The sequence below is a fragment of the Lysinibacillus sp. GW823-FHT06C08 genome, from assembly GCF_058795135.1.
Map to the genome: position 1 here is coordinate 173,015 of NZ_JBXAHN010000003.1, position 57,671 is coordinate 230,685.

Below are 57,671 nucleotides of genomic sequence, written 5' to 3' on the forward strand. Positions count from 1 at the left end.
TCAATCCAAATTTGCGGTATCGGACCGAAGGGTGGATAAGGAGCAAATTTGAATTCGACAACCTTCGACAAACCCGAACCCTCTTGGCTAAATTATTTCAGTTATTATAACAAAGCCAAGAAAGCATAATTGCAGTCTTGGTTTTTTTATTTCCACAAATTAATGCTTGTCAAAATACAAACGTTTGTTCTAAAATAATACAAACAAACGTTCTTATTGAAGGGAAGAAGTTGTATGCTGAAACCTGAACAAAGAAGACTATTTCATAAATTTTTAATTTCTAGAAATGGCAGTTCAATCATTGCAACGTGACTTCCCTGTAATTGAAAATTTGAAAATGAGTAAAGTTTATTTACCAATCCTTGATAAGTTACTAAAAGACATTTCCCATGATTATTACGATTCAAAAAGATTATTGGCGAAAGAAAAAATAAGGTTATTTAAAGTAGAAAAGATTGACGAGTATTTTAGTGACGTTCATATAGCTACGGCTGGTAATGATGTGGTACTCAGATATGCTAATATGGCTCTTAAAACTCAGGTAGAAAAATTATTATTAAGTCACCAAAATAAATAACCAGGCGCTCATAAAATGTGAGTACCTGGTCTTTTTGTGTTTAGTATTCTCTTACTTCAAAGGATGCAATTTTATCATGTACAATATATTCTGTTACTTTTTTATAAGGTGAAATTGTTTTTGAAAATTTGAATGTTGAAGTACCTTGTGCACTTTCAAACCAATTTAAGTAATTGTTTAAAACTGTATTTGTAATATCATATTCTTTTGTTATGCCGTTCACCAATGTGATACTTAGAATAGCACTTGAAAATGCATTATCTGGTTTCTTAACAATTACTGTGCTAGTGGCTGTAATATCAGTGCCTTCAATTTTTGCAGTAATAATTGCTTCACCTTCTTTAATAGCTGTTACATTTCCATCCTGATCTACAGTAGCAACGGATTCATCACTAGATGACCAGATTACTTTTGCTGTATCTGGAGTAACAGTAGCTGTTAATTTATCTTGGTTACCCTCTAGTAGTTCTAATGCATTTTTGTCTAATGTAATTGATTCATTATTTGTTACTTCATCCGGAGCCACTAATTTACCGTCAACGTCAATTGCATCAATTCTAAGATTGAAAGTATCTACATTAGGTGAGGTACTTGCTACCATAACCTCAACTTTATGAAAGCCAAAGTCTAAGCCATCTTTTTTAAATGCTAACGTTTGAGATTGATCAGAACCAACAATTTGAAGATTACCCTGATCAATTCCATCTATTTTAACTAAAGCGTCTTTTGAATATGATGGATGCCTATATGTAATAATGTTTATTTTACTACCTAGAAACCAAAATTCCATTTTAGCAATTACATTTTTCTTTGCGCCAGTGCTTCCTTTTTTATAATCATAAGCAGCAGAAGCTACTGTGTGTCTTGACCACTTATCTTTTTCGTAAAAGATTTTGTTATGAGTATCATCATACCTTTTCCAACCAATTTCAGGTTGTGTGAGTCTATCACCTACTATTGCACTATTTTCAGGAGTATTATTTAAATTAGTTACCCCTTCTTCATAATCTACTTCTTCTGCTGCCGATGCACTTTCAACACTAATACTAACTAGTACAAATAACGTTAATGCTAGATAAATAAAACCATTTTTCAATAACTTACTCACTTATGTATCCTCCTTTAAGATTATTTAAGGCAATTACTTAAAAAAACCTATAAAAACAACTTTAAACAATGAAGGACTTATTTACCATAATAAAAATTTGTTATTTTTGATAATAAAAAAAGCCCCTCATTTGAATGGCTAATTAATGCTTCGTCCATTGAATTTTTAAACTTCTCAAATTCAGCATCTTTCATATCACCATTCATTTGTATAAAAAACAGCCCATTTGCATGTGTGTGGTGAGTAAAGTAAAGGAGACTCTTTACCTAATTCATCATAATATGATTTTGCTTTTTCTAATCCTTTTTTATCTTTGAAGGAATAAAGATTATTATTTCACAGGGCAAATAATATAAAGACCAAAACAGCTTAAACGTGCTATTTTGGTCTCATTGATTTATCTTTATATTGTAATAGTTAATAATAGCTATTAACTTATTTCATTAATAATGTTTTTTATCCAATTAGAAATTAACATATCACTCTCTTCAAAAGTCAAATCACTCTTTATTTTTAAATAATGTAAATCTTTTCTTAACATCGGTAACTTTTCTCTTAACGGATAATTGTTTTCAGATTCTTCATCGATAAAAACTAATTTTTGACCGCCATCTAAAGTTTTATATACTCTACCTGTATACTCAAGGTCATCAATATAGACATAAGCATGCCCTCTAGCTCGGGGATTTAAGTAAATATGATTCCCTTTTAGTTTAGAGAGTGAATACATAAAAGCTTCTAATCTTGTTTTATTAATATAAAATTTATGTCCATAGTAGAGTTGTTTGTGTTTCTTTGGATTGATATCAAATGTCTCGTATCGAACACAAATATCAGTTTCTTTAGGTTGTTTCTTATAGGTCCAATGAGAAAATGGTAACAACCGTTCTTTTACTAAATAATCAATATTACTATGGTCTAAATCACAACCATAACTTAAAATAAAAACTTCATTTAATTCATTCAATTTGGAGTTCCCCAATTTGGTAAACTTCTATGTCTCAAGAGTATTTGTTCATGATGGTCTACAAAATTGTCATATTTAAGATGGTAATGCCAATTAGTAACTGCCTTATTTTGTTCAAGGCCTACATGTCCTCTCATGATAGAATTACCATTTTTTCCGTAAATTTCAAAAACATGTTCCCCTTGTCTGATTCCATTTGCCCCAGAACCTTCTGGTCCTACAAATTTAGAATAGCCATGTTTATCAATTTCTTTTTCAGCTGCTGCTATCCATTTATCCTGTACTTTATCTTTTACTTCATCACCAATCTCTTTTTTTATTTTATCACCCATTTTCTTTTTAAGTGCATCTTTAATTAATACTCTGATTAATACATTTGCTACACGTGGTTGAATGTTATCATTGTTAGTTACATTCTGTGAAACAGCAAAAGCATGTAAAGTTATTGATGGATAATTAATATCATAAAAATATTTTAGTAATGCAATATTTTGATCTTCAAGACCATATGAATTAAGAACATTAACATCAGCATTTTCAAGAAATAAACTGCTATGTTCAGAAATAATATCTAAACTTAGTTGTATATCATCTTCTGTTAAATTTGTTTCTTGTCTAATTAAATCTAACTCATTTTGAGTGTTAGCGGAACTAGTTAAAGGTAAAGTTAACTGAAGCATTAATGTAAATATTATTAAGATTGATAATTTGTTAAGTATTTTTTTCATTTTCGACTCCTTATTTTTTAATTATTTAGTATTCCGGAATATCAACTTGATTTTACCATATATTACAACATCATCAAATAAAAACCTTAAAATGAGATAATTCCTAATATTAAAACTATTTAATAAAGATGACTTGATCTAACCGGGACACCTGCAAGCATGGTAACAACTTTATCTGTTAATGAAATGGGACTACTCGATACTATTAAGTATTTGTTTTTAGGTGATGTGGACAGAAATAATAGCGATTTAAAAATGATTTCTACAATTCGTATCACAATGGGATATTATGTTTTCGAGTACTGTTATGATAATGTCTTTAAAATAACTCCAACAAAGTGCAGGCTCGCTTCAATTAGTAATTATTCTTAAGTTAATGTGTTGCTTTAATTGAATAATTTATAAAAGACCACTTCGCTAGGGTGCAGTTCATGATGGGTGGTCTTAAATTTTCCCCATCATATCTCCACCAATTGTAGAAAATAAAGCTCGATAAATGAAAATATCCATAAAAAAACAACCGACAAATTCTGTTATATCATAGGATTATCGGTTATATAGAAGTATAAAAAGATACGCCTGAATACAGCATTTCTATAGGAAGCATTCATGGCTGTACTGAAGATGGATGACACGAATTAATATTGATATAGCAGCGTTGGATAAAACAAGTGCTTTTATATCAGTAAGGTGGGTTTACCACTATAAAATATTTAAGCAATTCTTATAGAGCTTGAGTGAATGAGTCAGAGATGTATGTAAAATCTTTGTCCACTTTCTTACTGAGGTGGACAGCAATCTGTTATGGTAGCTTGCTATGTCAATGTCTGTTGCTATTAGTAGGTTCCTTTGACTGATTAATAAAAATTAATTACTAATGTAAAAAAAGACCACTTCAAATGAGCGGTCTAAATAGATAAACGTTAAATAGTCTTAGATTATAATGAAGTGGACTTACCTTTTTTCTCATTCATAATAAGGTCTTCTTTATCTGGGTGAGGGAGTTCATTACCCTTACCCCTATTAGGTTCTTTAATTTTTCCTAGGTCTGCTCCACTAGAAAATGATTGTTTTGTTGGCTCATCTGTTGCAAATTCTGTATTTTTTTTATCTCTTTTCATTTTTGACACCTCCTACAGATATTATTTAACTGATCCGATTAAATATCCCTCGTTTATTTCAATTTAATCGATAAATATTTAAAATGACCTCCCTTTGGTGGTCATTTGATTACTTTTTTCTGAAAATACTTTCATTATGTGCTATAAAACAAATTACGAAAAAAAACGCACATAGCCAATAATTTTCTTGAAAATCCATATCAAACTTTTAATAACAAAATAGAAAAAAATAATGTTAACTATAAAACCCATACCTAAAAAACTGAAACCCTTATTAGCATATATATGTAACCAATCAAATGGAAATCCGTAGATACCTATTAAATTTTCCAAATTATCATTATAATTTTCCCTTTTTCCAATAATAAAAGGCAAACAAATAACTAAAATAATACTTAAAAATATGATCCATAAATTCGGCTTTTTGTCATTATCCACTTTCATTCTCCTCATGATGTTATATCTGTATTTAAAAAAACTAAAAAACTGACTTTATTCGCAAATATGTTGTTGGTAATACTGCATTGGCATTAACAAAAGCTAGGGAACTCATTTTTAAGAATTTAACATAAATTGGAAATGTGAATTATTCTGTTTCCCGTTGGAACGCTACTATTTATTTTAAAATAGAAAATTTTGTAAAAAAACTAAGGCTATAAAGTATTTATTAACTCAGTTTATTATTCCAATGGGTAAATTTAGTTCATAGTTGATTTGTTGACAGCCTTGTTAAGCCGTCAGTAAATCCTATAAAGTGCTACTCAATCTGTACTTTCTATTGATGTTTAACTTACAAAATTTGTAATTCGCTTTATTACAAACATAATTTCATGCGTCGAAGTAATTTTGCAAATGTATTATCGAATGAGTTTTGGAGGTTTAGATTTCTAAAATTTAATGAAACACCATTTATGAAAATTATCAGCTATTTGTAAAGGATGCTTCGAATATGAAAAGGCGGTTAGTATGGTCTAAATGGTTAAAGAATATACTAGATGTAATGTAAAGGGTAGAAAAGGGGATGGGGATTATTGGATTATTAAATATTATTATGAGCGCTTTTGGGATTACTATGATAACTTTATTTCTTTTTCTTTGGTCACTTGATGAAGACAAATGGAGTTTAATGGGTATTTCCTCTTACATAATTCCTGCCATATTAATTTATTTTGTTGTTTTTGTGTATGTGTAGAAATTAGATAATTCTAGCAGTGAACTTCATGTATAGTAAATGAATATGAATACTTTTTATCAGGAGGTCACAGAAGGTCGAAAAATCTATGGACAAGTATACTTATACAAAGATAAAATATTCATTTTCTTTATGTAGAAAATTCAAAAGTAGTAATCCTAGCGCTAGAGTGATTGCTTCAAAATTTATTACTAGTATGGAAGTGAAGATGAATGGCATTCATAAAAGATAGATCATTTAGTGCCTCGAAAACAAGTATGGAGTTTAAGATAGTGGAAACGGGTTCTGTTTCTAGTACAATTAATATTAGTTTTAATTGTGGTAATAATCATTTGGGTTATACATTTTTCGTTTTACGAAGTGACCTGATGATGTTACATACGTTAATTCTAAGAAATTGGGATGAATTTTTAGAAGCAGGAGTATGGGATTCAACGGATCCTTCCTTTTCGTTGTCTATCTCGGCAAACAAAAGTGAGTTGATTGAAGAACAAATTTACCAATTCCAATGTTGGATAGATGCTGGTGAATATATGTCAAGTCGATCTACTCGTTCTGGGATTGGAATTACCATTTATCAAGATCGAAAAACGATTGAAGATTTTGCATTACAGATAAAGCATGAACTAAATTAGGTTATTATATGTGATTGATTTAACGCATGTGCCTGCAGATGGGCAGATCATGGAATTTCCTAGATATGCAGAAGATTTACTTAAAAATTCGCTGGAACAGTTCCAGCATACGCAAAACCTGAATACAACCCCTAAGCTCCATTTGCTTCTGCGTGAATTACTCGATACCATTTTTGAAAGAAAGAGTATTGATAACAGTTTTGTGACGAACGATCAAGCAATTCAACAGGCTGTTCCATATATCAAACAACATTTTGCAGCACCGCTAACGCGTTCTTTTATGGCTGATATGACTGGTTTTAACGAAAGCTATTTCTCATCGCTGTTTAAGAAGGAAACAGGGTGGAGCTTTGCTGAGTATGTGAATCAAATTCGGGTAGACCAAGCAAAGCTTCTACTACTAGGAGCAAATGACAAATTGCAGGATATTGCGTTGAAAACAGGATTCGCTGACGGTTCATATTTGGGGAAAACCTTTACTAAATATGTTCATCTTTCACCTAGTAGTTTTCGTAAGAGGAGGCATTCTCATCGTATAGTTAGTATACAATTTCATGGGGCATTGGTAGCATTGGGCATTCAACCCCTTGCTACTACACGGAAGTTGCTTCAATCTTCTAAGCTATTGCATAAACGATTACCGACCATTGTGGAAATAGAGTCCTTTGATCTACTCGAAGAGATACGCCAGCTCGAACCAGAGTTAATTGTGGCACCAACTTATTTTTATAACTATCCTGATATAATGAAAACACTCGAACAAATTGCCCCTGTTTTAACAATTCCTTGGGGGCAGTTGGACAAGCTGGAAGAGGTAAGACTGCTTGGAACACTACAAGGGCGTACACAACAGGCTGAAGAGTGGATTAATAATATATTCTTTTTATTCCAACATGCCGAGGAAACTGGTGATGGTGCTGTAGAATGTGCCGTCTTAATAGAAGAAAAGAAAATTGATGAGATTTTTGGCTGGCATAATATGAGTGGCATTAAGGAAAATACGGTTTATGTTATCAATGGAACAGCTCAGTATGCATCAAAAGGAATGTCTATCTATATGGAGGGGGTACCTTCTCATGCAAATGAACCCGAGAATGGCATAAACCCTGCTTTTGCCATAGCAAAAATTATTGATAGCATTCCAAGCTTTATTGATTCAACAGCGAATAAAGGTAATGTATTATGTACCGTCGTTCAAGTTGATATCGGAGAGAAAGCATTTGGTGTCAACGCAAGTAAGGGTACATTACGATTGACTATCCGAGCTCTATATGAGGAAGAAATGGGTAAACTTCAGCATAAATTGGAAAATGTAGCACAAGCAGAAGCAGAAAAATATGGGCTGAAAATTCGTTTTGAATATCAGGATGAATTCCCTGAAACGGCTAACCACGAAGAGAGCTCCGATAAAATACGTCAGGTTTGTGCAGATAAAAATATACCAATGCTCGAGTTAAAGGAGGCTTTCCGTGCTTCAGAGGATTTTGGTCATTATACAAAACTGACAAAAGGCTCTTACTGCTATATAGGGAATGGAGAGGATTATCCAAACATCCATACCTTTGAATATGATTTTAAAGATGACCTGATCGTAACAGGAGTTGAATTGTTTAAAGGGCTTGCTGAGCTATAGACATAGATGAATAAGAAAACAAAAAGGAATCACCGTAAAGCGGGTGATTCCTTTTGGTGTCGCCTGCAATTTATTGAAACAATAAAAAGAATTTAGCCAATAAAAAGATAGGGACCCCTACAATTATTACGCCTGCCAAGAAATAACAAAATAGCATAAATACATCGAAAATCGCACCGGCTAAATCATCAATGAATTTTAACATTTCATTTCCCTCCAAACATAATAAGTATAGGCACTTACAAATTGCGAAAAGAGAAAAGCCTCAACGTCACTGTTGAAGCTATTAAATCTTACATATTTTTTACTATTTCACTATTAAAAACTAAATCTGTATAAACAATACTAACATTCATCGGAAAGTATAACAAATATTTAGGACTGCTCACATAGATGGATCACTCAACATCAAAGATTTAATCTCGGCTTGCCTCATCAAAATCATATTGTAAAGTCTTTTTTAAATAGTAATGTTTAAAATCTCTCCCTACTTGATCGAGGGTCCCATAAATTTCATAATCATGATTTTCATAAAAAGTTAACGCTTGAAAGCTTAAGGTGTCAACCTTAATAAAATCGCACTTATTCTCTAAAGCAATTTCCTCAATAGCTGCTAACAATTTTGAACCATATCCTTGACCACGAAATTTTTCATCGACCATTAATGTGTGTATTTCTAACCAGTTCCAGCAAACCTCCCCTAATATGCCACCGAAAATTTGACTGTCTTGATCCGTTAGAAATAAATTAATTTCCTTATAGCGCCCTTGTAGGTCTTTTGGAAAGTGTTCTACATTATATTCATAAAGCATGTGATTAACATAAGATTTATTTTTTGCATCTAATTGTTGTGTGATTTGTAAGGACATCTTTTACTCCTTTAGTTGAAATGGAAAATCGCGTTTCCAAATCATATGATGATTATTTGTTCCCCAAAAATGTTCAAGAACATAGTTTGGCTGTCCGAATTTTCTCTGCCAAACTAGTTGTGCTTGTTTATAGCCACTGTCTAAACAAAAGCTAGGGATGTTTTTCATTTCTAACGTTGTTAGCATTTTCTTCACAAGTCTCGTTCCAATCCCACAACCTTGGTAGTTTGGATGAACATAAACGGTCCCGATTTCTGGACAATTTGACAGGTCTTCCATAATCGTTTTTTGAATGAATTCATTTGACTCACCATACTCGATGGTGCCTATGATTTCTTCTGTTTCGCCATCCTCAGCCAGCCAGAAAAATCTTTTTTGGCCCTGACTTTCAAAGTCAGCAGCTAAGTATTGTTTTTTCGTTGTCCATTCATGTTGTTGATCGTCCACCAGTTCGGCAAGACCTTCTTTAGCGAAAGTATCCTGAATGACATGTAAAAAGAATTGATGTAGTACAGGAGTATCTGCTGGCTCAGGGCGTCTGATGATTATATTTCTCAAAAGAGATTTCTCCTTTTACTGTTTTTAATAGATCTGATGTATGTTTTTAGTATGGTGACGGCTTGGATAAAAGTCATAAGATTACAGACGGATATACGAAATAATTATGGCTGTGCACTTTAAAATTATAACATGTTCTCCTTCATTGGGTAATGATGGGGTATGATAAAATGCAAAGCAGTAAGGAGGGAACTACCTATGAATGAAGTATTTAAGGACATAGATGAAGTAATAGAGAACATGCGTAGTTTTATTTCAGAGATTCAACAACAAGATCCTTCATTTTATGCCATATACCCAATGATTTTTCACCAGCCACTAGAAGAAGATGGTAGTCAATTAATGGATAGCCATTGGCAATTACCGGATGAATATATCTACTTTTTGAAACATTATGTCGTGGAAGGAATTACATGGAATACAGGTGACTATATAAACCTACAAATATACGGGGCTACGGATTTAGTGCGAGGACAGGATGGTTACAATTATAATCCAGTCACAGAAGAAATCATTTCTGATTGGCCACAACATTATGTAGTCATCGCTACGGATGAGGGAGATCCATATTGTATAGATGTATCGAGAGGGGATACGGCCATTTTCACTGCCTATCATGGCACAGGTAGTTGGGATTTTGAAATGGCTTATGATCATCTCGTAGCGTTTCTTCAGAGTGTTCTTGTACCACCTAATTTAGAGGAGGAGCAGTTGGAAGATCATTCTTACAATTACTATGAGATGTATATTACCGGCAATGGAAAGGATAAGCTTAAAACTTTATTACTGCTTAAAAAGAGACTGTCCTGTGATTATTCAACAGCTAAAAAATCTTTAGAGCAGTTGCCGTTATTAATTTATAGAGGTATCGAAGCGGGTGCAGTTCAATTAGAAAAAGAACTACAACAGATTGGCGCAGATTATCAAAAAAAGAAAATAAGCTTATCAGAATTTTTAACATGAGAGATTTGGCAAATTTCATTACATGAAATAAAAACACGACGGTTTGATTTAATGAAACATGAAAATACCATCAAATCAGCCAACAGATGAGAAATGATTCGCAAAGGGATGTAGAATTTTTGATTAGTTCTCAGACAACTAGCAAAGGAAATCGAGAGCATCTGTAAGTTATCTAAATAAACTTCATTCTTTTGCACGAAGTAAAATGCCCTGTATGACCAGTATAGTAGAGTTAACTACAAGCAAGGGGTGGATTTGAATGAAAATTACGAGGGTTAAACTAGTTGTTCATGATGTACAAAAAATGCAGCAATTTTATTGTGAGCAAATGGGATTTGCATTGGTCAAAGGTACAGAGGATTATTTTACAATAGCTGTTGGGGATAGTGAGATGACTTTTGAGAAGATCTCTTCTCAAATCCAAAAACAGTATCATTTTGCTTTAAACATTCCAAGTAATTTATTTCAACAAGCAAAGGATTGGGCGAATTTACGAGTCGGCCTACTTTTTTCGGAAGGTCAGGATGAAGTTTATTTTCAATTTTTAAAGGCCTATTCATGTTATTTTTATGATCCAGAGGGCAATATAGTGGAGTTTATTTCTAGACAGGAAGTGAATCCAAAGCTCAATACAACGACTTTTTCAATCGATCAAGTGTTACATATTGGTGAAATTAATTTAACAACAGATGATATTTTAGCAGTAGCAGGAGAGTTAAATGAATATGGTATAAAGCCTCTTAATAACAAAAATATTCAACAAGATTCCCTGAATTTTCTAGGCAACTATGAAGATGGAGCCAATATTTTAGTAGGACCTAGTGCTCGTCTGTGGTATTTTTCAGATAAGATTGCGCAGGTCAGTCCAATATGTATAGAAATAAATGGCACTCTCCAATTAATAATGAACGAAAAGGGGCATCTAACTGTCGTACAATGACAGTACCTTAAAATGTAATAGGTGAGTCTCTTATCCAACGAAAAAAGCGTATCAAGCATGACACCAAACAATTGGCTGGAATGCAAAGGGGCTTTATTTGTATGAACGACTAAACAAGGCAATAGTAATAGTTGACTTAGTATAGGCATCTATCGAACCTTTATCTGTGATGTGATGGTGCACACAGATTTTCAGCGAAAAGGAATTGGTACAATAGGGATGGAGACCTTGTTAAAGCATTGTCAGCAGGAAAATATAAAGTGGGTTCAATTATTTTGTGCTAAAGGGAAGCAATCATTTTATCAGAAGCTTTGGTTTAAGAAACGTGACGCAAAAATGCCCCTGGAATGATGCTGTTCAATCGTTAATCCATAAAGGAGCTAGAAAGAATAGTGAAAGTAAAATCTCTTAAAATATATGAATATGGAAATCCAAAAGAGGTAATAAGGGTTGAAAATAAAACCATTACACCTCCTACTCCACAGGCAATTCTTGTGCGTATGCTAGCAATGCCGATCAATCCATCTGATCTTATACCAATATGGGGGAAATATGCTCATCGAATCACTTTACCAACAGTACCTGGCTATGAGGGCGTTGGAATTGTTGAAGCTGTCGGATCGCTTGTTTCGCCCAAGCTTCTTGGTCAGCGAGTGCTACCTCTACGGGGAGAGGGGACTTGGCAGGAAATGGTGAAAACCCAAGCTGAATTTGCTGTAGCTATCCCTACTGACATGGATAATTTTACTGCAGCACAAATGTATATTAATCCTCTTACAGCTTTAGTAACTTGTACAGAGGTTCTAAAATTACGATCGAGTGATGTTTTATTAGTGAACGCTTGTGGCTCAGCTATCGGACATATTTATGCGCAATTTGCGAAATTATTAGGTTTCCAGCTAATTGCGGTTACAAGAAATGGTCGGCATACGGAGGCCTTACAGCAACTTGGTGCCAACTATGTCATTGATACATCCTACATGCCCCTGAATGAGACGGTGATGGCATTAACAAATGGGCGAGGTGCAGATGCTGCCATTGATTCCATAGGAGGAGATGCTGGCAATCAACTTGCATTTTGTGTGAAACCTGGTGGGGAATTTTTAGCTATTGGCCTTTTATCAGGAGTACAGGTGGATTGGGCAAACATTGTGAAGGAAGCAAATGTCCAGGCAAGGATGTTTCATTTACGACACTGGCAACTTCAGTCGACAACAGAAAAATGGCAACAATTTATGCAACATCTAATCAACCTCGTACATAATGGGTCATTAACAATGATGAACGTAAATGCGTACTTTCCTTTATTAGACATTCACAAGGCAATAGACGCCGTTGAATTTAGCCATACTAATAAAGGGAAGGTTTTTTTAACAACCTAATAAAAGGAGAACACATGAACAACACTAGGCGAACTGCTGAATTTTAAGCTAGTTTTGTTAGTGTGTTTTTTATTGGAGAGAATTTATTGCGCGAGGAAATGGCTTAACAGGAGCTCATTTCTTATCAGGGGGAACTAAAAGGAATGCTCCATTATCAAGTGAAGTTCTGATTAAAAGTGTTCAGGCTAGTTTTGTGGTATAATTTTTTGGAATATAAAGGCTTGAAGGAGTGAGGTCAATGTTAAAAACAGAGGTATTTGAACAATTAAAAACAGCAATGAAAGAAAAAGATATTTTGGCAAAGGGTGTATTATCTCTTTTAAAATCGGCTTTAGATTTGGCTGAAAAAGAAAAGGGAGAGGCTTTAACAGCTGAAGAAGAAATGGCCATTGTAAATCGAGAGGTCAAACAAACAAATCAGGCTTTAGAGGGTGCTCAAAAGGCTGAACGAGCAGATTTAATTGAGAAAGAAGAAGCTAAATTAGTACTCTTGAAATCATTCTTACCAAAGCAATTATCGGAAGAAGAGATTGCTAAAAAATTAGTAGCCGCTGGTGTTGAAAAAGGAATGAATATGGGAGAGGCTATGAAAATTGCTAAACCATTACTTTCTGGTCAAGCTGAAGGTGCAGTGATTTCAAAAGTTGTGAAAAGTATTATTGCTTAATCTTCTACCTTCTTGGTAGAAGATTTTTTTGTTCTACTAAAAAACCGCTACACCTTCTTCAGGCATAGCGGTTATGTTTATTTATAATTTAAATTTCTGGATGATATGGCGAAGTTCTTGTGCCATCTCAGCTAAGTTATTTGAGGATGCAGTAATTTCTTCAATACTTGCAGATTGCTCCTCGGAGGCAGCTGCTACGTTTTGAATATTGCCTGATGATTGTACAGCTACGACTCCCACTTGCTCAACAGAAACAGCAATACTGCTAACTCCTTCGTTGATATTGGCCATAATGTTATTCACATGATCCATTTCCTTCGTCAGGTCTGTGATATGGGCATAAATATCAGCAAATGCTTCACCTGAGGCATTGAAGGTTGTAGAGCTTTCAGCAAGATTGCTACTGCTAATCGCCATTGATTTTACGGCTTGTGCAGATTCCTCTTTAATCGTTTCAATACGTGTACGAATACTATTTGTTGCATCTAATGATTGGTCTGCTAGTTTACGTACTTCCTCTGCAACGACCGCAAAGCCCTTCCCATGTTCACCTGCACGAGCTGCCTCAATCGAAGCATTTAATGCAAGTAAATTGGTTTGATCAGTAATCTGTGTAATTAATGTTACAATATCTCCAATTTCATTCGTGTACGTACTTAAGCGTTCCACAACAGTTGCAGATTCTTGAATAGCTTGAGATGTAACAGCCATTTTTTCAGTGGCATCTTTAATCGTAGTATTGCCTTTTTCTGAAATAGCTGACGCATCGAATGCCTTTTCAGTCACATCCGTAACGCTTGTAACAACCTCAGACATTTTGCCTGAGATGGATGTAATATGACTTTCGACTTCTTCAATCGAATAGGTTTGTTTTTCTGAACCGGCCGCAACTTCTTGCATAGAAGAAGTAATTTGCTGTATGGATGCACTTGTTTGCTCAGAGCTTGCCGTTAATTCCTCAGACATGGCAGCCACTTGCTCAGCATTTTGAGCAATTTGCTTAATCAATATACGTAGATCCTCTGTCATATTCTCAATGCCAGATGAAAGTTGAGCGATCTCATTGGAGCCCTTTATTTGAAGCGGTTCAACTGCTAATTCTCCCTGTGCAACTTGTCCTACATACTGAGTCATTTTTTTGATTGGTCTCGTAATGCCTACGCTAATGAAGTAAGCAACGATAATGCCTAAAATCACAAAAATAACCGTCATAATAATACAAATCCAAAGTGTTTCTATTTGAAGTTTAGAGATAAAGGAAGCGTCCATATCTAAACCAAAAATAATATCTGTATCTTTGAATGGGATGAATATAGATTTATGGATACCATACTCATCTTTATAAATATCACTTGTTTGAATCGTTCCAGTGTTTATAGCTTCACGCATTTCTACACTAAATTCATAATCTTGTTGATGATTGTCCGTATCACTTAAAGCAACGATATGCTCTTTCCCATTTGCATTAGAAAGCACATAGGCATTTTCAATATCGTATTTTTTAACTGTTGCATTCAATTGATCTAATAATTTTTTATATTTATCAGGACTACCATTATCCGCAGCCTTGACATCATTTTTATCGATATTTTCAAATATAGTGCTCGATGTTATTTCTAATGTTGATTCAAATTGTTTAATAACAAAATTGTCGATAATGCGGTATGAAACAGCAAACATGACAATGCTAAATATCAACGAAATAATGGCTATCGGAATAGTAAAGCTAGCAATATATTTATAGAGTAAGGAACTCTTAAATTTATTGACGATACGCAATTTGAGACGCCTCCAATACTTGAAGCTTTTTCTGTAAGAATTGAATCATATTAGGGATATGCTCAGTCTCCGTATAAGGTGAAATGGAGAAGAACTTTGCCGCAGCCACTGGTACAAGTTGTGTTGTATCATTTGTAACAACTGTGCAAACTCGAGTTGTATCACCAAAGAATACTTCGTCTCGACCTTCTCCGATAATCTCAAATAAAGAAGCATTGATGGCATTAATACGTTCAATTTGATCTTGTGAATAGTGACCAGCCTGTTCTGCTTGCCAGTTCAAGCCATCTGGGTATAAACGGAAGGCAGTGACTGGACCAATATTCATTTCATTGACGACCTGTAGGCTTGGTATTTTAGCAGCTAATTGTGCACGGAATGCTAAATTCACGCGTACATAATTGGCTAGTATTTGTTGATAGCCTTCCTTACCGAATGCTTGTAAAGCAGCCAAAATGGCAATAGAGCTACCCATGCGAGAGCATTCTAACGTATAACCTGTATGATAGGAGCCGTAGCCACGATTACCAACATAAGGTGTGTCAAAGTCCTCAATATCTAATAGCTGTAAGCTTTTTCCGTCTTTAATTAAGAATAAGCTAGTTAAATAAGGGGTTTGTCCAAGCTTTTGGAAATCAAAGCAAAGGCTATCTGCAATTGCTAGATGCTGCATACGTTCATGGATTTGTGACAGACCTTGTAATACATCCTCTTCGAATTGAAGAGGGTTTTTTTTGAAATCATAATCATTGAAAAATGCATAAAAACCACCTAAAGCTGAGTCAGCGTGAATATGTACTGGTTGTAGGTTGTACTTTTGCTCAAGGCTAGTTGTAACTTCTTTTACAGCCTTTACATCATCAATGCCAAATTGATCTGTTGCCCCTGTAGTTGCTACGACATAGACAGGAATACCGCCTTTTTCAATGACCTCAGTCATGCGTGCACGTAAGTCTTCTACATCCATGGAGTGATCTTTGCCTGCTTTTACGCGTACTAGATGTTTACTGCCAATTCCTACTGCTTCAATAGATTTTAAAAGACTATAATGCGCGTTTTCTGAAGCAAAACAATATAAATTATTAGGAATACCATCTTCTTTAGCGTGTGGGAATTGCTTTGCAATAGCTAGACGTAATCCACTGAAAACAGCCCCTTGTCCACCCCATGTAGTATAGCCGAAGCTTTTTGTGTAATCATAGCCTACTAATTTAGACATCATAGCTACTACCTTTACCTCACACTCAGCAGCAGCAGGTCCATAAACATCCCATAAGTTATTGCCATTCAGAAGGGCATTTGTAAACTGACCTAATACGCCAGGAATGCTGGCCATTGGCAAAACATTTGTGACAAAGTTACGTGTATGGTAGGGATGCCCTTGCATTAATTCTGTTAATTCTTCTACCACTTGATCGAGGCCAACGCCAGTTGTCGGTACTTGATGGTCCTGCATAAGCTCTTGATAAAAATTAGCAGAGCGGTCTTTCATTGGACCTAGTGTCGTCTTATTTGGATCCTTTAACTTATCTAATGAAGAAACAATTTTCTCTAATAAGGATAAAAAATTCTCTCTTTGTTGAATATTTCCATCTTCGCTCTGGAATAATTGTTGGATTTTTTGCATCATCATCATCCTTCGTAGTTCATATTTCCTCTATTTTCAATTAAATAAAAATAGGTCCTTATACTAAAAGTATAATAGCATATTTTAGCAGAGATGGTGATTATATTTTACTGAAAAAATATATATTAACATTTCCGAAAAATCTAACATTTAGGAATTTCGTTGTTTAACTTTGTAATAAGGGAATATAGGATGTGTAAAATTTGTAAAAGTGGAATGGTAGGAGAGTAAATAATATAAAATACTATAATGTTAATATTATAGTGAATGAACATGATATTGCTGCTTCATGACTATTGTTGACTAAGGAATCTGTCCTATAGTAGGCGCAGACTCCTAAGTATTTTTTTATTAATCGTTTTTGATGGTTAAAAGTTCATTAATCGTTACAAATGTGAAACCTTCGTCCATTAATGTCTGTAAAATCTCCTCTATGGCCATTAATTCATTACCCGTAGAATCATACATAGGATGCATTAAAATAATGGAACCTGGTCGAATGTTTTCTTTTACATACCTCACTTTTTCATCAGCCTGTGTGAAAAACGTATCAGGTTCTAAGTTCCATGTAATCGTCTCTCGCTTATGTTTATTTAAATAATAGGGGAATCCAATTAGTTTTTTGCCGTATGGTGGTCTTACTACGATTGATTCCGTATAGCCAATATCGGCTATTAAGTCATCGGTTTTTTCGATTTCATGTTTAATAAAGGCAGGACTTTTTAATACCATACGCTTGTGTGAATACGTATGATTTCCAATTTGATGACCAGCCTCAGCAATTTTTCTCGCCTCCTCAGGCTGTCCTTCGAGATCCTTTCCGATTAGAAAAAACGTTGCTTTCACTTGATAATCGTCTAGTAACGATAAGATAGCATCGGTATTTTTAGTTGGTCCATCATCAAATGTCAACGCAACAACTTTGTCATTTGTCTCAACATGAGAGGTTATGTTTCCAAACAATTGATAATTGCGGGCATTCATTAGTTTATAGGCTGAAAATGCTAAAGCGAGTATTATTACGATGACAATTCCACTATAGGCAAGCTTACGTTTCATTGATATCTCTCCTTCTGATATGAATTTGCGTAGCTGAATTAATTGTTTTAAATGTATGTGATCACGTATTCTTTTTCAACGACATTTTTTGTTTGAATAACAAAAAAGTAACCATACTATATCGGAGGTGAAGACATGTATAAATTACTATCACATAACGATTTAGATGGCGTAGGCTGTGGGATTCTAGCCAAGCTAGCGTTTAACGATCAGGTGAAAATACGATATAACTCTGTTACAGCACTTGACCGCGAAATCGAGTTCTTTTTGGAAAATGAACAGTCCAAATCTTTTTTATTTATTACAGATCTTTCTCCGAATGAGGGGAACGAAAAAAGAATTGATGATTACTTTCAGGCTACTGGGAATGTGCAGCTTTTAGACCATCACCAAACAGCCCTCCACCTCAATCAGTACGAGTGGGGTAAGGTTGTACTGGAAGATGAACAAGGCCTTTTAACGTCTGCCACATCTTTATTTTATCAATATCTTGTCATGCATGGACTATTAGAAAAAACAGATGTTCTTACAGAGTTTGTGGAGTTAGTGCGACAGTATGATACATGGGAATGGGAAAGGAACGGAAATTATCAGGCGCAACGATTGAATGCACTCTTTTTTTTAGTGTCTATAGAAGAATTCGAAGAGAAAATGCTGGATCGTTTAAAAGGTCAGTCTCATTTCCACTTTGATGAATTCGAAAAGAAAATTTTAAGCATGGAAGAGGAGAAAATAGAACGTTATATTCGCCGAAAAAAACGTGAGCTAATTCAAACAAATTTAGGTGACTTCTATGGTGGGGTTGTTTATGCGGAATCTTATCATTCTGAACTTGGCAATGAATTAGGAAAAGAAAACGTGCATCTTGATTATATTGCCATGATTAACATGGGGAGTAAAAGGGTTTCTTTCCGTACGATACATGATCATATTAATGTGGCGGCCATCGCAGCCTTGTTTGGTGGAGGAGGGCATCAAAAAGCAGCTGGGTGCTCATTAACAGTGGAGGCATACAAGCAATTTGTGCTAGAAACTTTCCACTTAGAGCCCATTCCTGAGGACGCAAAAAGAAATCGCTATAACCTTAAGGGCACCACCTTTGGAACCTTCTATAAAAATCACCACGATGAATTATTTCTTCTCTATTCAAATAATGAAATGGATTGGATTATTGAAATAAATAAAATTCCGCTTGAGCAAACCTTTATGAGCTTTAAAGATGCCGAATGGTATGTAAAGCGATATTACCAGGCTTGGCTAGTAAGGGATGATCTATTCGTGGACTATTTAATGCAAGAAGTAAATAAGGCTCGTCATCTAAAATAAAGGGATTGAATAATTCCTTTAAATACATATTGATTTTGTCCAACCTTCTTTCTATTCAGGTTATATAATGCTTCTTTCCTAACTACAATAAATCATAACTATTTATAAAAAAGAGGTGTACTTGTTGTCCGATGATATCTTTCGAGTTGTAGATTTAAATAAGGAAAATCGAGGACGCAAAAAATGGGGAATTGTTGTTGTATTCTTATTAGTCTTAGTAGTTAGTAGTTCTTCTTTGCTGTACTGGCTATGGGATAGGGAAGTGGATTTTGAAGCTTATAAAACAGAGGTAGGGGAAACAGCTAACAATAGTCTTGGGCGTTTAACGTTAAATGAAGTGATCATGGATGACAATCAAATTTTATTGAATGCGACCTTCGAGCCTGTTAAAGAGTTTAAGCCAGATCATCAGGTGTTTTTCTTTCCTCAAATACTTGTTAATGGTAAAGATTATATGGTTCGTAATGGAGGTCAGTCTATTGCAAAATCTGCAAATGTTTATACCATTTATAATAGCATCAAAATGGATGATTTCCCGACAGATGAAATTTTAGAATTGGACATTCGTTATAAAGATTGGAATGTAGAAACACGCATTGAAAAGCCGTGGGAATTTCAAGTAGAGGCATCACAAGAGCAATTACAAGAAGATCGACATGTTTTTTCAATCGATAAAAAAGTCAAACATATTGATCAGCAAGAGTTAATGATTGATCGTGTAGTTTCCACTCCTATCTCAACTACCATTTATTTTCATTCGGAGAAAAGTATCGTCAATGAGGCTCTGCTCTTTAAAATTCAGTCTAAAGGTGGGCAGTCATGGACTTTTGAAACACCCTATCCTTTAAATAAAGAAGGGACAAAGTGGGGAAGCCGTGTGGATGGACTATACTTATCTGAGAAAAATTATACGTTAGTTCCTGTCGATAAGGATGGGAGTAGACTTGATTCCACCATTAAAATAAAAAAAGATTAACGATGCATGAAAATTTACAAACTCTTAATTTGAAAGAATCACCTTTCCATGTATGATGAAAAAAAGATATGGAAAGTAGGTGAGAGTTTGCGAACGCTATGGGAGATTTTTTATGTTTCATTAAAGTTAGGTTGTACGTCGTTTGGGGGACCAACAGCTCATTTAGGTTATTTTCAACAAGAATACGTGCAAAAACGTAAATGGCTATCTGCCCAAGATTATAGTCAGCTTGTTATATTGAGTCAATTTTTACCAGGACCTGCATCTAGTCAGGTGGGTATGGGAATTGGTTTATTAAGGGGTGGTTTATTAGGGAGTGTACTTTCATTCCTGGGCTTTACACTACCCTCTGTGTTGTTATTGATGGTATTTGCCTATTTTTCCATGTATACAGAGTTAAAAATGGATTGGATACATGGTTTGAAGTTAGTAGCTGTGGCAATTGTGGCACAAGCAATATTTGATATGAGTAAAAAATTACTATCGACAAAATTACATGGGTTGATCGCTATAATGGCGCTTATCATCGTGCTATTATGGGTCCATCCGCTGGCACAAATAACAGCCATTTTACTAGCTGCTTGTATCGGCTTTCAACGAATAAAAAAAAGTAACGAGAGCAATGCACCTTTAGCGATTCATATGCCTATTTCTAAATCCACTGGTATTGCTTTATTAAGCCTTTTCTTAATATTGCTCTTTGGGTTACCGATAATGAGTACTTTGTGGAATCATGAATGGGTAACGATGCTTGAGAAGTTTTATCTAGCAGGGGCACTGGTATTTGGTGGAGGTCATGTAGTCTTACCCTTATTAGAGGCACAGTTTGTTCAAAGTGGACAAATGAGTACAGCGGACTTTTTAGCAGGCTATGGTATGACACAGGCAGTTCCAGGGCCATTATTTACATTTGCAGCTTATATTGGGATGGCTATTGCTGGTGTGCCAGGAGCGATTATAGCCATTTTGGCAATTTTCCTACCAGCATTTTTATTAGTAATAGGGGCCCTCCCTTTTTGGTTCAGCTTGAGCCGTAATATCCGACTAAAGGGAGCTATGTCAGGAGCCAATGCAGCAGTCGTCGGAATTTTGGTCGCTGCCTTTATCCATCCAATTGTGACACAAACTATTCAAAACGGATTAGATATTGTCTTTGTCGCTGTATTCTTATGGTGTTTGATGCGCTGGAAGATGCCACCATACTTATTGGTGCTTTTAGGTATAGTAGTCGGTATTGTTTGTTATACATGAATTGAACTAGTAGGCTAGAGGAATTTCTTTGGCATACTAGTTTTTAGTTTGTAGAAAAAATAATGGAGAAAAAATATGTGTAAACCCACTAGATGGTTTCATAGCGTTCCTTCTATTGATTCGTTATAATGTAGAAATGGAAAAGACTTAACGAGAAAGAAGGGAAAGCTATGGCACGAGGTGTTTACATTCATATTCCTTTCTGTCATCAAATCTGTAATTATTGTGATTTCAATAAATTTTACTTTAAAAATCAACCAGTGGATGAATATATAGAAGCACTTGGGAAAGAAATGGAGCTTGCAACAAAAAAAAATCCCGAAAGCTTTCGTCATATCGAAACCATTTTCTTGGGTGGAGGTACACCAACAGCATTATCGCCACAGCAATTGGACAAACTTCTAACATTAATTCGTACGTATATTCCAATGAATAGTGTGACAGAATTTACATCAGAGGCGAATCCAGATGAATTGTCTGTGGAGAAATTGCAAGTTTTGTTTGAGGGCGGTGTCAATCGACTAAGTATGGGCGTGCAATCCTTCGATCAGGAACTGTTACAAAAAATCGGACGGACACATAGTAACGAGCATGTGTATGAAACAATTGCAATGGCTAAAGAAATCGGCTTCCAACATATTAGTATTGATTTAATGTATGGATTGCCAGGCCAAACAATGGTCCAATGGAAGGACTCTTTAGAAAAAGCATTAGCCCTTGATTTACCTCATTTCTCTGCTTATTCCCTTATTGTGGAGCCAAAAACGATTTTTTATAATCAGTATGCAAAAGGAAAGCTCCTTTTACCAACAGAGGATTTGGAAGCGGATATGTACGATGTTTTAATGCAGCAAATGGAATTGCATGGTCTTCAACAATACGAAATTAGTAATTTTGCAAAGCCTGGTTATCACTCGGAGCATAATAAAATCTACTGGGATAACGATGAATATGCTGGCTTTGGTGCTGGTGCCCATGGATATCTAGCAGGTGTACGTTATTCCAATCACGGACCATTAAAAAAATATATGGAAACTGTCTTTGCAGGGGAACTTCCAATTGTCCATGAGCATGAAGTATCACAGGCTGAAAAAAGAGAAGAGCAAATGTTTTTAGGACTGCGTAAAACTGAGGGAGTTAAGCACAAAATATATGTAGAGAAGTTGAAGGTACCGATCGTAGCTCATTATGATTCTGTCCTGAAAGAGCTAGTATCAAAAGGACTTTTAGAACATGATGATGTGGGTGTTCGCCTCACAAGAAAAGGGCGTTTTGTGGGTAACGAGGTGTTTCAACAATTTTTGCTAGAAGAATGAGCGATATCGTTGACATAAATTGTGGGATTTGATAATTTAATAATAGTATTAGCACTCCTCTTAGTTGAGTGCTAACAGAGGTGATAATCATGCTAACAAATCGGCAGTTACAGATTTTGCAAGTAATTATAGATGACTTTATTTTATCTGCACAGCCGGTAGGTTCTCGCCAAATCTCCAAAAAACAAGGGATTACATTTAGTCCAGCCACAATTCGAAATGAAATGGCGGATTTAGAGGAATTAGGCTATTTAGAAAAAACGCATACTTCCTCTGGTCGAGTGCCTTCGGAAAAGGGTTACAGATTTTATGTAGATCATTTGTTGAGTCCTCAAGGTATTAACTCGAGAGACATACAACAGATCCAATCGATTTTCAATGATCGACTTGTAGAAGTAGAGCATATTATCCGAAAGTCAGCCAATATTCTATCAGAGCTGACATCTTACACTTCCATACTATTAGGACCTGATGTTCAAAGACATCGTGTCAAAAGATTTTCGATTGTACCACTGTCTAGTGATACAGCAGTAGCAATTATCGTGACGAATAATGGACATGTTGAAAATCGCTTATTTAATTTACCACCTGATTTTACCGCTTCTGATTTAGAAAAAATGGTCAATATCTTGAATGATCGCCTAATAGGTGTGTCATTAGAAGAGCTCCATAAAAGCCTTGAAGCTGAAGTGTTGGCAGTTTTACAGCAACATGTTCGATCAGCGGATGATTTTATTCATGCACTCGTAACAGCGACCATGCAAAATCCAGAAAGTAAGATTTTCTATGGTGGTAAAACGAATATGTTTAATCAGCCTGAGTTTCATGATTTAAATAAAGTCCGCATGATATTGGACTTAATGGAAACGACCAGCCAAGTGCAGTCATTATTCCATCCAAATGAATCAGGCATTCATATTCGAATAGGCTCTGAAAATAAACAGCTAGAAATGGAAAATTGCAGTGTCATTACCACTACTTATTCTATTGGTGATGATCAACAGGGAGCCATTGCTATTATTGGCCCAACACGCATGGATTATAAGCGTGTGGTGGCATTATTAGACGTAATACGCTTGGACTTAACACAAGCATTTTTGAAGAATCGTAGTGAGTGATTATGAGGAGGATTCAAGTGACGGAAACAACTGAAAACAAAGAATTAGTACAAGATGATGTACAAGCTGAAACGACAGCAGAGGAAGTAGAACGCACAGAGGTTCAAGAAGAAGTTGAATTATCAGTGGAAGAACAATATGAGGCGAAACTTGCTGCATTACAAGCAAAGCTAGATGACGAGGAAAACCGACACCTACGTTTACGTGCAGATTTCGATAATATGCGTCGTCGTCAACAACTAGATCGTGAGGCTGCTGAAAAGTACCGAGCGCAAAGCTTATTATCGGATTTACTGCCAGTCCTTGATAATTTTGAGCGTGCATTACAGGTGGAGACAACTTCTGAAGAGACTGCATCTATTATTAAAGGAATTGAAATGGTGTATCGCTCGTTGCTAGACGCAACAGAAAAAGAAGGTCTGCAAGTGATTAAAGCAGAAGGTGAGCAATTTGATCCAAATATTCACCAAGCTGTTATGCAGGAACAGGATAGTGAAAAAGAGACGGGTGTAGTCTTACGCGAGCTACAAAAAGGATATATCTTAAAAGATCGTGTTTTACGCCCAACAATGGTATCTGTGAACGAATAGTCTTAGCACTATTTAGTCAATTAAAATTAGTGAAAAAACGCATCCCTTGCGTCGAAATAATAGGAGGAAATTTTAATGAGCAAAATTATTGGTATTGACTTAGGAACAACAAACTCTTGCGTTTCTGTACTTGAAGGTGGCGAACCAAAAGTAATTCCAAATCCAGAAGGTAATCGTACAACACCATCTGTTGTTGCATTTAAAAATGGCGAACGCCAAGTTGGTGAAGTAGCAAAACGTCAATCAGTAACAAACCCGAACACAATCATCTCTATTAAATCAAAAATGGGTACAGCTGAAAAAGTAACGGTGGAAGACAATAATTACACTCCACAAGAAGTATCTGCTATGATTCTTCAATACTTAAAAGGTTATGCAGAAGATTACTTAGGTGAAAAAGTTACGAAAGCAGTAATTACAGTTCCTGCTTACTTTAACGATGCACAACGCCAAGCAACAAAAGATGCTGGTAAAATTGCTGGTCTTGAAGTTGAGCGTATCATCAATGAACCAACAGCTGCAGCACTAGCTTATGGTTTAGATAAACAAGATCAAGATCAAAAAGTATTAGTATTTGACCTTGGTGGCGGTACATTTGACGTATCGATCCTTGAGTTAGGTGATGGTGTCTTTGAAGTATTAGCAACTGCTGGTGATAACAAACTAGGTGGGGATGACTTCGATGACGCAATTATCGAGTATCTAGTGGCTGAATTCAAAAAAGAAAACGGCATTGATTTATCAAAAGATAAAATGGCCATGCAACGTTTAAAAGATGCTGCTGAAAAAGCGAAAAAAGACTTATCTGGTGTAACATCAACACAAATCTCTTTACCATTCATTACAGCTGGTGAAGCAGGTCCATTGCACTTAGAGATTTCTTTAACACGTGCGAAGTTCGATGAAATTACTTTACCATTAGTAAATCGTACAGTAGGTCCAGTACGCCAAGCATTATCTGATGCAGGTCTTTCAACTTCAGAACTTGACCAAGTTATTCTAGTTGGTGGTTCTACTCGTATTCCTGCTGTACAGGAAGCAGTACGTAAAGAAACTAACAAAGAACCTCACCGTGGTGTAAACCCAGACGAAGTTGTAGCAATGGGTGCTGCAGTTCAAGGTGGCGTTTTAACAGGTGATGTGAAAGACGTTGTATTACTTGACGTAACACCACTTTCACTTGGTATTGAAACAATGGGTGGCGTGTTCACGAAATTAATTGACCGTAACACTACAATCCCAACATCTAAATCACAAGTATTCTCTACAGCAGCTGACAACCAACCAGCAGTAGATATTCACGTACTACAAGGTGAACGCTCAATGGCTGCGGACAACAAAACATTAGGTCGCTTCCAATTAGCAGATATTCCACCAGCACCACGTGGTGTACCTCAAATCGAAGTAACTTTCGATATTGATAAAAATGGTATTGTATCTGTAAAAGCGAAAGACCTTGGTACAAATAAAGAGCAAACAATTGTAATCCAATCTGATTCAGGTTTATCAGAGGCAGAAATTGAACGCATGGTAAAAGATGCAGAGGCTAATGCTGACGCAGATGCTAAACGTAAAGAAGAGGCAGATCTTCGCAACGAAGCTGACCAATTAGTATTCCAAGTGGATAAAACAATTACTGACCTAGGTGAGCAAATTACAGAAGACGAGAAAAAATCTGTAGAAGATGCTCGTGATGAATTGAAAAAAGCACTTGAAGCTGGCGAATTAGAAGGAATTAAAGCAGCTAAAGAAAAATTAGAAGGTGTTTTACAGCCATTAGTTATGAAAGTTTATGAACAAGCGGCAGCAGCTGCTCAAGCAGCACAAGGCGGAGAAGCAGACGCTGATGCTGGTAAAAAAGATGATGGTGTTGTAGACGCTGATTTCGAAGAAGTAAAAGACGATAAATAAGAATTAAACGCACAGTAAAGTGAAAAAGCCAAAGACCGCTTGCGGCTTTGGCTTTTGTCATGATGTAAGGTTATCTTCCTAGTAAAGGTACCAATTAAGAAATACTTGCATACGTTAACACCGGTAGGAAGTAAAGACCTCAAATTTATACAGACGAATACTCAAAAAATAAGGCAGTTTTATCGACTGCATGTTACAATAGATTTTATGCAAACAGAGCGGAGTGTGAATCATGGAGAAACGCGATTATTACGAGGTGCTTGGCCTAACAAAATCGGCAACAAAAGATGAAATCAAAAAAGCATACCGTAAACTATCAAAGCAATATCACCCTGACCTTAATAAAGAGCCGGGTGCAGATGAAAAATTCAAAGAAATCGCTGAAGCATATGAAGTATTAAGTGATGATCAGAAAAAAGCACGCTACGACCAATTTGGTCATGAGGATCCAAATGCTGGATTTGGTGGTGGCTTTGGAGGCGGCGGCTTTGGCGGCTTCGAGGATATTTTCAGTTCATTCTTTGGCGGTGGTGGACGTCGTCAGGACCCAAATGCGCCACGCAAAGGTGACGACCTGCAATATCGCATGAATATTAAATTTGAAGAAGCTATTTTTGGGAAAGAAACAGAAATTGAAATTCCTAAAGATGAAACGTGTGAAACTTGTCATGGCTCAGGAGCAAAGCCTGGTACACAACCTGAAACATGTTCGACATGTAATGGTGCTGGTCAAATCAACCAAGCAGTGGATACACCATTTGGTCGTATGATGAACCGTCGTTCTTGTACAACTTGTCATGGGACAGGGAAGATCATTAAAGAAAAATGTTCAACTTGTCGTGGAGAAGGAAAAGTTCAAAAACGTAAGAAAATTAAAGTGTCCATTCCAGCTGGTGTCGATGATGGTCAACAAATTCGTGTATCTGGTCAAGGTGAGCCAGGTATAAACGGTGGACCAGCAGGGGATTTATATATTATGTTCCGTGTTCAAGGTCATAATGATTTCGAACGTGATGGGGATGATATTTATTTCGAGTTGAAATTGACATTCCCACAGGCAGCACTTGGAGATGAAATTGAAGTACCAACTGTTCACGGTAAAGTAAAACTACGCATTCCAGCTGGAACACAGTCAGGTGCTCAATTCCGTTTAAAAGATAAAGGTGTAAAAAATGTTCATGGCTATGGTACGGGGAACCAGTATGTAACCGTGAAGGTGATGACGCCAGAGAAATTAACGGAAAAACAAAAGCAATTATTACGAGAATTTGCAGAAATTAGTGGCGATATCCCTGAAGAGCAAGGAAGTTCACTATTCGATAAAATTAAGAAAAAATTCCAAGGTGAATAATTAGAGGAGCTGAAGAGCTACGTGAAGTGGTCAGAATTATCCATTCATACAAAAAATGAAGCGGTAGAAGCAATTTCGAATATTTTGCATGAAGCAGGAGCAAGTGGTGTTGTTATTGAAGATTCTGCAGAGTTTGCGAAGCCACGTGAAGATCAATTTGGTGAAATTTATGCGCTAAATGAAGAGGATTTCCCGAAGGATGGCGTCATTGTAAAAGCTTATTTATCGGAGTCTAGTTTTTTAAATGAAACAGTCGAGGAAATTAAAGCAGCCATTACAAATCTAACGAACTTTAACATTGATATTGGTGAAAATGTAGTATCCATTGTTGAGGTTAATGAGGAAGATTGGGCAACTGCATGGAAGCAATACTACCATCCTGTCAAAATTTCTGAACGCTTTACCATTGTCCCAACATGGGAGCAATATACGCCTGTCTCAACAGATGAATTAATTATTGAATTAGATCCAGGTATGGCATTTGGTACTGGAACACATCCAACTACAGTGATGTGTCTACAAGGTCTTGAAAAGGTCATCAAGGAAGGCGATACGGTTGTTGATATTGGAACAGGGTCAGGCGTATTGTCTATCGGAGCGGCACTACTTGGGGCTAAAAATGTGCATGCTCTTGATCTAGATGAGGTCGCAGTTCGCTCTGCACAAGAAAATGTTGCCTTAAATAAAGTAGAGGACAAAGTAGCTGTTTTCCACGGTAACCTATTAGATACGGTTAAAGAACCCGCAGATGTGGTTGTCGCAAATATTTTGGCAGAAATCATTATGTCCTTCACTGACGATGCATTTACAATTGTGAAACCAGGTGGATTATATGTCACTTCAGGCATTATCGGTGCCAAACGCGATGATGTTAAAGTAGCTCTGGAAGCTTCAGGCTTTATAATTGAAGAAGTATTATTAATGGAAGATTGGGTAGCGATTATTGCCCGTCGACCACTATAACTTGATGGAGGAAGCGCCAAATCGTAAGCCATGTGCTGGCGATTTGGCGCTTTCATTTCTTGCTAGAAAGGATTGTGAAGCATATGCAACGATATTTTATTGAAACAGCCATAGAGAATGCACGGATAAGTGGAGAAGATGCACGGCATATTGAGCGAGTGATGCGCATGAAACAAGGCGATCAGATCGTTGTTGTTGCACAAAATATTGCTCATATTTGTACGATTACAGGATTTGAAGGTGATGAGGTAGTGGTTGACGCTACTGGTGAAACTATCCCTTCATCAGAGCTACCTATTCAAATAACAGTAGCTTGTGGCTTACCAAAGGGCGATAAGCTAGAGCTGATTACACAAAAAGCGACAGAGCTTGGCATGTTTGCCTTACAGCCATTTGAAGCGGAACGCTCGATTGTGAAATGGGACAAGAAGAAAGGGGCTAAAAAGCAAGAAAGATTGCAAAAAATTGCAAAAGAGGCGGCGGAACAAGCCCATCGTACACATATTCCAGCAGTGTATGAACCTGTTACATTTAAACAATTGTTACATGAAATAGACCAATTTGATGCTGTTTTTATCGCAGACGAAGAGGATGCAAAAGCTGAGAAACGCACACGATTTGCGGACAAGCTTAGACTTGTGCATGATCAAAAATTAACATCAATGCTTATTATTTTTGGTCCAGAGGGTGGCATTTCCCGTAAAGAGTCAGAGGCCTTGTTACAAGCAGGTGCTCAAACCATGTCGTTGGGACCAAGAATTTTACGTGCAGAAACAGCACCACTGTATGCGTTGTCTGCCATCTCATATGAATTTGAATAAATGCCATGTTAATGATGAGTAATAGGAAAGCCACCTAATTTAGGTGGTTTTTTTGAGTTCCTTTTTGAAAAGGAGTCAGTCAGATTTATAATTCAGGCTCAAAAGTTCCAAATAAAATATGGAAGAGAACAAGTTCAATGTCCATACATAGTTTTTATTGCTACATATTCTAGCGATAGGAGAGCTCACTAAAACTATAAATTGAAAAGAGGTAATTTTTTTGAGTGAACAATTTGATAGTCAGATTCAACCTTGTCCAGTAACATCAACTGAACAAATCCCATTAACGAATGATTTTACGCAACTAATAGCTACACCCGTAACAGCGCCAACTATTAAAATTCCAGTAGTATTGGCAGAGCCAACTTTACAAATCGTTGTAGAGTCAGATATTACACTAACTCCGGCAGCAACTGAGATCAAACGAGTGAAAAAACATGTCTTTCTCAATCAAGTGAAGCTGGTACCAGTTAACTTTGCACGAATTGCTGGCACAGACTATTTCAGAGTAACAAGAGCTAAATTATTTGTAGCAGGCCATATTCGTAAAAATATCGAATATGCTTCATCAGCATGTAGTGGGGCACTTCGTGACAGAATTGCTGACGTTCCATTTTCTGGGTTTACAGATCTTACTTTCCCACAAACAATTGGGGGCTCTACACCAATCTTAGGAATTTCCGAGTTTGCGGAAGCGAACTTCCTTAATGAAGCGACTCAAATGGATGCTCGTCTTGATAAGGCTTTCTTCCAAAATCTTGTGAAATACAATGAACAACCATTTGGTGAATTAGTAGCAGCGAACTTCTTTGAACTTGATTTTTCACCAATAATGGCAGCCCCAGAATGTACATTTAGCACATTACGTGAAAAAATCGTATTAGAATTAACTGTAAAAGTACTGCAAGTTCAACAAATTCGTTTGGGAGCTGGAAGTAGCGTAGTAACTCCTGTTCTTCCAGGACTTACACCACCAGGTAATCCTACTCCTCCCTCTGAATTTTGTTAATCTCAAATATTGAGTAAAGTCATAACAAGGCACTGATCAAAATTCATCATTTTAGTGGGCAGTTGACAGTTCGGGTTTTATTCGGACTATTAACTGCCTTTTTACATCCAAAAACGTATGGACCATGCAAAACGTCTCAAGCAGAGACTTCTGTGACAAATAGAGAAATCAAGCATACTATAAATTGTAATTAGTATGGCAATCTTACCATTAAAAACGAATGGATATAAATGTACCTAATATTGTTTGGGAGTGAACGAATGAATACTCCATGGATTAACTTTAGAGAGATGAGAGAAGTATCCTCTAAGCAAAATAAATATTTGGATTGGGCGTATCAGACAAAAGATAACGAATCTCCAGGAGATGGAGAGGAAAGCAATCCTCGACTTAGTGAAATAGAAGATGAATCACCTACAACGGATTCTATAGCTATCCATCAGGACATACCTAGTCCAACAGAAACAACCTTTGAACCTCCACTAGGTAACGATAAGAATCCTTTGGAGGACCATGTAGCGTCCGATCAAGACTTAGTATTAGCTGAAGGAGAAATCGAATATTTCCTACATAGTGTTCATAACCTTGAAGAGAAAATAGCTTTAACAGAGCGATCGGATGCCAATGAAGACCTACCTATTTCAGCAGAGACGAATATGGAGGGAGAAATCGCACCTTCGCCAAATATTGAAACTGGTGCTATAGAGGAATCGATTTTAACAAAACATGTACTCGTACCTACAGAAACGAATAGGGAGGACGTTGAAGAATTCCCATCTGATTATGATGAATCCCGTGTGGAAGAACATGATTTAGCAACTCACTCAGATGCTGAATCTACAGTCAAAAATAAAAGGCACTTTGAGGATACTGCGGATACGGAGAAAAACAATCCCATTCCAAAATCGTTGTATGGAGAGATATACTCTATCACTAAAAAATGCCCGTTTTCTACGTATGTAGAGATTAATAATTTTCTTCATGCTCCTATTTATGGTGAACATGTTCAAAATACTACATTCGAATTTCTGGATAAAAACGATCATCTAACTCCACAATTTGAAACAAAGCTTTTCCATACGACAGCAGATTATCCTGACCATCCTGAATGTCGTTTAGTTCGCTCAGACATTAATCAATTGATTTCAATCATGAAAACTGATACGGATGATAAAAATAAAATGCAGCCTCATCTTTTTCAATCAGTGGTCACTCCCGTACATTACTCACCATCAATCGAAAAAGGGGAAGCCAGCACTTACGCACCTAATTTAATACATATTCGAGCACCTGTTGTAGTTGGGGAATATAAAATTGAACTATGTCTTGAAGAGATTATGGCATTTGAAAAAGGGATTGTAGGGATGAAAGAAATCTCGAATAAGGTAATGATTACCAACTGTAGATTTATACCTATTCGTTTATCCCAATCATTAGGGAATGGAACATGTACAGCAATAAAGGGAAAGTTATTGATAGAAGGCTATATACAGCAGAATATTGAATATACATCATTGGATACACAAAATGAGTCAATAACTCATGCCAATCGATTATGTCAGAATATAGTATTAGAATTAATTATCCATATGTTACAAGTACAAAAAATCCGAGTTCTATATGACAGTCCACGCCTTGGGCAATAATAGAAGTTTTTTCACTCAGCATAAAAGTTCCTTTTCTAATATATACGTCTATATATAGTTTGGATTACTACATATTCTAGCGATAGGAGAGCTCTCTAAAACTAAAAATGAAAAGAGGAAATTTTTTTGAGTGAACAATTTGAAAATCCAAATTTACCTTGTCCTGTAGCATCAACAGAACAAATACCATTAACGAATGAATTTACACCAGTAATCACTACACCGGTTACGGCACCAACTATAAAAGTTCCCGTTGTACTGGCAGAACCAACATTGCAAATCGTTGTAGAGTCAGATATTACACTTACTCCAGCAGCAACTGAAATCAAACGAGTGAAAAAAAACGTATTCTTAAATCAAGTAAAACTAGTACCAGTTAGCTTTGCACGTATTGATGGTACTGACTTCTTTAGAGTAACTAGAGCTAAATTATTTGTAGCAGGACATATTCGCAAAAATATCGAATATGCTTCATCAGCATGTAGTGGGGCACTTCGTGATAGAATTGCTGACGTTCCATTTTCTGGGTTTACAGATCTTACTTTCCCACAAACAATTGGAGGTTCAACACCTATCTTAGGAATTTCCGAGTTTGCGGAAGCGAACTTCCTTAATGAAGCGACTCAAATGGATGCTCGTCTTGATAAGGCTTTCTTCCAAAATCTTGTGAAATACAATGAACAACCATTTGGTGAATTAGTAGCAGCGAACTTCTTTGAACTTGATTTTTCACCGATTATGGCAGCGCCAGAAGGTACGTTCAGTACTTTACGTGAAAAAATCGTATTAGAATTAACTGTGAAAGTATTGCAAGTTCAACAAATCAGATTAGGCGTTGGAAGTAGTGTCATAACACCAGTTCTTTTTGGGCTCACGCCTCCTACTAGCCCTTAATAATTGCTAGTTACCTTAAAAATTCAAATGAACCAATAAAATGGGTTGCCTTTATTACCAGGCAACCCATTTATTATTTATTATTTAACTGTCTCTAAAACACGTACAAATTGTCCTTGTGAATGTGGGTAGCCTGCTTGTGTAATTTTCACCTTTACAAGCTGTCCGATGAGACTTTCAGGACCCTCAAACACTACTTTTAAGTAATTATCTGTATAACCCGTTAAAAGGCCTTCCTCTTCACTGCCATCATGTACAAATTCTTCAGGAATAACTTCTAGCACTTGATCTTCAAAGCGAGAAGCATACTCTTTAGCAAGTTGATCATTTAAGGAGATGAGTCGGTGTACACGCTCATTTTTTATGTCTTCATCAATTTGATCTTCCATACGTGCAGCAGGAGTTCCTGTACGTGGAGAGAACGGGAAAACATGTAGTTCAGAGAATTTATGATCGCGAATAAAGTTGTATGTGTCCATAAATTCTTCTTCTGTCTCACCAGGGAAACCGACAATTACATCAGATGTAACAGCTAAATCAGGTAAGGCTTCATGTAATTTCGTTAAACGTTCGCCGAAAAATTCCATTGTATATTTACGACGCATACGTTTTAACACCGTATCTGATCCAGATTGAATGGGAATGTGTAAGTGATTCACGACAATTTTAGATTCACGTAATACGTCAATTACTTCATCAGTCAATTGGCTAGCCTCAATAGACGAAATACGGAGACGCTTTAATCCTTTTACATTGGCTTCTAAATCACGTAATAATTGGGCAAGGTTATAATCCTTTAAATCTTGACCATAACCACCCGTGTGAATACCTGTCAAAACTATTTCAAGATAGCCTGCATCTACTAATTGCTGTGCTTGATGTAATACTTCTTGTGGATCACGAGAACGCATTAAGCCGCGTGCCCACGGAATAATACAAAACGTACAGAAGTTATTACAGCCCTCCTGTATTTTTAAGGAAGCACGTGTGCGGTCTGTAAATGCTGGTACATCTAATTCCTCATACACGCGATTTTTCATAATGTTACGTACAGCATTAATTGGCTGACGCTCAGCACGATATTGGTCAATATAACCAAGTAATTTTGTGCGGTCCTGCGTACCAACAACAATATCGACCCCAGGAATCGCCATAATTTCTGCTGGCGAGGTTTGTGCGTAGCAACCTGTTACACATATTACTGCATCTGGATTTTGACGAATTGCTCGACGAATCACCTGACGTGATTTCTTATCTCCAGTATTAGTAACTGTACATGTATTAATGACATAAACGTCCGCTTGTTGATCAAATTCAGTGCGATCATAGCCTTCATCTTTAAATAGTTGCCAAATGGCTTCTGTTTCGTAGTGGTTTACTTTACAACCTAGAGTATGGAAACTCACGATTTTTGATCGCTCGTTACTCATAATTTATATCATCCTTTCAACTTCACATTACCTTGTGTTTCTTCACATTTAAATTATTTTGTAGTGTACTTATTTTAGATACGTGATTTATGATAACATAATCCTTTTAAAATCAATACTTTAAAGATTTTTTTGTGAATGTTTTTGTCCTCTTTTTTAGGGGACTAATTGTTTTACTAGTGGGTAAACTATACGGAAATGAAAGCAGTTCAAGGATACCATTGCTTGGATAGAACTTCATGTATCTATGAACAAAAGCTAATTCACAAGAACAACACCAGTAATCATTTAAATAGAAAGAAATTAGACGGCAACGTGAAAAAATGGTATGATTCGAAGAGGTACGTACATCTTGATTAAAGAAGGAGCGTTAAAAAATGGAACAAAATTTTGCGCGTATGATCGATCATACATTATTAAAGGCTGAGGCAACAAAGGAACAAATTGAAAAACTATGTGCAGAAGCGAAGCAATTTAATTTTGCCTCTGTATGTGTAAATCCTACTTGGGTAAAACAAAGTAGCGAATTATTACAAGGTTCAGACGTGTTGGTTTGTACGGTTATTGGATTCCCTCTTGGAGCCAATACACCAGCTGTGAAAGCTTTTGAAGTAAAAGATGCAATTGCGAACGGTGCAAATGAGGTAGATATGGTCATTAATATTGGTGCATTAAAAGATAAAAATTATGATCTTGTACAAGCTGACATTGCTGCAGTTGTGGAAGCAGCTAAAGGTAGTGCACTTGTAAAAGTCATCATTGAATCATGTTTATTAACAGATGAAGAAAAAGTAAAAGCATGTGAGCTTGCTGTGGCAGCTGGTGCTGATTATGTTAAAACATCTACTGGCTTTTCAACTGGTGGCGCAACTGCAGTAGATATTGCCCTAATGCGTAAAACAGTAGGTCCTGATCTTGGTGTTAAAGCTTCAGGTGGTGTTCGTAGCTTAGAGGATATGAAAAGCATGGTGGAAGCAGGAGCAACTCGTATTGGTGCAAGCTCTGGCGTAGCCATCATGAATGGATTAATCGCAGATTCTAATTATTAATTATTACTTTCAGTATATATAAGCTACTAGCTCAGTAAGAAGCTAGTGGCTTTTTTTCATATAGAATAATACCTTCAACGATCACATATACTCCACTGACGATTTTGAATACAGAAAGGAGGATGTCATGTTTACACAATATAAGTATTGGAAGCCTTATATTAGTCCCTTTGATCCCTGCAAACCCATCGAAGTAAAATATTATGCTACACCACCACAATTATATATGGGTTTTCAGCCACCTGGACTTCCCCAATTCCAAACTCCAAGAGAGGCACTTATGGCAGGAACACTATGGCCACAATTATTTAGTCCCTATCCATTTCCAACTAAAAGGAGGGATGAAGCATGACTAAAAAGATGCCGCCTGAATTTTATACCCTACTTGAAGAAATTCAGGCAATTGATTTCGTCATCGTTGAGTTAAATCTCTATTTAGACACACATCCACATGATTATGCAGCCATTCAACAATTTAATGAAAACACTGAAAAAAGTATGAAACTCAAAGTCAACTTTGAACAAAAATTTGGTCCATTAATGAATTTTGGAAGAAGTTATTCAGATTATCCTTTTAATTGGGTTGATACCCCATGGCCGTGGCAAGTATAACATATAATTAGGAGGAATTTATTCTTGTGGTATTATGAAAAAAAACTTCAATATCCGGTAAAGGTTAGTACTTGTAATCCTATGCTTGCAAAATTTTTAATTGAGCAATATGGGGGTGCTGATGGGGAATTAGCTGCAGCACTTCGTTATATGAACCAACGCTATACGATTCCTGACAAAGTGGTTGGTTTATTAACGGATATAGCGACTGAGGAATTTTCACATTTAGAAATGATTGCTACGATGATTTACAAGCTGACAAAGGATGCTACGCCAGAAATGCTAAAAGAAGCGGGATTAGGAGATCATTATGTAAATCATGACAGAGCTTTATTTTATCAAAATGCCTCTGGTGTGCCATTTACAGCAACTTATATTCAGGCAAAAGGGGACCCAATAGCAGATTTATATGAAGATATTGCCGCAGAGGAAAAGGCACGTGCCACCTATCAATGGATTATTGATTTATCTGATGATACCGATTTAAATGACAGTTTGAAGTTTTTACGTGAACGTGAAATTGTCCATTCCCAACGTTTTAGAGAGGCGGTAGAAATTTTAAAAGATGATAGAGATCAACAGAAAATCTTCTAAGAAAAAGTGGCTGGCTGTATCAAGGGGTCTTGAAACAGCCTTTTTGTTGTTATTGTATGTTTGAAAAATAAGCGAGATCTTTTCGATGGCCAATCATCACTAAAATATCTTCCTGTTCCATATTTTGCTCAGGGGAGGGGGAAATAATGATTTCTCCTTCTCGAACAATGGCAATAACACTAACGTTATATTTCGCACGCAAATCTAAATCTCGCAGATTTTGCCCAGCCATTTTTGAAGGGATCATAATTTCTTCTATACTATATTCCTTAGACAATTCGATATAATTCAGCATATTCGGAGACAATAGCTGATTTGCCACGCGCTCTCCCATATCTCGCTCAGGATAAATAATCCAATCAGCACCTACTTTATCTAAAACTTGACCATGTCTTTTACCGAGGGCCTTAGCAATAACTTTTTTTATCCCTAGTTCTTTTAATAAAGATACTGTTAAAATACTTGACTGCATATCGTTACCTATAGCCACTATAACGCAATCAAAATTTCCTATACCAATAGAGGTTAAAGCTTTTTCTTCAGTTGTATCAGCTACTACAGCGTGGGTAACATAGGGCTCTGCATCCTCCACTCTTTCTTCATTAATATCAATTCCTAAAATTTCTTGTCCAGCTTCATGTAATCTGCGGGCAACACTTGTGCCGAACCTTCCTAGGCCAATAACTGCATATTGTTTAATAGCCATAGCTATAGCACTCTCCTCTAATTTTGTTATCCAATCATAATATTACCTTTAGGATGTCGAAAGGCTTCTGTTTTTCGTCGTTTTGTAATAGCGAAAGCAATGGTTAATGGACCTAGTCTTCCGGCAAACATCGTTAAAATAATGAGAATTCTACCAGTAGGGGATAACTCAGGTGTCAACCCCATCGAAAGACCGACAGTACCAAATGCAGAGGTTGCTTCAAATAAATACATCATGAAACTATGACGTTGTTCAGTAATGCTAAGAATGATTGTCACAACAACAACGATAAGTACGCCACACATTGTGACAGTCAAAGCCTTTAAGATAGTCTCAGTGACAATTCTACGTTTAAATAAAACAACATCTTCTTTCCCCCTGATTTGTGACCACATTGTAGCAACTAATACTGCGAAAGTTGTTATTTTTATTCCACCAGCAGTGGAACCAGATCCAGCTCCAATAAACATTAAGAGAATTATTAAAAATAATGTGGAATGTGTTAAGTCACCAATAGCAAGTGTATTGGAACCTGCTGTTCTTGGTGTAACAGCTTGGTAAAAAGAACCTAATACTTTGCCCCATTCAGTTAATGGACCGAGTGTTTTATCATTTCCAAATTCAAACACAAATATCAAAATTGTAGCGCTAACCGTTAAAAAAATTGTAAACGCTAATACAATTTTCGTATGGACGGATAGTCTTTTAGTAAATCGATATTCATATAGTTCATTCATGACAATAAATCCCAAGCCTCCAAGTGTAATGAGAGCGCAAATTGTTAAAACGACGAATGGGTCATCTACATAAGCTGTCATTCCGTTAAATCCGCCCATTAAATCAAAGCCTGCGTTATTGAAATTAGAAATTGCATGGAAAAAACCAAAATAAACAGCTTTTCCTATTGGCATATCAAAAGAAAAACGAATAGATAAAATAAGACCACCAATCATTTCAATCAATGCTGTAAAGAGCAGTATTCTCTTTACTAATTTTACAAGGCCGGCAATGGATATATTATTAAATGCTTCCTTAAGCAAAAGTCTTTCTTTTAAAGATATTTTTTTCCCAAGTAGTAAAAATAACAATGTTGCAAATGTCATGAATCCTAAACCACCAATTTGGATTAAGAATAAAATGACTACTTCTCCGAAAACTGAAAATGTATCACCTGTATCGACAACAATTAATCCCGTTACACAAGTTGCTGATGTAGCGGTGAACAATGCATCTAAAAACGAAAGTCCCTTTCCATCTTCTGTAGAAAGAGGTATCGTTAAAAGAAAAGTCCCGATGATAATAATAAGTGCAAAGCCAAGTACAAGAATTTTGGGAGGATTTAATGTGTTTCTAAAAGTGTTCATCTTGTTCTCCTCTATAGATGTAAAATAACTTGATTTTAAAAATGCATAAAAAAAGACCAACTAAAAAAGCATGTAAAGGATAGTAGAAAACATGCTAATAATGGTGGTCGAATAGGACCTCCTTCGCTTTAGCCGACGAAGTTAGCTGACGGGTAGGATGGCGAAAGAGTTTCTCATCCTTTCTGTATTTCAGAATTAACCCCAATATATTGGGTCCTCCGTTCTCAATGTTTGAGATTTGGCCATTATTAAATTGAATGTGATTATTCTACGCCCATATTCTATTTTCTGTAAACCCCTATATTAATAGAAAAATGCAATTTTTTTTTTATTGTGAGCAAAATTTGATCATCTAATTCCAATTAGAAATAAAACCAAAAATTCACTTGATATTTTCGCACACTTTCTATTGACCAATATTAGACAATACGATATAATTTTTTAGTACACAACAGAAGGTTATTTGCCTAATTGTGTATTGACGTGTGTTCGGAGGGAGGGAAAGAGAGATGTCAAAAACTGTCGTTCGCAAAAACGAATCGCTTGAAGATGCTCTTCGCCGCTTCAAACGTACTGTATCAAAAAGTGGTACAATTCAAGAAGTTAGAAAGCGCGAGTTCTACGAAAAACCTAGCGTTAAACGTAAAAAGAAATCAGAAGCTGCACGTAAACGTAAGTGGTAATTTAATTTCCCATTAAAAATCCCTACGTTCATAACACGCAATCGTATGATTCACTGAGCAGACAAAGATATACCTGGAATTAATTACAGCTGTAATTAATTTCAGGTATTTTACATTGCTCGTTTTACGTACATATGAAAAAGCCGGATGGATATCATGTAGATTCATTCGGCTTTTTTGTGTAATACTACGTAGTATAAGCAACATGTACATATCGCTGAAATAATTTTTTAGATTTGTGAAACTTTTTACATGTTCGACCGTATATACAGAGGAGAAGCATGTTAGAAGGGAGGGAAAAAGGTGCGAAAACGGAGAATCCTTAGTTACTTACTAGTGATATGGATGACTTTTTTGTTAGCGTTTCCATTAACTTCGGCTTTTGCAAGCAGTAAGGTCTACCACGTTCCTATTCATAATGAAGTGGAGCGAGGGCTTCACGCATTTTTAGAACGAGCTTTTAATGAGGCTAAAGAAAACAATGCGAAAGCGATTATCTTAGATATACATACGCCTGGCGGATTTGTAAATGCAGCAAGTGATATCGCCATGCTTATGGATGCAACGGATATACGGACGATTGCTTTTATTAATAAGGATGCCCATTCAGCAGGTGCTTTTTTAGCCTTACATGCGGATGAAATCTACATGGTACCCAATGGAACAATCGGTGCAGCAGCTGTTATCGATTCAGCAGGTAATGCAGCCGATTTGAAAGCCAATAGTGCATGGCTTGCTCAAATGTCGGCAGCAGCGGAGACATCAGGTCGAGATCCTAAGTATGCTTTAGCAATGGCTGATTCGAGTTATGAATTGCCGGAATACCGTGCGGAAGGAAAAAATCTATTAACGCTTTCAGCATCGGAGGCATTTAAGGTCCAATACTCAGAGGGTACCGTGAAAAATTTTCAGGAACTTTTAGAGAAAATAGACTTACAAGAAAGTGATGTCGTTCCAATCGAACCAACATTCTCTGAGAAATTGGCTCGTTTTATTACAAATCCAATTATTGTTCCAATTTTATTATCCATTGCAAGTCTAGGTCTTGTAATGGAACTCTATTCGCCAGGATTTGGAGTTCCGGGTATAATGGGATTATCAGCACTTGGTTTATTTTTCTTTGGACATATGGTTGCAGGCTTTGCTGGCTATGAATCCTTATTGTTATTAATTATTGGTTTAGCACTTGTAGTTGCAGAGTTTTTTGTTCCTGGTGGAATTGTCGGTATTTTAGGTGGTGTTCTCATAATACTAAGTTTATTACTGGCAGGTGCAAATATTATGCAAATGATAATAGCAATTCTCATTGCGCTTGTAATAGCGATTATAGGAATGGTGATTCTGATGAAATTTTTCGGGAAAAAACTGCATGTCTTAAACAGGCTGGTGTTAATGGATGCAACTACGACAGAAGAGGGCTATGTATCCAACGTCAATCGCACAGAATTGTTAGGAAAAGTAGGGACTACACTTACTCCTTTACGTCCATCGGGTACAATGGTTCTTGGCAGTGAACGCATTGATGTTGTATCAGAGGGCGGCTATGTCGATGCAAATAAACATGTAGAAATTATTAAAGTTGAAGGCTCACGCATTGTCGTGAGACAAACAGAAAAAGAGATGGAGGAATAGAAAATGGGTTTTGATTTAGCATTAATTGGTCCTATCGCTGGACTGGTTATTTTATTCATTGTACTAGCGGTATTCTTTACCTTTGTACCAGTAGCACTATGGATTTCTGCACTGGCTGCAGGCGTCCGTGTTAGCATTTTCACATTAATTGGGATGCGTTTACGTCGTGTAATTCCGTCTCGAATCGTAAATCCGTTGATTAAAGCACATAAAGCAGGTTTACCTGTTACGATTAACCAGCTTGAAAGTCACTATTTAGCTGGTGGTAATGTAGACCGAGTTGTCAATGCATTAATTGCTGCTCACCGCGCGAATATTGAATTATCATTTGAGCGCTGTGCCGCGATTGATTTAGCTGGGCGAGATGTATTAGAGGCAGTTCAAATGTCTGTAAACCCAAAAGTTATTGAAACACCATTTATTTCAGGTGTAGCGATGAACGGGATTGAGGTAAAGGCTAAAGCCCGTATTACGGTACGTGCCAACATCGAGCGTTTAGTCGGTGGTGCTGGTGAAGAAACTGTTATTGCCCGTGTAGGGGAAGGGATTGTTTCTACAATTGGTTCGGCAACTAGCCATACAGAAGTATTAGAAAATCCGGATATGATTTCACAAACAGTTTTATCAAAAGGTTTGGATTCAGGGACAGCCTTTGAAATCTTATCCATTGATATTGCTGATGTAGATATCGGTAAAAACATTGGTGCAGAATTACAAATTGAACAAGCGCAAGCAGATAAAAACATTGCCCAAGCGAAGGCCGAAGAGCGTCGTGCAATGGCTGTAGCGAATGAGCAAGAAATGATTGCCCGTGTTCAAGAGATGAAAGCGAAAGTTGTAGAAGCTGAAGCAGAAGTACCTCAAGCGATGGCGGAAGCATTACGCTCAGGTAATCTTGGTATTATGGATTACATGAACTATCGTAACATTCAAGCTGATACGGCTATGCGTGATTCCATTTCAAAAGTAAGCAACGATAAACCTGAAACAAACGAACCAAATGTTTAATAACGGAAAGGAGCGGAACTAACATATGGAACAATTAATTATTTTTGCAATAATTGCCATAGTCAGCTCTATTTTCGGAAAATCAAAAAATAAGAAACCACAAAAACCGATGCCTCCTTTTAATAATAAGGATACACGTGTAGAGTCACCTGTTTTGGAAGAAACTCCACAACGTCATCAAAAACCGCAAAGTTTTGAAGATTTTGCTCGAGAATTTATTGGGGATTGGATTCCAGAAAATGAAAAGGTTCAAGACACTAAAAAAAATGTTGAGGAACAAGTGAAGAAGGAAGTACCAAGCTATGTTGCGCCACCTGTCATTCCAGCTGATGTGCCACACCGCTCGTCTACTCGAGAGCGAAAAGGACGATTAGCAGCTGGGAAGGAAGAAGTGAAAGCAACTGGGACTCATTCTCCTTTTCAAGTTCCACAATCTAAAACGGCTCTCATGCAGGCTGTGGTAATGGCTGAAATATTAGGTCCTCCAAAAGCAAAAAGAAAATAACTAGCATGTCCTCCTTTTTCGATGCATATATTGCCGAAGAAGGAGGCATTTTTTTTATGAAAAAATTATTTCAATTAACGCCACTACTTGAATTGTCCGAATTTGAATCATTAAAAATCATTGGACCTTATCGTTTTATTCATGCAGATGCAACGACATGTTCGTTTGCTTATGCAGATTATCATATTACTGTTACTGCGGATCTGGTGAAGATTCATGCACTAAAAGAAGAAATGCTTCATCTTTCTGTTGAAAATTTACAAGAGATTCATATGAAAATGACAAAGAATATGGGTGTGAGCTAAAATGTGGAATAATCGGCCAATCATTATACGTATAAAGCGCCATGAAAATGTTCATCCTTTTATTCAAGCATTGCACGCACAACATGTTCCATTAAAGCGTGTTGTCTTTAGAGAACAAGAGGTTTCGTTTGAAACAACGATGCATCATTTACCAAAAATTCGCCGTATACGAAGAGGCTTTCATTTGAAAATGGCTGTTTTTTATGCGGATGAGCTGCAAGTTTTCCGAGCTCAGGTTTGGACTTTGATTGGTTTGGCTTTAATGATTGCCATCCCAATAATTGGTGCGCAAGTGATTTGGAAAGTAGACATTGAAGCCGCGACACCTGAATTGGAGCAGCGCTTAGGTAAAACCTTTCATGATACATTTCAAATAGAAACACCACTTTCTAAAAAAAATTTACCTTCTAATACTGTTATACGCCAAAAGCTACTAGAACAGCATCGAGAACTTTCTTGGGTGCATATTGAAAAAAATGGAGGACGCGTGGTACTAAGACCACAGGAGTCACCTAAACAAACGAAGCAGACAAATGAAAAATTGGCATCGCAATTAGTAGCAACGAAAAGCGGTATTATTACTCACTTTGATATCCAAAATGGGGAGCGGAAAATTTCAGTAAATGATACAGCCTATGAGGGGGATGTTCTTGTTAGTGGTGTGATTGAAAGTGGAACAAATCATGTCTTTGTTGGCGCAAAGGGCGAGGTTTATGCAGACTATTGGCTAGAATGTACTTTTAAAATTCCTACAAAAATTACAATGGAAACCTTGCAACAAAAGCAATGGCGAGTATTGGTGAAAGGTATTCATCAAGAAAAAGTTGATTATGTGCAAAAAAAGGATTTACCGAATTGGCTAGACCCTTATGTGTCAATTGTGGAGGAACAGCAAACGAAAACGATGCAGGTGGAGCTTGATGAATCGAAAATTGAGACTTTACTCATCCCACTCCTGCATGAAAAAGTAATACGTTCGTTACCTGCTAAATCCATCATCAAAAAAGAAAACCTTTTACAGGCAAAGTGGGGTAATGGTACAGTTGAAGGGAAAGTTCTATTTTTAGTCAATGAAAACATTGCAAGTCCAATACATGGCCTACAAGGAGAATGATTATGTCAGAACAGTTAACTGTATTACAAGTGGATAATCCAAACGAAGCGGTTATGCTACTCGGAATTTCCGATGCAAATATGAAGCTGGTTGAGGAAGCACTTAATGTTCATATCATTACCCGTGGTGAACAAATTCAACTTGCGGGTGAAGAAAGTGCTAAGGAACAGGCAACATATCTGCTGCATGCATTATTGAAGGTCATTCGCAAAGGTATTAATATTGATCAACGTGATGTATCTACAGCTATTGAAATGACTCAAAAAGGTACCATTGAATATTTCGCAGAACTTTATGATGAAGAAATAGCACGCACGACAAAAGGTAAACCAATTCGTGCAAAAACAATTGGTCAACGAGAATACATACAAGCAATCCGTCATAAAGACGTTGTTTTTGGTATAGGTCCAGCCGGTACTGGGAAAACGTATTTAGCGGTAGTCATGGCAACGCAGGCACTTAAAAATGGGCATGTCAAGCGCATTATTTTAACTCGTCCCGCTGTTGAAGCAGGAGAGTCTCTAGGCTTCCTTCCTGGTGATTTAAAGGAAAAGGTAGATCCTTATTTAAGACCTCTCTATGACGCCTTAAACGACATCTACGGGTCTGAACAGACCCAACGATTGATTGAACGAGGAACGATTGAAATTGCTCCATTGGCTTATATGCGTGGCCGTACATTAGATGATGCTTTCGTTATTTTAGATGAAGCACAAAATACAACTCATCAACAAATGAAAATGTTTTTAACACGATTAGGCTTCGGTTCGAAAATGGTAATTACAGGTGATAAAACACAAATCGATTTGCCTAAAAATACGGAGTCTGGCTTAATTGTAGCAGAACGTACATTAAAATATGTAAAATCAATCCATTTCCAAGTGCTAGAACAGGGGGATGTTGTCCGTCACCCAATAGTAGCCAAAATCATCCAAGCCTACGAAGAACAGCAACTTTAGAATGGCAAAGCCTTTCTAAAGTCTGCCCCGAAAGCGAAGCGACAGGGGCAACAGGGTTAAACAAGTCTGCCCTGTAAATGTGAATGATTAAAATATGGAAAAAAATGTGACAGCTATACGAATTTGTATAGCTGTTTTTTGCTTTCTTATACATTTTTCGAGAAAAATGTATGTTGAATTGGTATGATAGAAGGTAGATAGAGGAGGTGCCAGATGGAGAAACAACTTCGAAAATTTACAGAGCTTATCGGTTTTCGCTATTTTATTATCATCATTCTCATTTTAACAGGATGCCTACAATTTGGATTGATGTATGGCAATGTTAAAGGAGTTACATATGATTTCAAACCTTTACAGTTAGCCCCTGAAACCGTACGATCTACTAAAACAATAGAAGATACCTACAAGACACAGCAAGAGCGGGAAAAAGCCGCAACTGCAGTAGGCCCGGTCTATCAATTTTCGGAGGATGTCGCCAAGCAAAGAGCAGCGATTGTCACATCGTTATTTGATTATGTACTTGAGGTAAAAAAGGATGTGGCAAATAGTAAGGAACCTATTGCAATTGCCGATCAAGTAGGGCAGCTTCGCAAAAAATTTGAATCGCTTGATGAAGATCAAATGCCACTCATCTTCACGGATTCACAGCTAGAAGGACTTTTAGTGCAGAGCGATGAGGATTTAAATAGAACAAGTATCCAATTATCCAAAACCGTAGAGGAATACTTACAAAAATCCATTCGACCTGAAAATGTCTTTGTTGCTCAAAATGACTTTGAGACGAAAATTCGAGGACAAAGAGGGTATCCAGATAAAATATTCAATACGGTTGTTTTAATTGGCCGTACAAGCATCATTGAAAATGAAACCGTTAACGAAGAGCAAACGAAAATAAGAAAAGAACAAGCGAAGGAAAGTGTAGAGCCTACAAGAATTTTACAAGGTCAAATTATTGTGCAGGAAGGCCAGATTATTGATAAAGAGGCATTTCGACAATTAGAGCTTTTAGGGATGATTAGTAATCAAGCTTCCTTAAAACCAATTGCAGGACTCATAATTTTAACACTGCTCCAAATGGTGTTTATGTATATTTTATTCGAGCGTTGGGAGGCTAACGAACGAAAAAAACGAAATGCATTATTGGTAACAGTGATTGTTTATAGTTTGTCCATCTTGCTAATGAAATTTATTAGCTTAGTTTCTGGCGGATTTGATGTGACCATTGCCTTCCTTTTCCCAACAGCATTGGCTACGATGCTTGTCCGTCTATTGGCAGATGATAAAGCAGCAGTGCTTGTTACAGTTATGACTGCTGCTTCGGCTGGCGTTATTTTTCAAGAAGGCTATTCATCCGTTATGCAAATGGAAATTACGCTTTATATCATTTTCGGAGGGTTTGCAAGTTTATTCTTTTTGCGTAGTGTTGAGAAGCGGTCCCATATTTTACAGGCAGTTGCGGTTATTTCTCTTGTAAATATGGCTTTTATCGCCTTCTATTTATTAATGACACAATCATCCTATGGTTTACCAGAATTAGTGTTTTACTTTGTAGCGGCTATGTTATCTGCATTGCTTTCTGGTGCGTTGACAATGGGTCTTTTACCATTCTTTGAGTCAGCATTTAGTTTATTATCGTCATTACGTTTAATTGAGCTATCCAATCCAAATCATCCATTATTAAAAAAATTACTAATGGAAGCACCAGGAACATATCATCATAGTGTGATGGTCGCAAACTTAGCTGAAGCTGCCTGTGAAGAAATAGGAGCAGATGGGTTACTAGCTCGTGTAGGGTGCTACTATCATGATATCGGAAAAACAAAGAGACCAGCTTTCTTCATTGAAAATCAGATGTCAGGCATTAATCCGCACGATTCTTTGCCTCCTGAAACAAGTGCAGAAATTATCATTGCTCATACAACTGACGGTGCAGACATGTTAAGACGCTATAAAATGCCTCAGGAAATTATTGATATTGCGTTGCAGCATCATGGGACAAGTTTGTTAAAATTTTTCTTGTTTAAAGCGAAAGAGCAAGGGAAATCCTTTGATGAGGCTACGTTTAGATATCCTGGCCCAAAACCGCAAACGAAGGAAGCAGCGGTTATAAGTGTGGCAGATAGTGTAGAGGCAGCAGTACGTTCAATGAAAGAGCCGAATGCTGAGAAAATTCATAAGCTAGTACGAGCTATTATTGACGATCGAGTACAAGATAACCAGTTTGATGAATGCGATATTTCAATAAAAGAGTTAAAATGTATAGAGAGAGTACTTTGCGAAACGTTGAACGGGATTTTCCATTCACGTATTGAATATCCAAAGGCAGATAAGTAGGAGGATCTATGATTTTAACAATTGATTTTACAGATGAAACAAATGAAGTGGCGGCACAACATATAGAGCTTGTAGAAAAGCTTTTGCAACATGCAGCGAGTGTAGAAAACATCGAGCCAGAAACAGAGGTTTCTGTGACGTTTGTCACAAATGACACGATTCAAGATATAAATCGCGAGTATCGCGGGAAAGATCAACCAACCGATGTCATTTCCTTTGCATTGGAGGAACTAGGTGAAGGTGAAATGACTGTAACTTTTGAAGGAATGCCCCGTATACTAGGCGATATTATTATTTCGACAGATCGTGCAAAAGAGCAAGCTGAGGAATACACTCACTCCTTTGAAAGAGAATTGGGTTTTTTAGCTGTCCATGGCTTTTTACATTTACTCGGTTATGACCATATGGAGCCTGAAGAGGAAAAAGTGATGTTTACAAAACAAGATGAAATATTACAAACTTTTGGTTTAGGACGAGATTAAATGGATTTGCGTAAATACTTGCGATCATTTGGCTATGCGTTTGAAGGCATTATAACTGCAAGTAAAGAACAAAATTTAAGATCACATATTGTGAGTGCAGTCATTGTCATACTGGCTGGTTATTTTACAGGTTTGTCTCGAACGGAATGGTATATTGTGCTACTATTAATAGCACTTATGTTTGCATTGGAAATGATTAATACAGCTATTGAAAGAGTAGTGGATTTGGCATCGCCGAACCTTCACCCACTCGCCAAGCAGGCAAAAGATATCGCAGCAGGTGCTGTGCTTGTATTTGCGCTATTCAGTGCTATAATCGGATTACTTATCTTCTTACCAAAATGGTTGTAATCGAAGTGAGTATCTGATATGAAAAATTAACTGTATTATACTAACGTGAGGGAGAAATATGATAGATGACAATTGATATGCATGCATTACTAGAGGAATCTAAAAAAGCGCGTGAAAAAGCATATGTTCCATACTCAAAATTTAAAGTAGGAGCAGCTCTTTTAACGAAGGCCGGAGAAGTTATTCACGGTTGTAATATTGAAAATGCAGGCTATAGTATGACGAATTGTGCTGAGCGTACAGCATTTTTCAAGGCTGTGTCAGAAGGTACTTATGAATTCGAGGCTATTGCTATTGTTGCAGATACAGAAGGCCCATGCGCACCATGTGGAGCATGTCGTCAGGTGATGATGGAATTTTGCGCACCGACGATGCCTGTTTATTTAACGAATTTAAAAGGTGATGTTACGGTAACGTCAGTGGGCGAATTATTACCGTTTGCATTTACAACGGAGGATTTAGAGAATGCTGGAAACTAGAAGTGGCTATAAGTCAGGCTTTATCTCTATTATTGGTCGTCCCAATGTTGGTAAATCGACATTTTTGAATCGTGTCATTGGCCAAAAAATTGCGATCATGAGTGATAAACCACAAACAACACGAAATAAAGTACAAGGTGTACTGACATCAACAGATAGCCAAATGATTTTTATTGATACACCAGGTATCCATAAGCCAAAACATAAACTTGGTGATTTTATGTTAAAAGTTGCCAAAAATACATTGCGTGAAGTGGACGTGATTTTATTCATGGTGAATGCTGAGCAGAAGCTTGGCAAAGGCGATGAATTTATACTAGAAATGTTGGCGGGAAATTCGACGCCAGTATTCCTTGTTATTAATAAAATCGATCAGATTCATCCAGATGAATTACTTGGAATTATCGAAAGCTATAAGGAACGCTATGAATTTGCTGAAATTATTCCTATCTCAGCGTTACAAGGCAATAACGTAGAAAGCTTATTGGACACGTTGTCGAAATATTTACCAGATGGGCCACAATATTACCCAGCTGACCAAGTAACGGATCATCCAGAGCGTTTCATCATTTCTGAGCTTATTCGTGAAAAAGTATTACATTTAACGCGCGAAGAAATTCCACATTCCATTGCGGTTGTTATTGATAAAATCCGTCGAGATGAGGAAAACAATGATAAAATTCATGTCTCAGCCACTATAATGGTTGAACGTGATTCTCAAAAAGGTATTGTCATTGGTAAACGTGGTGCCCTATTAAAAGAAGTAGGGACACGTGCACGAAAGGATATCGAAATGCTATTAGGTTCTAAAGTCTATTTAGAACTATGGGTAAAAGTCCAAAAAGATTGGCGTAATAAATCAACACATTTACGTGATTTCGGCTTCCGTGACGATGAGTATTAAGATGCTTTGCTGACTAGGGTAACACCGTCAAAAAACTAAGGTCTACAGCATTGGCGGTGTGAATGCCCTCGGTCATATAGATTTTACTTTGAGCTGTCCAAAATATTTTGGAGAGCTCTATTTTCATGGACAGTTTATAGGAAAGGAGGGGGACTATGCTTCATAAATGGGAAGGAATTGTTTTAAAAGTACGCGCTTATGGTGAATCTAATAAAATTGTTACGTTGCTTACGCGGGAGGCAGGGAAGGTAGCAACCATGGCAAGAGGTGCGAAAAAGCCTTCTAGTAGATTAGCGTCGGTCACACAGCCTTTTACATATGGCATGTTTATGGTACAACACCATACTGGTATGGGGACATTGCAACAAGGGGAGCATTTGAATTCAATGCGCCATATTCGTGAGGATATCATAGCTACTGCCTATGCTAGCTATATTATGGAACTTGTGGAGCGGGTCGTAGAAGAGGGAAAACCAGAGCCTTTCGCCTTTGATGTCCTGCTGCAAGCGCTCCAAGCGATAGAGGATGGCTATGATCCTGAATCCATCACACTCTTTGCTGAATGGAAGATGCTACCCTATACAGGAGTCCAGCCTATATTACACGCCTGTGCCGCATGTGGGGCTGTAGATGGGGAATTTGCTTTTTCCTTTGCACAAGGTGGTTTTTTATGCCATCGTTGTTATCAGCATGATCCCTATATTATTCGCCTAACGCCGACACAACTTAAGCTTATTCGTATGTTCTATACAGTTCCCATCGATCAAATCGGGAAAATTGAATTAAAAAAGGAAACGAAATATTTTATAAAAAAAATTATAACAACAATCTATGAAGAACAAACCGGAATTCGTTTTAAGACGAGAAAGTTCATCGAGCAGTTAGAGAGAACCCCTGAATTACAAATACGCACTGTGAACGAAGAAAAGCCAGAAGAACCTTAACTGAACTGCCCCGTAAAAGTTAGACATCAATCTAACTTTTACGGGGGTTTTTTTATGGCAAAAGTAAGTGTTGAACAACGTATTCAATCAGTTCAACGATATTTAAATGGAAATGAAACCATGCTTGAAATTGCGAAAGATATCGGTGTGACAGCAGAGGTTGTCAGTGAATGGGTTCGCCGTTATCAAAAAAATGGCGTAGAGACTTTATTAACGTCCTATACAAACTATTCAGCTGACTGAACTAAAGGAAATCTATGAAGTAGTGGAATTAATCAAAGTCGCTGATATTCCACGTAGTACGTATTGTTACTGGAAAAAGCGTTTGAATCGTCATGATAAATACGCTGATGTGAAAATCGCAATTCAGTCCATTTATCATGAACATAAGGGACGTTATGGTTGTCGTCGGATCACCAAAGAACTAAAAAAAATCGGTATTCATCACGATCCAAAAACGATTAACTGCTTGATGAATGCCATTGGCATAAAGTGTGAATTCCGCATGAAGAAATATCGTTCGTATAAAGGTAACATCGGAAAAATTGTCCCAAACATATTACAACGAGATTTTACAGCGGAAAAAATGAACGAGAAATGGGTAACAGACGTGACAGAGTTCCATCTATTTGGTGAGAAACGCTATTTATCACCCGTCCTTGATCTATGTAATGGCGAAATCATTGCATACTCGGTTATGAAGCGTCCAGTGTATAAACTAGTCCATAATATGTTAGAACAAGCATTGGAGCGCCTTGAATCAAGTGATCAAGTTATTCTTCATTCAGATCAAGGTTGGCATTATCAAATGAAAAAGTATCAACAAACATTAAAGCAACATGGTATTACGCAGAGTATGTACCGTAAGGGTAATTGTTTGGACAACGCAGTCATCGAAAATTTCTTTGGCTTATTAAAATCTGAACTCCTGTATCTACAAGAATTTGAATCCATGGCACATTTTAAACAGGAACTCAAAGACTATATTCACTATTACAATCACAAACGAATGAAAGAAAAATTAAAAGACCTAAGCCCGGTGGAGTACCGAACTCAGGTCTTAGCAGCTGCTTAACTAAATATGTCTAACTTTTTTGGGTCAGATCATAACATTCCTCTGGCTTTTTTTATGATCTAATTCCCATTTATATTTTTACATGTACTAAAATTTTTAGGAAGTCCTCTGAATCATCTGAAAATCCAGTTATCACTAATTTTCCTGCCCCTTCAGCTAAGGGATGAATTATGATAGCCTCTGACATATCCTCATTTTCATCCCATGTGAGTAGGTTCAGTATTACCATAAATGTCCATCATATAATCCTGCTAAATTGACTAGCAATAACAAAATGTTACTGTGCTGATGCTATTGCTAGTTAGAATAAACGCTGAGACCTCAACCATATACCCCAAATAATAGTATGTAAAATTTTCTAGCATGAATGATATGGACTTTGTGAAATGGATAGCTAAAATACCTAATTTATATAGAAATTTTATTAAGGATAATAGAGGGAACTATAACCTTTGTATGATGTAATTGGTAATGTGACCTCAAAGTCTTGAACCTCCTGGTGTTCCTATTAAATTGTGTTGTAAATGAATAAAATTTCAATTTTTACAAAATAAAATTTTTACATGAATTTAGTTTTTTATATTAAATATTAAATTTATAAATTTTATTTATGAGTCTATATAACTTAATTTTTCGTTTTATTGTTTTTCTAAAAATGAATTATTGTGAGAATAGTCTTGTGTTTTTATGTAGTTTTCAATGTATAAATAGTAGAAACTAATCACTCGAGTCCCATATACTAGTTGAAAAGGTATTTTAACCTATGATATTGTAAGTGATATAGATATTCTTATTTATATTTTTTTAATATAATTTAGTCGTTTAATCCCCTGTCGAAATAAATGTACTTAATATAGATCTGACATGCCTATGAAATAGAAAACAAGCCTCTATCAGCAAAGCGTATTTTTATACGTTTATCAGAATAACGCAGTCCTATGGAAGAAGGAGGGAGTCACATAGTGCTTAGTACATAGCGTATGTGGCAAAAATATGCTACGAAAAGTAACCTTAAGTATTCGTGAAGTTGAAGTGGATGATATTTTAGCGGAAGATATCTTTTCAGATTATCGTTTATTAGCTAAGAAGGATTTAGTTTTAACGGAGCGAATTATTGCTTTACTTAAACTTCGAAAAGTAGATGAATTATCTGTCTATCTACCATCGGATTCAGTTCGAATTGTCCATGATTTAAGTGCTCAGCGAACGAGAGAATACGAGGATTTATTTTCACCACTAATGGAGGAAAAAGATCCAATCGATGACTATAAAGAAACCGTCCATCAACTTTTTATGACAACTCTAGAGAATGTTGTCCATGAATTGCGTTATGGTCAAATTTTAAAAAGCATACAAGATACCGCTTATGTTCGCGGTGTTTTTGAAAAAATTTTAGAAGAAAAACATCGCTATGAGTTACTTATGCGTTTAAAGGAATGGGATGAGTATTCTTTTGTCCATTCATTTGATGTATTTGTATTAGGAACCATTTTTGCTAGATATTTGGGGTTAACAGATATCGAAACATTAGCAAGAGGTTATTTGTTCCATGATATTGGGAAGGTCTTTATCCCCCAAGAAATTTTAAATTTAAAGCGTAAGCTCTCAGAAGATGAGTTTGAAATTGTTAAAACACACACAACAAAGGGCTATGAGCTGCTTATCGAAAATGAAGAGGAAGATATCGCCTATTTAGCGCGAGACCATCATGAGCGCTTTGCTGGGAAAGGTTATCCTAATCAGCTTTGTGCGGATGATATGAGTGAAGGAGTACAGTTGCTACAAATTATTGATGTGTATTCTGCGATGACGTCTAAGCGAGTTTATCACGATGGTTATGGAGCAACGGATGCGTTAGCTGTTTTATACAAGGACCGGCATTTATATAACGAAAAATTCATGCATAAATTTGTAGAATGTTTAGGCATCTATCCCGTTAACTCTGTTGTGATGCTATCTGATAATCGTAGTGCACAAGTAGAGCTTGTTTACGATTTATTTCCTACATTGCCCAAGGTGAAATTACTAGATGAGCAAACATCAATGAACCTACCCTTGAACTATAGTGTTAAAATAGCCAAAATGATTGATTATCGTGCAAATAGCTTTGAAGAGATTTTTAACCTATTCGTGGAGCAATTAATCAGATGTGATGAAAATAATCTAAGAATGCATTTTAGTAAATTAATAGATCATTTACACCCGAAAGAAATTGTCCTAAGAATATTTTTACCAGCTTTTCGCATATTACGTCTGTTAACGAGAGAAATACAAACGGATATGACGAAATATAGAAATTCTATTACTATTTTAAAGAAATTATTAGAAGAACAATTAAACGTTCTGTATATGGATTATCAGCATGAAAAAACGACCATTCTAGTTGTGGAAACAACCCTTCGTGAAAACTTCTTCATTAAGCTTGTGCAAAGCATTCTGTATATTGATAAAATTGTGCCTTTCTTCATTAATCCAGGTGATGATCAACGTATTACACAGCTAATGGGGCATTGTGATGTCAATGTCGCTTATTTTATTGAAGATGAACAAACCGTTGAAAAGCGAGTTCGTCCAATGCGAGAAGGGGCCTTTCTCTATTATTCATTAGCCGATATAGAGGAATTACTTGTTAGCTTAATAGGTATGAGTGTGAAAAAGTTTTCATTTGAGGAAAAAATGCAAGAGCGTTTATTTTCAACTTACAAAGCATAAGAAGAGGGAGTTGCCAGTAATGGCGACCCCCCTCTTTATTTTAACTATTAAAATTGAAGATGTTTTTCAATATAGGCTTTAACTTCTGAAATTGGCATACGAACTTGTGTCATAGAATCGCGGTGACGTACTGTCACTTGGCCATCTTCTTTTGAGTCAAAATCGTATGTGATACAGAATGGTGTACCGATTTCATCTTGGCGACGGTAACGTTTACCGATTGATTGTGATTCATCAAAATCAACAGGGAACGCTTTGCGAAGTTCAGCCCAAACGTCTGTAGCTTCATCAGATAATTTTTTAGAAAGAGGTAGAACAGCGGCTTTAAATGGTGCAATTGCTGGGTGGAAACGTAAAACAGTACGTTTATCGTCACCTTCCAACTCCTCTTCATCATAGGCATCGCATAGGAATGCTAATGTCACACGGTCAGCCCCTAAAGATGGTTCGATACAATAAGGAATATAACGTTCATTTGAAACAGGATCAATATAAGTGAAATCTTCACCTGAATGCTCCATATGTTGTTTCAAATCATAATCTGTACGGTCAGCGATACCCCAAAGCTCTCCCCAGCCAAATGGGAATTTAAATTCGATATCCGTTGTCGCGTTAGAGTAGTGAGACAGCTCATCATCCTCGTGATCGCGAAGACGCATAGAATCTTCTTTCATGCCTAGGTTTAATAACCAATTTTTACAGAATTCTTTCCAATAAGAGTGCCATTCAAGATCCTCGCCTGGCTTACAGAAGAATTCAAGTTCCATTTGTTCGAATTCACGTGTACGGAAAGTAAAGTTACCTGGTGTAATTTCGTTTCGGAAAGATTTACCAACTTGTGCAATACCAAAAGGAGTACGTTTACGCATAGAGCGTTGAACATTTTTAAAGTTTACGAAAATACCTTGTGCTGTTTCTGGACGTAAGAAAATCTCGTTTGTAGAAGACTCTGTTACACCTTGGAATGTTTTAAACATTAGGTTGAATTGGCGAATATCTGTGAAATCATCTTTTCCACAATCAGGGCAAACTACATCGTATTTAATCATTGTTTCTTTCATTTGATCAAATGTCATACCATCAACAATGATTTCATCACCTTTTGCTAACGCTGCGTCTTCAATGATTTTATCAGCGCGATGGCGAGCCTTACATGATTTACAGTCGATCATTGGATCATTAAAGTTCCCAACGTGACCAGAAGCCACCCAAGCTTTTGGGTTCATTAAGATGGCAGCATCGATACCAACATTGTGCTCTGATTCCTGAACGAATTTTTGCCACCAAGCTTTTTTAATATTGTTTTTTAATTCAACACCAAGTGGACCGTAATCCCAAGTGTTTGCTAGACCACCGTAGATTTCTGAGCCTGGGAAGACAAAGCCTCGGTGTTTTGCTAATGATACAATTGTTTCCATTGATTTGTTAGCCATAAAATAGCCTCCTTCAAAATTTTTCACCTTTTTAGCGGTAAAACGCTAAAGCTTTTCATTCAGTGTTGACTAAATGAAAATAGCACCCGTCTCCGGGCACAATGTATGCCCAGGGACGAGTGCTAATACCCGCGGTTCCACCCTGATTGTTTTAAACAAAACGTTTAAAACCTCTTTTCAAAAAGTTAGCTCAAGGAGTGCCTTTTCTCTGTTGCTATGTAGACTTTCACCATCTTCTACTCGCTCTTGAATGGAACAGATACTTTTTTCCCATCATCGCCTGTATAACGCAATTTGCTCGAAAATATAAATAGAGCCAGCGTATGTGTCAACATTGTAGCACGTAATTCATTGATTCGCAATCATTTTTAAACTGTATAGAGAACATATGATGTTCAGAAGGCCATAAACCAGTTTTGACGGTCAACAGCCTCGTCACACGAGGGGACTGTGAATTTTAGCTAAATATTGTTTGGGGCTTTTTCTAGTCCTCCCAAAAAGCTGTCCCATACGGTCAATAATGACTGAAGGACAGTTTTTTAGATAAGCGGACATTTATTTTTTTAATGAAATCTCAAATTTGGCGTCTACTTCTCCTGCAAATACAACTCTACCGTTTTCTGGTAATAAGACTTCGTTTATACCACTAACGACAGTATAGTTCACGCAATTACCTGCTTGGTCGTATACAGCAAAGGAGCCATTGGACGGCATTTTAACTGTCATGATTTTTTCTTTTGCATTTGTTGGTACTGAAAACCATTTAGCATGGCCGTCCGCTTGGATCGTTGTGACAGATTGTTTGCCGGGGTAGAGCGGTTTTACAAGCTCCTCGTGACCGTATAAACCTCCTGCTACTGTAAAATATTCCACTCCATTTTTCTTGAAAAATTCAATTTCCATAGTATCTCGACCAGCCATGCCAGGGATTTGTAGCTGGTTAACTGCTTGGTTTGCTCCAATAATTTTATTAGTTAACAAATAGCCTGGAACATCTTTAATCGTATCAATTGTTACAGTTGGTGCAGAATTAGTGTAGAGCATCGATGAATATTTTTCATTCATCAAATAATATTTTTCCCCTTCACGTTTCTCCCATACGGAAGCTATGTCTTTCGTTAAGATATTGGCTTCTAGCTTTTCAGCTTTATACTCTGAGACAGCTGTTTGGGGAAGACCCGGTACATTAAAATACAAGCTGGACCATAAATAGGTGTGTCCATTTTTCTCCTCTATGAACTTTATCTTTTCTGTCCCTTCCTTGTTCACAAATGAACCATCTGCTGTATATGAATACGTTTGGATAGGGTTATTAGGAACCGTAAGCATAGATACAGACAATTCACCATGAGAATTAATTTCTACCTTCATTAACGCACTTGAAATACCACCATAAATACCTGCATGCTGCGATAACTCCTGTGGCATTTTAGCCTTTATAGGCACGCCATGGGACTTTTTCGGCTTCTGTTCATGAATAATCCCTTTTTCCTGAAGTGCACTAAGCAGAATTTCATTAGCTAACAGTTGATCTAATAAGCTTTGACCTCCTGAGGAGACAACAGCCGCAGCCATGTTGTATTCCGGAAGTACAACTAATGAAGAATGATAAGATAATGTATCTCCACCTTTCGTAAGTGCCTTGATGCCATATTCACTGAATGGGAACAAGCGTACACTATCCCAGCCTAGCCCGTAAGCGACGAAAGATGGATCAGCTTCCTCAGGCCACATGCCTCTTTTATACTCATCTTGTGCCATGGCTTCTACTGATTCACGAGTAAGAATATCACTCACCTGTCCTGTGAATATTTGTGAGAATTTAACGAGATCTTCAGCTGTGGAGTATATGCCGCCCGTAGCAATAATGTTAGTATTTTCTGCAGGTAGTTGTCCGTTAAAGGCAGGGGAGTAGATCCCCGCTAGTTTTGAAGAATCCACTAGATTCTTCGGTGTTTTCGTATGGCTCATTTCTAGAGGCTCTGTCAAATACTTGCTGATAAATGCGGTGAAGCTCAT

58 protein-coding genes, 1 pseudogene and 1 riboswitch (1 of these 60 cut by a window edge) are annotated in these 57,671 nt (G+C 36.8%); of the genes and pseudogenes, 41 read left to right on the top strand and 18 right to left on the bottom strand.

The genetic code is table 11. The annotated features are described in order from the left end of the window. The first annotated feature begins 286 nt into the window (after positions 1-286). Positions 287-577, top strand: coding sequence for a YhjD family protein (locus tag AC1Q6O_RS10915; protein ID WP_096365214.1), 291 nt, complete (start codon positions 287-289; stop codon positions 575-577). A gap of 40 nt (positions 578-617) precedes the next feature. Here the strand turns inward: AC1Q6O_RS10915 and AC1Q6O_RS10920 are convergent, their stop codons facing one another. From AC1Q6O_RS10920 to AC1Q6O_RS10945, 6 genes are all read right to left on the bottom strand, one after another. Further along, complete coding sequence (locus AC1Q6O_RS10920) at positions 618-1,685, bottom strand: Ig-like domain-containing protein (protein ID WP_492401178.1); 1,068 nt, start codon at positions 1,683-1,685, stop codon at positions 618-620. Between the two features lie 77 nt (positions 1,686-1,762). Beyond that, positions 1,763-1,891: a hypothetical protein gene (locus AC1Q6O_RS10925; RefSeq protein ID WP_492401180.1), complete on the bottom strand. Its 129-nt coding sequence runs from the start codon at positions 1,889-1,891 to the stop codon at positions 1,763-1,765. A 224-nt stretch (positions 1,892-2,115) separates the two neighbouring features. Further along, positions 2,116-2,652: a hypothetical protein gene (locus AC1Q6O_RS10930; RefSeq protein ID WP_492401182.1), complete on the bottom strand. Its 537-nt coding sequence runs from the start codon at positions 2,650-2,652 to the stop codon at positions 2,116-2,118. After that, positions 2,649-3,380 (bottom strand): YpjP family protein, encoded by a 732-nt coding sequence (locus tag AC1Q6O_RS10935; protein ID WP_043990613.1) that lies wholly within the window; start codon positions 3,378-3,380, stop codon positions 2,649-2,651. The genes AC1Q6O_RS10930 and AC1Q6O_RS10935 overlap by 4 nt, the downstream gene beginning before the upstream one ends. Positions 3,381-4,318: 938 nt before the next feature. After that, a complete protein-coding gene (locus AC1Q6O_RS10940; protein WP_036149169.1) occupies positions 4,319-4,501 on the bottom strand; it encodes a hypothetical protein in 183 nt (60 codons plus the stop codon). 153 nt (positions 4,502-4,654) lie between these two features. Then, positions 4,655-4,939 (bottom strand): hypothetical protein, encoded by a 285-nt coding sequence (locus AC1Q6O_RS10945; protein WP_043990612.1) that lies wholly within the window; start codon positions 4,937-4,939, stop codon positions 4,655-4,657. 966 nt (positions 4,940-5,905) lie between these two features. On the opposite strand from AC1Q6O_RS10945, the gene AC1Q6O_RS10950 reads away from it, so the two are divergent. Next, positions 5,906-6,328 carry a hypothetical protein gene (locus tag AC1Q6O_RS10950; RefSeq protein WP_008179514.1) on the top strand — a complete coding sequence of 141 codons (423 nt, stop codon included), beginning with the start codon at positions 5,906-5,908 and terminating at the stop codon, positions 6,326-6,328. Between the two features lie 49 nt (positions 6,329-6,377). Then, positions 6,378-7,961 carry a M20/M25/M40 family metallo-hydrolase gene (locus AC1Q6O_RS10955; protein ID WP_090256461.1) on the top strand — a complete coding sequence of 528 codons (1,584 nt, stop codon included), beginning with the start codon at positions 6,378-6,380 and terminating at the stop codon, positions 7,959-7,961. A gap of 70 nt (positions 7,962-8,031) precedes the next feature. Here AC1Q6O_RS10955 and AC1Q6O_RS10960 read toward each other — a convergent pair whose 3' ends face one another. The 3 genes from AC1Q6O_RS10960 to AC1Q6O_RS10970 all read right to left on the bottom strand — a co-directional run bounded on the left by AC1Q6O_RS10960 (position 8,032) and on the right by AC1Q6O_RS10970 (position 9,388). Then, positions 8,032-8,166 (bottom strand): hypothetical protein, encoded by a 135-nt coding sequence (locus tag AC1Q6O_RS10960; protein WP_255250367.1) that lies wholly within the window; start codon positions 8,164-8,166, stop codon positions 8,032-8,034. A 211-nt stretch (positions 8,167-8,377) separates the two neighbouring features. Continuing rightward, positions 8,378-8,830 carry a GNAT family N-acetyltransferase gene (locus AC1Q6O_RS10965; protein ID WP_090002555.1) on the bottom strand — a complete coding sequence of 151 codons (453 nt, stop codon included), beginning with the start codon at positions 8,828-8,830 and terminating at the stop codon, positions 8,378-8,380. A gap of 3 nt (positions 8,831-8,833) precedes the next feature. After that, positions 8,834-9,388, bottom strand: coding sequence for a GNAT family N-acetyltransferase (locus AC1Q6O_RS10970; protein WP_008179509.1), 555 nt, complete (start codon positions 9,386-9,388; stop codon positions 8,834-8,836). 198 nt (positions 9,389-9,586) lie between these two features. On the opposite strand from AC1Q6O_RS10970, the gene AC1Q6O_RS10975 reads away from it, so the two are divergent. The 5 genes from AC1Q6O_RS10975 to AC1Q6O_RS10995 all read left to right on the top strand — a co-directional run bounded on the left by AC1Q6O_RS10975 (position 9,587) and on the right by AC1Q6O_RS10995 (position 13,340). Then, positions 9,587-10,351, top strand: coding sequence for an SMI1/KNR4 family protein (locus AC1Q6O_RS10975; RefSeq protein WP_008179507.1), 765 nt, complete (start codon positions 9,587-9,589; stop codon positions 10,349-10,351). Between the two features lie 259 nt (positions 10,352-10,610). Continuing rightward, entirely contained in the window at positions 10,611-11,291 is a 681-nt protein-coding gene (locus AC1Q6O_RS10980; RefSeq protein ID WP_107922087.1) for a VOC family protein, read from the top strand. Positions 11,292-11,465: 174 nt separating this feature from the next. Then, positions 11,466-11,642 (top strand): GNAT family N-acetyltransferase, encoded by a 177-nt coding sequence (locus tag AC1Q6O_RS10985; protein WP_342551130.1) that lies wholly within the window; start codon positions 11,466-11,468, stop codon positions 11,640-11,642. Positions 11,643-11,683: 41 nt separating this feature from the next. Continuing rightward, positions 11,684-12,673 carry a zinc-dependent alcohol dehydrogenase family protein gene (locus AC1Q6O_RS10990; protein ID WP_492401187.1) on the top strand — a complete coding sequence of 330 codons (990 nt, stop codon included), beginning with the start codon at positions 11,684-11,686 and terminating at the stop codon, positions 12,671-12,673. Between the two features lie 238 nt (positions 12,674-12,911). Next, positions 12,912-13,340 carry a GatB/YqeY domain-containing protein gene (locus tag AC1Q6O_RS10995; RefSeq protein ID WP_008179502.1) on the top strand — a complete coding sequence of 143 codons (429 nt, stop codon included), beginning with the start codon at positions 12,912-12,914 and terminating at the stop codon, positions 13,338-13,340. A gap of 81 nt (positions 13,341-13,421) precedes the next feature. Here the strand turns inward: AC1Q6O_RS10995 and AC1Q6O_RS11000 are convergent, their stop codons facing one another. From AC1Q6O_RS11000 to AC1Q6O_RS11010, 3 genes are all read right to left on the bottom strand, one after another. Beyond that, on the bottom strand, positions 13,422-15,119 hold the full coding sequence (locus AC1Q6O_RS11000; protein WP_492401189.1) for a methyl-accepting chemotaxis protein: 1,698 nt from the start codon (positions 15,117-15,119) through the stop codon (positions 13,422-13,424). Beyond that, entirely contained in the window at positions 15,103-16,746 is a 1,644-nt protein-coding gene (locus tag AC1Q6O_RS11005; protein ID WP_090002551.1) for a pyridoxal phosphate-dependent decarboxylase family protein, read from the bottom strand. The genes AC1Q6O_RS11000 and AC1Q6O_RS11005 overlap by 17 nt, the downstream gene beginning before the upstream one ends. 351 nt (positions 16,747-17,097) lie before the next feature. After that, entirely contained in the window at positions 17,098-17,805 is a 708-nt protein-coding gene (locus AC1Q6O_RS11010; protein WP_492401190.1) for a polysaccharide deacetylase family protein, read from the bottom strand. 135 nt (positions 17,806-17,940) lie between these two features. Here AC1Q6O_RS11010 and AC1Q6O_RS11015 point away from each other — a divergent pair, with 135 nt between their 5' ends. From AC1Q6O_RS11015 to AC1Q6O_RS11075, 13 genes are all read left to right on the top strand, one after another. Then, the gene (locus tag AC1Q6O_RS11015) at positions 17,941-19,131 is read left to right on the top strand and encodes a DHH family phosphoesterase (protein WP_008179496.1); all 1,191 of its coding nucleotides are present in this window, start codon (positions 17,941-17,943) and stop codon (positions 19,129-19,131) included. Between the two features lie 115 nt (positions 19,132-19,246). Then, positions 19,247-20,107: a DUF4179 domain-containing protein gene (locus AC1Q6O_RS11020; RefSeq protein ID WP_237068799.1), complete on the top strand. Its 861-nt coding sequence runs from the start codon at positions 19,247-19,249 to the stop codon at positions 20,105-20,107. 48 nt (positions 20,108-20,155) lie between these two features. Beyond that, a complete protein-coding gene (gene chrA / locus AC1Q6O_RS11025; protein WP_008179491.1) occupies positions 20,156-21,358 on the top strand; it encodes a chromate efflux transporter in 1,203 nt (400 codons plus the stop codon). A gap of 170 nt (positions 21,359-21,528) precedes the next feature. Then, positions 21,529-22,674 (top strand): radical SAM family heme chaperone HemW, encoded by a 1,146-nt coding sequence (hemW, locus tag AC1Q6O_RS11030; protein ID WP_171365479.1) that lies wholly within the window; start codon positions 21,529-21,531, stop codon positions 22,672-22,674. An 89-nt stretch (positions 22,675-22,763) separates the two neighbouring features. Next, on the top strand, positions 22,764-23,792 hold the full coding sequence (hrcA, locus tag AC1Q6O_RS11035; protein WP_008179487.1) for a heat-inducible transcriptional repressor HrcA: 1,029 nt from the start codon (positions 22,764-22,766) through the stop codon (positions 23,790-23,792). A 17-nt stretch (positions 23,793-23,809) separates the two neighbouring features. Next, positions 23,810-24,382, top strand: a complete 573-nt coding sequence (gene grpE / locus AC1Q6O_RS11040) for a nucleotide exchange factor GrpE (protein ID WP_008179485.1) — start codon at positions 23,810-23,812, stop codon at positions 24,380-24,382. A 75-nt stretch (positions 24,383-24,457) separates the two neighbouring features. Then, on the top strand, positions 24,458-26,293 hold the full coding sequence (gene dnaK, locus AC1Q6O_RS11045) for a molecular chaperone DnaK (RefSeq protein WP_008179483.1): 1,836 nt from the start codon (positions 24,458-24,460) through the stop codon (positions 26,291-26,293). A gap of 232 nt (positions 26,294-26,525) precedes the next feature. After that, entirely contained in the window at positions 26,526-27,644 is a 1,119-nt protein-coding gene (gene dnaJ / locus AC1Q6O_RS11050) for a molecular chaperone DnaJ (RefSeq protein WP_008179481.1), read from the top strand. A 21-nt stretch (positions 27,645-27,665) separates the two neighbouring features. Further along, positions 27,666-28,607, top strand: a complete 942-nt coding sequence (gene prmA / locus AC1Q6O_RS11055; protein ID WP_008179480.1) for a 50S ribosomal protein L11 methyltransferase — start codon at positions 27,666-27,668, stop codon at positions 28,605-28,607. 83 nt (positions 28,608-28,690) lie between these two features. Further along, entirely contained in the window at positions 28,691-29,428 is a 738-nt protein-coding gene (locus tag AC1Q6O_RS11060; RefSeq protein WP_008179475.1) for a 16S rRNA (uracil(1498)-N(3))-methyltransferase, read from the top strand. A gap of 220 nt (positions 29,429-29,648) precedes the next feature. Continuing rightward, the gene (locus AC1Q6O_RS11065; protein ID WP_492401195.1) at positions 29,649-30,437 is read left to right on the top strand and encodes a CsxC family protein; all 789 of its coding nucleotides are present in this window, start codon (positions 29,649-29,651) and stop codon (positions 30,435-30,437) included. Positions 30,438-30,697: 260 nt separating this feature from the next. Next, the gene (locus AC1Q6O_RS11070; RefSeq protein ID WP_492401197.1) at positions 30,698-32,083 is read left to right on the top strand and encodes a BC_2427 family protein; all 1,386 of its coding nucleotides are present in this window, start codon (positions 30,698-30,700) and stop codon (positions 32,081-32,083) included. Between the two features lie 126 nt (positions 32,084-32,209). Further along, a complete protein-coding gene (locus AC1Q6O_RS11075; RefSeq protein ID WP_008179469.1) occupies positions 32,210-32,977 on the top strand; it encodes a CsxC family protein in 768 nt (255 codons plus the stop codon). An 80-nt stretch (positions 32,978-33,057) separates the two neighbouring features. Here the strand turns inward: AC1Q6O_RS11075 and mtaB are convergent, their stop codons facing one another. After that, a complete protein-coding gene (mtaB, locus tag AC1Q6O_RS11080) occupies positions 33,058-34,407 on the bottom strand; it encodes a tRNA (N(6)-L-threonylcarbamoyladenosine(37)-C(2))-methylthiotransferase MtaB (RefSeq protein WP_008179468.1) in 1,350 nt (449 codons plus the stop codon). Between the two features lie 377 nt (positions 34,408-34,784). Here mtaB and deoC point away from each other — a divergent pair, with 377 nt between their 5' ends. From deoC to AC1Q6O_RS11100, 4 genes are all read left to right on the top strand, one after another. Next, on the top strand, positions 34,785-35,456 hold the full coding sequence (deoC, locus tag AC1Q6O_RS11085) for a deoxyribose-phosphate aldolase (protein ID WP_090002545.1): 672 nt from the start codon (positions 34,785-34,787) through the stop codon (positions 35,454-35,456). Positions 35,457-35,583: 127 nt separating this feature from the next. Continuing rightward, positions 35,584-35,808: a spore coat associated protein CotJA gene (locus AC1Q6O_RS11090; RefSeq protein WP_008179464.1), complete on the top strand. Its 225-nt coding sequence runs from the start codon at positions 35,584-35,586 to the stop codon at positions 35,806-35,808. Continuing rightward, entirely contained in the window at positions 35,805-36,068 is a 264-nt protein-coding gene (locus AC1Q6O_RS11095) for a spore coat protein CotJB (RefSeq protein ID WP_008179462.1), read from the top strand. Before AC1Q6O_RS11090 ends, AC1Q6O_RS11095 begins: the two co-directional genes overlap by 4 nt. A gap of 24 nt (positions 36,069-36,092) precedes the next feature. Beyond that, positions 36,093-36,662, top strand: a complete 570-nt coding sequence (locus AC1Q6O_RS11100) for a manganese catalase family protein (protein ID WP_031417041.1) — start codon at positions 36,093-36,095, stop codon at positions 36,660-36,662. 49 nt (positions 36,663-36,711) lie between these two features. Here AC1Q6O_RS11100 and AC1Q6O_RS11105 read toward each other — a convergent pair whose 3' ends face one another. Together AC1Q6O_RS11105 and AC1Q6O_RS11110 are read right to left on the bottom strand one after the other, a co-directional pair. After that, complete coding sequence (locus tag AC1Q6O_RS11105; protein ID WP_008179458.1) at positions 36,712-37,368, bottom strand: potassium channel family protein; 657 nt, start codon at positions 37,366-37,368, stop codon at positions 36,712-36,714. A 26-nt stretch (positions 37,369-37,394) separates the two neighbouring features. Continuing rightward, positions 37,395-38,732: a TrkH family potassium uptake protein gene (locus tag AC1Q6O_RS11110; protein WP_008179457.1), complete on the bottom strand. Its 1,338-nt coding sequence runs from the start codon at positions 38,730-38,732 to the stop codon at positions 37,395-37,397. Between the two features lie 115 nt (positions 38,733-38,847). After that, positions 38,848-38,986, bottom strand: a riboswitch (cyclic di-AMP (ydaO/yuaA leader). A 255-nt stretch (positions 38,987-39,241) separates the two neighbouring features. Here AC1Q6O_RS11110 and rpsU point away from each other — a divergent pair. From rpsU to AC1Q6O_RS11185, 15 genes and pseudogenes are all read left to right on the top strand, one after another. Next, the gene (rpsU, locus tag AC1Q6O_RS11115; RefSeq protein WP_004227078.1) at positions 39,242-39,415 is read left to right on the top strand and encodes a 30S ribosomal protein S21; all 174 of its coding nucleotides are present in this window, start codon (positions 39,242-39,244) and stop codon (positions 39,413-39,415) included. A gap of 303 nt (positions 39,416-39,718) precedes the next feature. Then, on the top strand, positions 39,719-41,047 hold the full coding sequence (locus tag AC1Q6O_RS11120) for an NfeD family protein (protein ID WP_239354968.1): 1,329 nt from the start codon (positions 39,719-39,721) through the stop codon (positions 41,045-41,047). A 3-nt stretch (positions 41,048-41,050) separates the two neighbouring features. Beyond that, entirely contained in the window at positions 41,051-42,055 is a 1,005-nt protein-coding gene (floA, locus tag AC1Q6O_RS11125; protein ID WP_008179446.1) for a flotillin-like protein FloA, read from the top strand. Positions 42,056-42,080: 25 nt separating this feature from the next. Then, positions 42,081-42,560 (top strand): hypothetical protein, encoded by a 480-nt coding sequence (locus AC1Q6O_RS11130; RefSeq protein WP_089986149.1) that lies wholly within the window; start codon positions 42,081-42,083, stop codon positions 42,558-42,560. Positions 42,561-42,616: 56 nt separating this feature from the next. Then, entirely contained in the window at positions 42,617-42,865 is a 249-nt protein-coding gene (locus AC1Q6O_RS11135) for a hypothetical protein (RefSeq protein WP_043990604.1), read from the top strand. Between the two features lies 1 nt (position 42,866). Continuing rightward, positions 42,867-43,979, top strand: a complete 1,113-nt coding sequence (locus AC1Q6O_RS11140; protein WP_090002544.1) for a sporulation protein YqfD — start codon at positions 42,867-42,869, stop codon at positions 43,977-43,979. 2 nt (positions 43,980-43,981) lie between these two features. Further along, a complete protein-coding gene (locus AC1Q6O_RS11145; protein ID WP_008179439.1) occupies positions 43,982-44,938 on the top strand; it encodes a PhoH family protein in 957 nt (318 codons plus the stop codon). Positions 44,939-45,151: 213 nt separating this feature from the next. Beyond that, complete coding sequence (locus AC1Q6O_RS11150; protein ID WP_008179437.1) at positions 45,152-47,272, top strand: HD family phosphohydrolase; 2,121 nt, start codon at positions 45,152-45,154, stop codon at positions 47,270-47,272. An 8-nt stretch (positions 47,273-47,280) separates the two neighbouring features. After that, complete coding sequence (gene ybeY, locus AC1Q6O_RS11155) at positions 47,281-47,754, top strand: rRNA maturation RNase YbeY (protein ID WP_089986148.1); 474 nt, start codon at positions 47,281-47,283, stop codon at positions 47,752-47,754. After that, a complete protein-coding gene (locus AC1Q6O_RS11160; protein WP_008179433.1) occupies positions 47,755-48,105 on the top strand; it encodes a diacylglycerol kinase family protein in 351 nt (116 codons plus the stop codon). Between the two features lie 65 nt (positions 48,106-48,170). Then, the gene (locus AC1Q6O_RS11165; protein ID WP_008179431.1) at positions 48,171-48,584 is read left to right on the top strand and encodes a cytidine deaminase; all 414 of its coding nucleotides are present in this window, start codon (positions 48,171-48,173) and stop codon (positions 48,582-48,584) included. After that, the gene (gene era, locus AC1Q6O_RS11170) at positions 48,571-49,488 is read left to right on the top strand and encodes a GTPase Era (RefSeq protein WP_089986147.1); all 918 of its coding nucleotides are present in this window, start codon (positions 48,571-48,573) and stop codon (positions 49,486-49,488) included. Before AC1Q6O_RS11165 ends, era begins: the two co-directional genes overlap by 14 nt. 155 nt (positions 49,489-49,643) lie before the next feature. Continuing rightward, positions 49,644-50,432, top strand: coding sequence for a DNA repair protein RecO (recO, locus tag AC1Q6O_RS11175; protein ID WP_090002542.1), 789 nt, complete (start codon positions 49,644-49,646; stop codon positions 50,430-50,432). Between the two features lie 120 nt (positions 50,433-50,552). After that, the gene (locus AC1Q6O_RS11180) at positions 50,553-50,675 is read left to right on the top strand and encodes a hypothetical protein (protein WP_492401245.1); all 123 of its coding nucleotides are present in this window, start codon (positions 50,553-50,555) and stop codon (positions 50,673-50,675) included. Next, positions 50,674-51,507 (top strand): annotated as a pseudogene (locus tag AC1Q6O_RS11185) (IS3 family transposase); the annotation flags it as partial. The gene AC1Q6O_RS11180 and the pseudogene AC1Q6O_RS11185, both read left to right, overlap by 2 nt. A 70-nt stretch (positions 51,508-51,577) precedes the next feature. Here the strand turns inward: AC1Q6O_RS11185 and AC1Q6O_RS11190 are convergent. Further along, positions 51,578-51,736 carry a hypothetical protein gene (locus tag AC1Q6O_RS11190; RefSeq protein ID WP_174804740.1) on the bottom strand — a complete coding sequence of 53 codons (159 nt, stop codon included), beginning with the start codon at positions 51,734-51,736 and terminating at the stop codon, positions 51,578-51,580. A gap of 764 nt (positions 51,737-52,500) precedes the next feature. Here AC1Q6O_RS11190 and AC1Q6O_RS11195 point away from each other — a divergent pair. After that, a complete protein-coding gene (locus AC1Q6O_RS11195) occupies positions 52,501-54,219 on the top strand; it encodes an HD-GYP domain-containing protein (RefSeq protein ID WP_492401208.1) in 1,719 nt (572 codons plus the stop codon). A 47-nt stretch (positions 54,220-54,266) separates the two neighbouring features. On the opposite strand, the gene AC1Q6O_RS11200 is transcribed toward AC1Q6O_RS11195, so the two are convergent. Both AC1Q6O_RS11200 and AC1Q6O_RS11205 read right to left on the bottom strand, forming a co-directional pair. Next, positions 54,267-55,652 (bottom strand): glycine--tRNA ligase, encoded by a 1,386-nt coding sequence (locus AC1Q6O_RS11200; RefSeq protein ID WP_043990484.1) that lies wholly within the window; start codon positions 55,650-55,652, stop codon positions 54,267-54,269. Between the two features lie 555 nt (positions 55,653-56,207). After that, positions 56,208-57,671, bottom strand: partial view of a serine hydrolase domain-containing protein gene (locus AC1Q6O_RS11205; protein ID WP_492401210.1) — the 3' portion only. 588 nt of this gene lie beyond the right edge of the window; 1,464 of the gene's 2,052 nt are visible here — the last part of the coding sequence; the start codon falls outside the window, past its right edge; its stop codon occupies positions 56,208-56,210.

Bases quoted from the DNA above. Each gene is read 5' to 3' on its own strand.
- AC1Q6O_RS10915 (WP_096365214.1), top strand. From the start codon at position 287: ATGGCAGTTCAATCATTGCAACGTGACTTCCCTGTAATTGAAAATTTG.
- AC1Q6O_RS10925 (WP_492401180.1), bottom strand. From the start codon at position 1,891: ATGAATGGTGATATGAAAGATGCTGAATTTGAGAAGTTTAAAAATTCA.
- AC1Q6O_RS10935 (WP_043990613.1), bottom strand. From the start codon at position 3,380: ATGAAAAAAATACTTAACAAATTATCAATCTTAATAATATTTACATTA.
- AC1Q6O_RS10940 (WP_036149169.1), bottom strand. From the start codon at position 4,501: ATGAAAAGAGATAAAAAAAATACAGAATTTGCAACAGATGAGCCAACA.
- AC1Q6O_RS10950 (WP_008179514.1), top strand. From the start codon at position 5,906: ATGGCATTCATAAAAGATAGATCATTTAGTGCCTCGAAAACAAGTATG.
- AC1Q6O_RS10955 (WP_090256461.1), top strand. From the start codon at position 6,378: ATGGAATTTCCTAGATATGCAGAAGATTTACTTAAAAATTCGCTGGAA.
- AC1Q6O_RS10960 (WP_255250367.1), bottom strand. From the start codon at position 8,166: ATGTTAAAATTCATTGATGATTTAGCCGGTGCGATTTTCGATGTATTT.
- AC1Q6O_RS10965 (WP_090002555.1), bottom strand. From the start codon at position 8,830: ATGTCCTTACAAATCACACAACAATTAGATGCAAAAAATAAATCTTAT.
- AC1Q6O_RS10975 (WP_008179507.1), top strand. From the start codon at position 9,587: ATGAATGAAGTATTTAAGGACATAGATGAAGTAATAGAGAACATGCGT.
- AC1Q6O_RS10980 (WP_107922087.1), top strand. From the start codon at position 10,611: ATGAAAATTACGAGGGTTAAACTAGTTGTTCATGATGTACAAAAAATG.
- AC1Q6O_RS10985 (WP_342551130.1), top strand. From the start codon at position 11,466: ATGGTGCACACAGATTTTCAGCGAAAAGGAATTGGTACAATAGGGATG.
- AC1Q6O_RS10995 (WP_008179502.1), top strand. From the start codon at position 12,912: ATGTTAAAAACAGAGGTATTTGAACAATTAAAAACAGCAATGAAAGAA.
- AC1Q6O_RS11005 (WP_090002551.1), bottom strand. From the start codon at position 16,746: ATGCAAAAAATCCAACAATTATTCCAGAGCGAAGATGGAAATATTCAA.
- AC1Q6O_RS11010 (WP_492401190.1), bottom strand. From the start codon at position 17,805: ATGAAACGTAAGCTTGCCTATAGTGGAATTGTCATCGTAATAATACTC.
- AC1Q6O_RS11015 (WP_008179496.1), top strand. From the start codon at position 17,941: ATGTATAAATTACTATCACATAACGATTTAGATGGCGTAGGCTGTGGG.
- chrA (WP_008179491.1), top strand. From the start codon at position 20,156: ATGTATGATGAAAAAAAGATATGGAAAGTAGGTGAGAGTTTGCGAACG.
- hemW (WP_171365479.1), top strand. From the start codon at position 21,529: ATGGCACGAGGTGTTTACATTCATATTCCTTTCTGTCATCAAATCTGT.
- hrcA (WP_008179487.1), top strand. From the start codon at position 22,764: ATGCTAACAAATCGGCAGTTACAGATTTTGCAAGTAATTATAGATGAC.
- dnaK (WP_008179483.1), top strand. From the start codon at position 24,458: ATGAGCAAAATTATTGGTATTGACTTAGGAACAACAAACTCTTGCGTT.
- dnaJ (WP_008179481.1), top strand. From the start codon at position 26,526: ATGGAGAAACGCGATTATTACGAGGTGCTTGGCCTAACAAAATCGGCA.
- AC1Q6O_RS11060 (WP_008179475.1), top strand. From the start codon at position 28,691: ATGCAACGATATTTTATTGAAACAGCCATAGAGAATGCACGGATAAGT.
- AC1Q6O_RS11070 (WP_492401197.1), top strand. From the start codon at position 30,698: ATGAATACTCCATGGATTAACTTTAGAGAGATGAGAGAAGTATCCTCT.
- mtaB (WP_008179468.1), bottom strand. From the start codon at position 34,407: ATGAGTAACGAGCGATCAAAAATCGTGAGTTTCCATACTCTAGGTTGT.
- deoC (WP_090002545.1), top strand. From the start codon at position 34,785: ATGGAACAAAATTTTGCGCGTATGATCGATCATACATTATTAAAGGCT.
- AC1Q6O_RS11090 (WP_008179464.1), top strand. From the start codon at position 35,584: ATGTTTACACAATATAAGTATTGGAAGCCTTATATTAGTCCCTTTGAT.
- AC1Q6O_RS11095 (WP_008179462.1), top strand. From the start codon at position 35,805: ATGACTAAAAAGATGCCGCCTGAATTTTATACCCTACTTGAAGAAATT.
- AC1Q6O_RS11105 (WP_008179458.1), bottom strand. From the start codon at position 37,368: ATGGCTATTAAACAATATGCAGTTATTGGCCTAGGAAGGTTCGGCACA.
- AC1Q6O_RS11110 (WP_008179457.1), bottom strand. From the start codon at position 38,732: ATGAACACTTTTAGAAACACATTAAATCCTCCCAAAATTCTTGTACTT.
- rpsU (WP_004227078.1), top strand. From the start codon at position 39,242: ATGTCAAAAACTGTCGTTCGCAAAAACGAATCGCTTGAAGATGCTCTT.
- floA (WP_008179446.1), top strand. From the start codon at position 41,051: ATGGGTTTTGATTTAGCATTAATTGGTCCTATCGCTGGACTGGTTATT.
- AC1Q6O_RS11130 (WP_089986149.1), top strand. From the start codon at position 42,081: ATGGAACAATTAATTATTTTTGCAATAATTGCCATAGTCAGCTCTATT.
- AC1Q6O_RS11135 (WP_043990604.1), top strand. From the start codon at position 42,617: ATGAAAAAATTATTTCAATTAACGCCACTACTTGAATTGTCCGAATTT.
- AC1Q6O_RS11140 (WP_090002544.1), top strand. From the start codon at position 42,867: ATGTGGAATAATCGGCCAATCATTATACGTATAAAGCGCCATGAAAAT.
- AC1Q6O_RS11145 (WP_008179439.1), top strand. From the start codon at position 43,982: ATGTCAGAACAGTTAACTGTATTACAAGTGGATAATCCAAACGAAGCG.
- AC1Q6O_RS11150 (WP_008179437.1), top strand. From the start codon at position 45,152: ATGGAGAAACAACTTCGAAAATTTACAGAGCTTATCGGTTTTCGCTAT.
- ybeY (WP_089986148.1), top strand. From the start codon at position 47,281: ATGATTTTAACAATTGATTTTACAGATGAAACAAATGAAGTGGCGGCA.
- AC1Q6O_RS11160 (WP_008179433.1), top strand. From the start codon at position 47,755: ATGGATTTGCGTAAATACTTGCGATCATTTGGCTATGCGTTTGAAGGC.
- AC1Q6O_RS11165 (WP_008179431.1), top strand. From the start codon at position 48,171: ATGACAATTGATATGCATGCATTACTAGAGGAATCTAAAAAAGCGCGT.
- era (WP_089986147.1), top strand. From the start codon at position 48,571: ATGCTGGAAACTAGAAGTGGCTATAAGTCAGGCTTTATCTCTATTATT.
- recO (WP_090002542.1), top strand. From the start codon at position 49,644: ATGCTTCATAAATGGGAAGGAATTGTTTTAAAAGTACGCGCTTATGGT.
- AC1Q6O_RS11180 (WP_492401245.1), top strand. From the start codon at position 50,553: ATGCTTGAAATTGCGAAAGATATCGGTGTGACAGCAGAGGTTGTCAGT.
- AC1Q6O_RS11190 (WP_174804740.1), bottom strand. From the start codon at position 51,736: ATGGTAATACTGAACCTACTCACATGGGATGAAAATGAGGATATGTCA.
- AC1Q6O_RS11195 (WP_492401208.1), top strand. From the start codon at position 52,501: ATGCTACGAAAAGTAACCTTAAGTATTCGTGAAGTTGAAGTGGATGAT.
- AC1Q6O_RS11200 (WP_043990484.1), bottom strand. From the start codon at position 55,652: ATGGCTAACAAATCAATGGAAACAATTGTATCATTAGCAAAACACCGA.